The organism is Pseudoalteromonas sp. J2K-J031, from assembly GCF_058197095.2.
Window position 1 is genome coordinate 135172 of record NZ_CM200279.1, and the last position, 57671, is coordinate 192842.

The following is a 57671-nucleotide window of genomic DNA, read 5'->3' on the forward strand; positions in this document are numbered from 1 at the left end:
GACACTAACTCGGACAGTTTTATTCGCTATCATCACGACTTAACACGCAATGATAGCCTAATTTCAAATCGCATCTACGCGATAACCGCTGCAGATGAACAGCGCTTATGGTTGGGTAGTAATTCAGGTTTAAGCTTATTTGATCCACAAACAGATAGCAGCCGCCATTATCAACATGATGAAAATCAGGTTAATAGCTTGAGCGATAATGTTGTTTTTTCAATATTAAAAGATAGGAGTAATCAAATTTGGGTTGGCACTCGTGCTGGTTTAAATCTTATGAAGCAAGATGGCTCAGGGTTTAAGCATTATCAACAAGGTCGCGATCAGTTAACTGCAAACATGGTCACTGCTTTACATCAAGATAATGATGGGTTTATTTGGATTGGTACCATGCGCGGTTTGAATCGGTTAGATCCTACCAATGACGATATTATTCAATTGACTGAACAGCAAGGCTTAATAGATGAAAATATCTTTGCCATTGAAGAAGATAACTTAGGCTTTTTATGGATAAGTTCAAATAATGGCCTAATGCGTATCAATAAATCTGATTTATCGATTAGTCATATAAAAGCCGAAGCTGGGTTACAAGACCGCTCTTTTATTTTGGGGGCATCTTATCAAGATAGTAACGGTCGTTTGTATTTTGGAGGCGTAAACGGTTTTAATGAATTTGACCCCATAGCAGTTACTCCTGCGAAAGCGCCGCCTAGCGTACATCTAACTAAGTTTTTGTTAATAAACCAAGAAGTTAAAGTGCATCAAGCATCGAGTGAAGGCGATTTTTATCTTGAAAAGCATATAAATAGCATGAGGGATATTGAACTTACACACAGTGATACGCTCTTTAGTTTTGAATTTACTTCAGCACAATCTTTGGACCCTCAACCCCTTGAGTATGCATATCAACTACGCGGCTTTGACCAAAATTGGCTTTATACTTCAGATCAAAAACGTTTTGCAACTTATACAAACTTGCCCGCCGGTACCTATCAATTTGGTGTTAAAGCGCGTTTTCAAGATGGTCAGTGGGGGAGCGAAAAGCAACTCAACATCCTTATTAAGCCAGCGCCTTGGCTGACTTGGTGGGCGTATTGTGTTTATTTTACTGTAATTACGAGCGTATTATTTTTGCTGCTTTGGTTGATTTATCGCCGTAAGCTTGCTGAGCGTGAAAAACAGCATAGTTTGCAGTTAATTGCTGCTAAAGATACCTTTTTAGCAACTATTTCTCATGAATTCAAAACACCTTTAACGCTAATATTGGGCCCGTTAGCAGGTCTTATTGCACGCCATACACACTCAACCGATCAGGTTGCCCTAAAAGGCATTGCGCGAAATGCCGAGCGGCTTTTGCTACTGGTTAATAATGTGCTAACGCATCAATCATTACGAAATGAGCTGAGTACACCTCAACCCGTTGAGTTGTCTGCGCTTATCGTCAGCCACTTGCAAAGTTTTGCTGTGTTGGCTGAGCAGCATCAGGTTAAGCTGCTTTTTAATCTAGCTGAATCGCCAAAGTGCGTTGTGGATTTTATTCCAGACGCCGCTGATCAACTGTTGTCGAACTTGCTTCATAACGCGATTAAATTCACTGGGTCCGGTGGTGAGGTTGAAGTGCAACTAAGGTTAAACGATGGGTTTTGCGATTTAATTATTCGTGATACTGGGGTAGGTATTGCTGAGGATGAACTCGACGCTATTTTCGAGTCAGGCAAACGAGGACGTTTGAGTGAAGGTAAAGACGGTTTTGGCTTGGGTTTGGCAATTGTAAAAGATATCGTAACAGGGCATCAAGGCGCGATTACCCTCAAGAGTGAAAAGGGTCAAGGCAGCGTCTTTACTGTCTCATTACCAATCGCAAGTAAGGTAGTGGAGCAAGAGGAAAATTCTTATTTAATCAGCGCGCTAGATTCTAAAAAAGCGTTAGAGCCTGAATTTAAAATACTCATTGTCGAAGATAATACTGAACTAAGGCGTTATTTGGTGTCGATACTTGAACCGTATTTTAGCTGTTTTGTGGCAGCGAATGGTGAAGTGGGCTTGGCACAAGTTGCAGCGATAGCTCCTGACTTAGTGATAAGTGATGTGATGATGCCCATTATGTCGGGTTTTGAGTTTTTGGCACAATTACGCAGTGAACTTGAAACCTGTCATATTCCAGTTTTAATTTTATCGGCTTACGATAGCCCTGTAATGCGAAAAGAAGGTTTTGATTTATTAGCCGATGAGTTTTTAGCTAAACCTTTTAAAGAAGATGTCTTGTTAGGTCGAGTGAATAATTTGTTGAGTTTGCGCTCTCTGATTAAGCGCAGTAATTTAGCAATGAGCCTATCAGGAACTATGATTGTTCAGACCGATAATGAAGCCCGTTTTTCCACCCGAGATAGCCAGTTCATTTCACAATTAAACGACGTATTAGCCGTGCACTTTAGTGATGTTGCGTTATCACTGGAGCAATTGGCGGGTTACCTTCATCTTACCGAGCGGACACTGCAAAATAAAACCAAAGCATTATTTGAAATGAGTCCAATGGATTATGTACGTGAGTTTAGATTGGAGAAAGCCAAAGTTCTTCTTGCTGATACAGATATGGCCATTGGTGTTGTGGCTCAATCAAGTGGCTTTAATTCACAAAGTTATTTTGCACGGTGCTTTAAAGCAACAACGGGTATGTCGGCAAAGCAGTATCGAAATTTGCAGCAGCAAAGTGTGTTGAATTAGGTACTTTTCGTTGCAGTGCAAAATAATTTCGTTTCTGTACTACTTGCAAGGCACTGTTTCTTATAAATTATTCCTATTGTACCAGCTGGGGTGACTTGCTTCAGCTTTCTTGCGTTTGAATAAGAAAAAGGAATATTTGTGCAAATACGTCATTTTCGTCCGCTATTAATAGCCTCAGCCATCACGAGCTTGGTTGCTTGTCAAAGTACTTCAACTCAAGTTACTTCAAATACCAACACACCGAATGTGAACCAAGTTCAACAACAGCAATATAATGGTGCAAAAGCACGTATTGCAGTGTCGCGATTTACTGATCAATCAAATAATAGCCATTGGTGGTCAAAAGAAATTGGCAATGGTATGTCTGATCAATTAACCACCGCATTGGTCGGTACTAATCGTTTTATTGTATTAGAAAGGCAAGCATTAGATGCGGTGTTATCTGAGCAAGATTTAGTGACCGCTGGGCGCGTTAATGCTAATTCGGGTGCTGCATTTGGTGAAATTGAAGGTGCTGAAATTGTTATTGTTGCCTCTGTTACTGAATTTGATGATAAAGCATCAGGGGGCAGTTTAGGTGGAGGTGGTTTTTTAGGTGATATGGTGCAGTCTGTGTCAGCAGGGCTTTCAAATACACATATGGCAATTGACTTGCGCTTAATTGATACACGCACTTCACGCATTTTGGCTGCAACAACCGTTGAAGGTGGCAGTAAAGACTTTGACTTGACGGCTGCAGCGACCAATTTTGGTAGTTCAATTGTTGGAGGGAATCTAAGTGCGTGGTCCAATACGCCAAAAGAAAAAGCACTGCGAGAAATTATACAAAAAGCGGTTGAGTTCACTCTGACGCAAATTCCAGAGGTTTATTATCGTTATAATCAAGATAACAGCTTAGTTGCAGGAGCTGTAGCACCTCAGGTCGTGGAAAAAAAACAGTACGCTAACTCAGCTCCACCATCGGGTTCAACACGCGATGATGAGTTAGTGGGCCATAGTAAAAATCGTGTTGGTTCGTTTGATTCTGTTAAAGTTTCTATGGCGCAAGCTCAGCTAAATTGCCTTGGCTATATTGACGATCAAGAAGCTGCAGGAAAATATACACCTAATACCGTTGCTGCGATTAAGCGATTTCAGCAAGAATCAAGTTTGACAGTCAATGGTACCCTTGATGATCCAACTTACAAGGCCTTAGGCGATACCGGTTGTGTTAATAATTCAGTGCAAAATGGCATTAGTATGATAGCAAGTGCATTTGCTGGGGTGGCTGCAAATACGCCAGATGAAGATGATTTTTTGGATAGTGCGGTACGAAGTGATCAACAGCGCGGTCGCTTGAGTGTTGCACAGCAGCCAAGTAGTACGGGTATGACCGAAATTGAAGTGGTCGCACGTCATCAAGAATCGGGTACCTCATTAAATCAGGCCATAGGTGCTATTTTTAAAGTAGAAGCGAACGGTGAATTAGCAAATAAACCTGATTATCTAAAAGCTCAAGTAGCAGAACCCGTTAACAGTGGTCGTTATTATTTAAAATTTGCGGCTCTTGATAAATTTTACGCCAGTGGTGAAGTTGTACTGCAAAGAGGCGTAAAAAATATCGTAAGTGTTGAATTAGAATAGACCAATCGATAATTACCATGCTGCTCAAAAATAGCATGGTAATTATGGTTTAATTAATTTGTATTCTTGGCAAATATTACTGATACACAGAGTTTGTGGGGCAAGTATATTTTGGCACGTTGCAAGGGCCTGATTATTTTTGTTGTACATTTGCTCGAAGCTGGTGATCTCAGATGCGAGATGTTCAGCTTGTTCAATCGATGTGTTTTTACTTGAAAATATTAAATACCCACTTGCACCACCGCATGCTTTTTCACCTAATGGTAATACTCTGCATTGATAGCTTGCATCACAGCTCTTGTCTTTTGTTATTTCAGCCAGTTTTTGCTCAGCTTGAGTCATGGTCTGAATTTGGTTGTTGGTATGCTCGGGAGTGGTAACGCTACAGGCAGAAAGCGTCAGTAAATAACCAAAACACATTACAATTATTTTTTTCATTGGAAACCTTAACTGTCCGATGGGTATTAAATACTTTAAAAAACCAATGGCCGATTCTGCAACAGGTCAGTAACGAGCATAGTAACAATATCATATTATTTGTCAGACCGTTAGGGTAAAAAGAGAGGTTGAATAATCTCATCCAAAGTGCAAAAAACTGAAGTTAGCTCGTATAATTGGACTTGTTTTGCGAATGAGTATCAGGCTAGGGAAGTTATTAATGGGCGCTGACCTTATTATATCAATATTCCTACCATAGACTCTTTATAGCGACGTGATAAATTAAGTGACTTACCATTACGTAACGTGATCAAATAATCACCATTATCGGTCGGTTTTAGTTCGCGTATAGATTGTTTTTTTACAATTGCAGAGCGGTGAATGCGTATAAAGCCAAATGCACTTAGCTTTTTTTCCATTGTATTTAAGGTTTCACGATGAAGGAGTGGTCGCTCATCATCGACCAAGTGTAACTCGACATAATTTCCAGCTCCACCTACCCACATAATGTCATCTGCTTCAATAATTCTAATTCGGCCTGAGTCTTTGACAATGAGAGGATCTTTTTTAATGGTGGGTTGACTTTGCATCTGCTTAAGCATGTGCTCAATTTGCTGTAAGGGTGATAAATCAACGGCGCCTAATTGAATCGCGAGTTTAGCGATACACTTTTCGAACCGCTCTTCTGTTACAGGGCAAATCAGGAAGTCTACAGCGTTTAGCTCAAATGCGGTTGCGCCAAAATCACTGGTATTAGAAAAGCACACTACATGTGTATAGCTTGGTAAGTTGTGTAGGTGGTGACCTTGACTTTTAATTAATTCGCTACAGATAAAAAGGACATCAGCTTGCATCGATTGGCAGATCTCTTTTGCTTCTAAACTATCAAAAGCAAGTGCCAATGCTTCGAACTCTGGGTGTAGTTTCAAAAAATCAATAATATGACGACGAATTGGTTCAGCACCTGCTGCGATCACGACACTAAATTTACGCATGAAATTAGTTCCTTTAATAAGACCAAAAATAACCAGTCGAAATATACCGAATTAGGAAATAAGATAAACTAAAAATTATGTCATTTGAGTAAACGATTGTAACAAAATGAAAGTGAATACTCGCATTATACCGCTTTATTTTTAATGAGTTGTTAATCTGTTACAAAGTGATTTCTTATCCCTTAATGTCATCCGCTTGAGTTGAGTTTGCCGCCTCTTATGTAATTAAAGTAGATACAATTACAATACCTCATTAGTTTGGCAACCTAGCAATTGTAAGTTTATATAAGTAATCGCTAAACAATTGTAATAATAATGAAAACTCCAGGGAGAAAGTCTGTGTCTAAATTAAGTTATAGATTTAAGCTATCAGCGTTACATTTAGCTGTTGGTTCAACATTACTATCAGGTGTTGCAGTAAACGTGCACGCAGCTGAAGAAGGCGCTAAAGCAGTAGAGCGTATTGAAGTGACTGGTTCTCGTATTAAGCGTACAGACATGGAAACAGCGCAACCAGTACTTACAATCACGACTGAAGATATTGATCGTTCAGGTTTAAGTGGCCTGAATGACGTTTTAAAAGAAATTTCAACTAATGGTGCTTCATTAGGTTTACAAACAAACAACGGTAATACATCTGGTAGTTCAACAGTTAACTTACGTAACTGTGGTTCAGCTCGTACCTTAGTATTAGTAAATGGCCGCCGTTGGGTTGGTGGTTTAGGTGGTAATGTTGACGTATCAACTATTCCACTTGCTGCTGTTAAAACGATTGAAGTATTAAAAGATGGTGCATCATCAGTTTATGGTACAGATGCAATTTGTGGTGTTGTAAACGTTATTACACGTAACGATTTCGATGGCGCAGAAGTTAAAGCTTACGTGGGTGAAACATCAGAAGGTGATGGTCGCCGTGAAAGCTATTCAGCTACATTCGGTAGCACAAGCGATAAAGGTAGTGCGTTAGTTAACGTGAGTTACACGAAGCAAGAAGCTATCATGGGTGGCGATCGTGAGATTTCGTCAGTACCTATCTATGGTTTACCAGCAAACATTTCTGGTTCAGGTGGTCGCGCAAGCCCGACTACGCCATATGGCGGTTTCAATGTTAATTTAGATGGCCAAGGTAATAAGCGTTACACTCTTAAGCAAGATGCGCAAGGTTGTTTGCCTAATCAATCGTGTGCAGGCCAAATTGGTGATTTTAAAGTTTATGACTCAACAACTGATGGTTATAACTATGCACCAGTTAACTTTATTCAACAGCCGTCTGAAACATTAGCACTCTATGGTCAAGCATCTTATGAAGTTTATGATGATGTGCTTTGGACTGTTGAAGCAATGTACAATGAGCGTACTTCTAATGCACAGTTAGCTGCTCAGCCTTTAGGTGGTATGGTTGTATCAAAAGACAGCGTTTATAACCCATTCGGTCAAGATATTACCGGCGCTTCTTTTAGACCGATCGTTGCTCCACGTGCTTACTCTGCATCAGCAACAACATGGCGTTTTAGCACTGGTCTTCAAGGTGATTTTAATGCGCTAAGCCGTGATTTTACATGGGATGCTTCAGCTACTTATGCTGATAACAATGTAATTTTGCTTAAAAATGGTTTCTTCCACTCTGGACGTGTAGCGGAAGCTTTAGGTGCTTCATTCATTGATAGCGATGGTATTGCACGTTGTGGTACAGCGTCAAAAGTAATTTCTGGTTGTGTGCCATTTAATATTTTTGGTGGTCCAGATGGCGTTACACCAGGAATGATCGATTATTTAACAGTATCACCACGTGACATCACTTATACCAAAATGTGGGATTACACCGCCAATATTGGTACTGAGTTGTTTGAATTACCAGCAGGTCCAGTGGGCGTTGTTGTTGGTACTGAATTCCGTCGCGAATCAGGTTTTGACTCACCAGAGCCGTTAACTGTGTTAGGTCAAGTGCTAGGAGATAACGCTTCTACACCAACAAAAGGTGGCTTTAACTTAAGTGAATATTATGCAGAAGCGAATATTCCTTTACTAGCCGATATGCCATTTGTAGAGTCGTTAGAGCTTGGTTTAGCAACGCGTTATTCTGATTATTCAAACTTTGGTACAACAACAAACTCAAGTGCTAAATTATCATATCGCCCAAGTTCTGAATTACTTGTACGTTCAAGCGTGAGCCAAGGTTTCCGTGCGCCATCATTAAGTAATTTATATCAAGGTCAAAGTGATAGCCGTCCAAGTGCAACAGATCCATGTAGCATTACTTCTTCTTCATACAAGACGATTCCAGCTGTTCGTGAACGTTGTGCTGCTGCGGGTGTTTCAACATCATTTGTACAACAAGATCCACAATTTCGCGCTATCGTAGGTGGTAATCCAGATACACAACCTGAAACATCAAAATCATACACTTTAGGTTTTGTATATAGCCCAGAGTCGATTCAAGGTCTGGGTGTGAGTGTTGACTGGTACCGCATTGAAATCGAGAACTTTATCGGTTCACGTTCTGCGGCCTCTATTGCAAATCGCTGTTATCAACAAGGTTTAGATTGTAACTTGATTACACGTGACTTTACCGGTGCTTTAAATGGTAATGTTGGCGAAATAAGTCGAATTGTTAGTACTACAATGAACTTCTTAGGTGGTAACCACCGTGAAGGTTTAGATTTTAACATCGATTATCGTTTCACTAATGACATGGGTAACTGGCGTGTTAACTCAGATACGGCTTATGTTATTTTTGATGGTGATATTGGTAAGTTAAAAGAAGGCGAATTAAGTAAAGATTTAAGTATCTCTGGTGGTAATAGTGCGGGTAGCTTAAGTTCAGGCGCGTCAGGTGGTGGTTCAAACCACAGATTAAAATCTAACTTAACGTTATCTTGGAGTAATGATGATTTTGCTGCTTCAATAACTGCGCAATATTTATCAAAATTGGTTGAAAGCTGTGCGGGTATTGTTTCAGCAGCAAATGGTCTAAACCAACCTGAGCTTAAAAACTTATGTTCAGATCCAGATAACACTGGTAACACTTACCGTCTAATCCCAGGTACAACAGATGTGGAAGTGACGAAGGATGTGTTACAACCAGAAAATACACTTAGCCCAACAGTTTATTTTGATACTCAAGGTAGCTGGTATACACCATATAACAGCACCGTGACTGTGGGTATCCGTAACTTATTAGATAAAGAGCCACCAAAAGCGTACTCTGCTTTTGCTAATACATACGACCCAGCATACCGCACACCAGGTCGCTTCTTCTATGTAAGCTACACGCAAAAATTCTAATCAATTAGATTGTTAAATTTGAAACCCCCGATATCGGGGGTTTTTTTTGATTAAAATTTATCAAGATATTGAATTCAAGTTAGATTGATGAGTTATGATTCTCTAGCTAGAGATGTCGTGGTAATAAGACGAATTGACGCACCAATAGCTGACCGGTAATACGTCAATACAGCACAGTTAATATTTGAAATAGCTGCCTGAAAAAGATTTATTAGTCAGTGTTCTGGCTAAGCATCTAAGAGCTTTACTCCGCAGTTGCATAGGCTTTTAAAGGCTAGCTAGGTAAATTTACAAACACCTGCAGATATAACATGTTCACTCAAATCGGTTGGCGTTTATAAAAGCCATCCAATATTAAGATTTATTATCACCGATAACCCTCTAGAGCCTGCCGATTGTCACTTGTGCATTGCCCTACAAGGTAATCAAGATAATATGGATAACAAATCGCATTTCGATTTTTCTTTGGATCAAGTGAGGGGAATTATCCAACCCCTCACTTCTCTCTACTATAGTTTCAGGCTAAATGTTTTAAATCCTACTTCTTTATAAAGTAATTATTTTATAATATCTGTTGCATTTATCACCAGTATAACTATAATACGCAGGCTTTCATTAATATCAGTCTCTGAATTAAGTGAAAGGAACTATGTAGCTTGGATTTCAAGCTAATAAACAGGAGCTCCGATTTGGAGTTCAACGGTAAGAAATAATTAAATAACCGACTTCTAATTCTATTTAGTAAGTTTCGGGTGTTTTTTTATGCTCTTTTTAAAATGCTCTTTATTTTTTGAGGTTTAAATAGAATGTCAAATCAACGCATTCGTATTCGCCTAAAAGCTTTTGACCATCGTTTGATTGACCAATCAACGTTGGAAATAGTGGAAACTGCGAAACGCACTGGTGCTCAGGTACGTGGTCCAATCCCATTACCTACACGTTTCGAGCGTTTTACAATACTTACTTCACCGCACGTAAACAAAGATGCGCGTGATCAGTATGAGATCCGCACCCATAAACGTCTGATCGACATCGTCGAACCAACTGACAAGACTGTAGACGCTTTAATGCGCCTAGACCTTGCAGCTGGTGTTGATGTTCAGATCAGCCTGGGTTAATCGTAAGATTAGAGAGGTTTTAGGAAAATGGCATTAGGTCTAGTCGGTCGTAAAGTGGGCATGACTCGTATCTTCACTGAAGATGGCGTATCTATCCCAGTAACCGTAATCGAAGCAACTCCTAACCGCATTGCACAAATCAAAACTGATGCAACTGATGGTTATAATGCGCTTCAAGTTACCGCAGGCACTAAAAAAGCAAGCCGCGTAAACAAAGCAGATGCGGGTCACTTCGCAAAAGCTGGCGTTGAAGCGGGTCGCGGTCTGTGGGAATTCCGTCTATCTGGCGACGAAGGTAGCTTCGAAGTTGGTAGCGAAATCACAGTAGAATTATTCAATGACGTTACTAAAGTTGACGTTACTGGTACTTCTAAAGGTAAAGGCTTCCAAGGTGGTGTTAAGCGCTGGAATTTCAGAACGCAAGACGCTACTCACGGTAATTCACTTTCTCACCGTGCTCCAGGCTCAATTGGTCAAAACCAATCACCTGGTAAAGTATTTAAAGGTAAGAAAATGGCTGGTCACATGGGTGCTGAGCGTGTTACGACTCAAAACCTTGAAGTTGTTCGTGTTGACGTAGAACGTAACTTGTTACTTGTTAAAGGTGCAGTTCCTGGTTCTATCAACGGCGACGTGATCGTTAAACCTGCTGTTAAAGCTTAAGTCGGAGATTAGTGATGGAATTAACATTGAAAGACGCGTCAGGCGCTCTTGAAGTTTCCGAAGCTACTTTTGGACGTGAGTTTAACGAAGCTCTAGTACACCAAGTAGTAGTTGCTTTTGCAGCTGGTGCTCGTCAAGGTACTCGTGCTCAGAAGACACGTTCTGAAGTAAGCGGTGGCGGTAAAAAGCCGTGGAATCAAAAAGGTACTGGCCGCGCGCGTGCTGGTACAATCCGTAGCCCAATTTGGCGCTCGGGTGGTGTGACGTTTGCAGCTAAGCCGCAAGATCACAGCCAAAAAGTAAACCGTAAAATGTATCGCGGTGCGATTAAAAGCATTTTGTCTGAATTAGTTCGTCAAGAGCGTTTAATTGTAGTTGAAAGCTTTGGTATTGAAGCTCCAAAAACTAAGCATTTAGTTGCTAAGTTAAAAGAGTTAGAGCTTAAAGACGTACTAATCGTAACGGAAGAAGTTGATGAGAACTTATTCTTATCTTCTCGCAATCTTTATAAGGTTGACGTACGTGACGTAGCTGGCATTGATCCAGTAAGTCTAATCGCATTCGATAAGGTTCTTATTACTGCAGCTGCAGTTAAGCAACTTGAGGAGTCGTTAGCATGATCCGTGAAGAGCGTTTATTAAAGGTTATTCTAGCCCCACACATTTCTGAAAAAAGCACTAACAATGCTGAAGCGAACAATACGATCGTTTTCAAAGTTGTTAAAGATGCAACTAAAGCTGAAATTCAAGCTGCAGTAGCAAAGCTTTTTGAAGTTGAAGTAACAGGTGTGCGCACTTTGAACGTTAAGGGTAAAACCAAGCGTACTGGTGCTCGTTTCGGTCGTCGTTCAGACTGGAAAAAAGCCTATGTTACTCTTAAAGAAGGCAGCGAGCTAGACTTTGTCGGCGGCGCCGAGTAATTAAGGGGAGTTAGAATTATGGCACTTCAAAAGTGTAAACCTACTTCTGCGGGTCGTCGTCACGTAGTTAAAGTGGTTAACCAAGATTTACATAAAGGTAAGCCATTTGCACCACTATTAGAGAAAAACTCTAAATCAGGTGGTCGCAATAACAACGGTCGTATCACGGTTCGTCACATCGGTGGTGGTCATAAGCAACATTACCGTTTAGTAGACTTTAAACGTAACAAAGATGGTATTCCAGCTGTTGTTGAGCGTTTAGAATATGATCCAAACCGTACAGCGAACATCGCTCTTGTATTATATGCAGACGGTGAGCGTCGTTACATCATTGCACCAAAAGGCTTAAAAGCTGGTGATCAAATCCAGTCTGGTGTTGATTCACCAATCAAGCCTGGTAATACGATGCCAATGCGTAACATGCCTATCGGTGCTACGGTTCATAACGTAGAATTAAAGCCTGGTAAAGGTGCGCAAATCGCACGTTCAGCGGGTTCTTACGTACAAATCCTTGCTCGTGAAGGTCAATACGTAACATTACGTCTTCGTTCAGGCGAAGTTCGTAAAGTTGAGTCTGATTGCCGCGCGACACTTGGTGAAGTAGGTAATGCAGAACATATGCTTCGTTCACTAGGTAAAGCTGGTGCTAACCGCTGGCGTGGTATCCGTCCGACAGTTCGTGGTGTTGCCATGAACCCGGTAGATCACCCACACGGTGGTGGTGAAGGTCGTACATCTGGTGGTCGTCATCCTGTAACTCCATGGGGTGTACCGACTAAAGGTAAGAAGACACGTTCGAACAAGCGTACTGATAAATTTATAGTACGTCGTCGTACTAAGTAATATTGAGGAATAGCCATGCCACGCTCTCTCAAGAAGGGTCCTTTTATAGACCTACACTTGCTGAAGAAGGTAGAGAAAGCTTTGGAAAGCGGTGACAAGAAGCCAATTAAAACTTGGAGCCGTCGTTCAATGATCATCCCTACAATGATCGGATTGACCATTGCTGTCCATAATGGTCGTCAACACGTACCTGTGTTCGTAAGTGACGAAATGATCGGTCATAAACTAGGTGAATTTGCACCTACTCGCACTTATCGCGGCCATGCTGCAGATAAGAAAGCGAAGAAACGATAAGGAGTTGATAAATGCAAGCATTAGCTAAACATAAATTCGCCTCCGGTTCGGCGCAAAAAGCGCGTTTAGTTGCTGATCAAGTCCGTGGACTTCCAGTAGACAAAGCGTTACAAATCCTAGCTTACAGCCCTAAAAAAGCGGCTGTGTTAGTGAAGAAAGTGCTAGAGTCAGCTATCGCAAACGCGGAGCACAACGAAGGTGCCGACATTGATGAGCTACGTGTAGCTACGATTTTTGTGGATGAAGGTCCATCAATGAAACGTATTCTACCACGTGCTAAAGGACGCGCTGATCGCATCCTTAAGCGTACAAGTCACATCACTGTAGTGGTTTCTGATAACTAGGAGTTTAACATGGGACAAAAAGTTCATCCTACTGGTATTCGCCTAGGTATTTCTAAACCTTGGGTGTCTACTTGGTACGCGAATACTAAAGATTTTCCTGAAATGCTTTTTGGTGATCACAAAGTACGTACATTCCTTACTAAGGAATTGAAAGCGGCTTCTGTGTCTAAAATCGTCATCGAGCGTCCAGCTAAATCAATCCGAGTAACAATTCACACGGCTCGTCCTGGTATTGTTATCGGTAAAAAAGGCGAAGACGTAGAGAAATTACGTCTTGTAGTATCTAAAATTGCAGGTGTACCGGCTCAGATCAATATTTCTGAAATCCGTAAGCCAGAATTAGATGCAAAATTAGTTGCTGACAGCATCGCATCTCAGCTTGAGCGTCGCGTTATGTTCCGTCGCGCTATGAAGCGTGCGGTTCAGAATGCAATGCGCATTGGCGCTAAAGGTATCAAAGTTGAAGTTAGCGGTCGTTTAGGCGGCGCTGAAATCGCACGTTCTGAATGGTATCGTGAAGGTCGTGTACCTTTACATACTCTTCGTGCAGATATTGATTATTCAACTTCTGAAGCTTTAACCACTTATGGCATCATCGGTGTAAAAGTTTGGATCTTCAAAGGCGAAGTGATCGGTGGTTTACCACTGAAACAACAAGAGCAAGAGAAGCCGGCCAAACCACGTGCACCGAAGAAAGCCAAAAAAAGTGCTAAGTAGAGGTAGCGAGTAATGTTACAGCCAAAACGTACAAAATTCCGTAAAATGCACAAAGGCCGCAACCGTGGTTTAGCGCAAAACGGTAACAAAGTAAGCTTCGGTAGTTTCGGTTTGAAAGCTACTGGTCGTGGTCGTATGACTGCTCGTCAAATTGAAGCAGCTCGTCGTGCTATGACACGTCACGTAAAGCGCCAAGGTAAAATTTGGATTCGTGTTTTTCCTGATAAACCAATCACAGAAAAACCGCTTGAAGTTCGTATGGGTAAAGGTAAGGGTAGCGTTGAGTACTGGGTTGCTGAAATTCAGCCAGGCCGTGTACTTTATGAAATGGAAGGTGTTTCTGAGCAAATCGCTCGTGAAGCATTCGACCTTGCTTCTCGTAAATTACCATTCAAGACAACTTTCGTAACTCGGACGGTGATGTAATGAAAGCTAGTGAACTTAAAGACAAAAATGTTGAAGAGTTAAATACTGAACTTTTAGCTTTACTTCGTGAGCAATTCAATTTGCGCATGCAGTCAAGCACTGGTCAATTAGCTCAAACTCATTTGCTAAGAACAGTACGTCGCGATATCGCGCGTGTTAAAACAGTTATTAACCAGAAGGCAGGTCAATAATGAGCGATACAATTCGTACTCTTCAAGGCCGTGTAATCAGTGACAAGATGGAGAAATCTTTCGTTGTTGCTATTGAACGTCAAGTGAAGCACCCAATCTATGGTAAATTCATCAAGCGTACTACTAAGTTACACGTACATGACGAAGCAAACGTAGCTAAAACTGGTGACGTGGTTACAATCCGCGAATGTGCACCAATTTCTAAGACAAAATCTTGGACTTTAGTTAGCGTTATTGAAACAGCTAAAGGTTAATTTTTAAATTAACGTTTAACTGAAAAAGCCCTGCCATCTGGCGGGGCTTTTTAATGGCTGAAATATGGAACTAAACCAATGCTTTCATACTCATAAAGGACTTAATGAGTAGGAGTTAGTGTGGTTAAAGGAAATTATAGAGCATGGATTATATCAATAGGGCTCCATGTTATTCTCATTGTTGTGATTGCAATACAGCCAGTTGCTGTACTAGATTCAAACCCTGCGCCGGTTATGAAAGCGTATCTCAGTGTTAATCTTTCCTCATTACCCAAAGTCATACCGCCCTTAGAAAAAGCCACTATCGATGAAATTAGCCCTTCTACTGAGCTGACAGTTACTAAAGGTGAAAAAACTATCAAGCGCGTGGATACTCATCAAGAGCAACAATCAAGTGACAGCAAGCTGCGAGATGCCAAAGCAAAACACTTTGCGCCACAAACACAAACAGGCCCTGAAGAAAGTGATTTATCGGCATTTACTAAAGAATCTGCAGGACAAAACTTCCCCACATTTGCCACACAAGGCAATAAAACGGATTTTAAAAAGCTTAATCCTTTTGCCGCTTTACCTTTTTCGGCTACGGATAGTGTTTTAAAACAAGATAAGGAAAGGTTTGAGCACTTAAAACAAAAATCACAGGTTCAACAGACGATTAATGATCGTATTACCGTGCCAAAAGCGCATTGGAATGAACAAAAAAGCGAAATTATTGCGACAAGCGACGGTGGGACAAAGCGAATCGAAAGGTGGCAAGGAAAGTGCTATAACGTTGACTTGACAACGGTATTTGGCAAGTCAGGAATGCCCCAAGGTCGGCCGGGGCTCTGCCCTGGCGACAAGTCAGACAATCAAGTTCTTTTTGATAATAGCCTGAACAAATGGAGCCGGTTTAGCCAAAAGAAATAGGCTTGCGGCCAGTGCCATTGCTTGGGGCTTTTGGTTGGTTATTTTTTTGATTTTGCGCTGGTTTATTTTTGGTTTTGTTTGCTTGTTTGCTTGTTGCAGGTTTGTTCGCAGCTTTTTTTGGTTCGGTGATAGGGTTGTGCTCTTGGGTGCTTGCGCAAGAGCGTTCAGCTGGTGTAACACCGTCAGCTAAGGTTATTTCAAACAATTCACCATCAAATTGTAAAATATCACCACCATAAATTTTTTTACGTTTTTGCACACAGACTTCGTCATTAAGGCTAATAAAGCCGTTGGTAATAAGCATTTTTGCTTGGCCGCCACCTTCAACAAGATCCAATATTTTAAGAAGTTTACACAACTCAATAGGCTCTTCTTCTAGTTCAATGATGATATTTGCAGTGGACATGGGGAACTCGTATGTAGGATTAAGGTCAAAACAAAAACTGATTATACCTGAGTTAAAAATAACTTACGCACAAAAGCGAGTTTTCTTTTAATCAGGTAAGTGTGTCATCTACGTATCATCTTTGCAGAGTAAAGTGCACCGCGATAGCACGGCGTTGCACGGAGTTAGTTCAACGTGAAAAATTGTTACATTTGTGTACCTTTACATGTTTTTGCAAAAGGCGTAAAAAGTAGGCCGAGCATGTATAAAAATAAATGTTAATAGTTGGAATGAAGTTTGCTTTGTTGAATTTAGGCTTCAACTTGGCGTTACAGCTTAGCCAATCATTTTCAATAAATTGCCATTAGGAGTGGATTGTGGGAATCAGACTTTCACTTAAAAAAGAATTGATGGGTAATGCCCTTGGCCAAATTACCGCAGAGGATGTCAGGCAAGGTTTGTCGCTTGCGATGAAAATAGATCCGAGCCTTAGCCAAATTAACTTTGAATTGATGTCGCGATTTAATGATAATCACGCCAAATTACAATATCAACAAACGCCTTGTGAGCCGCAACTAATTGCACAAAAGCATCGTTTATTTAACGAGCTGATGTATTCAAAAGAGCAAATGCAATCTTGGGTGCAACACAATGGTGGTGCTATTTCGTTATAATAGACGTCCATATAGCAATTAATAAAAAGGAGCATGGCTCCTTTTTTCATGTTATTAAGTAGCAATTTAGGTATTTTTAACTTAGATTACACTTGTAATCAAAGTTTGGAGCCTTAAATGAAATTGCAATTATTGCTTGTAGCTACCTTATTATTAGTCGCCTGCCAGCAACGGCCTCATATTTATATCACCAATCAAGGTTATAGTGATGGGCTAATAAATCGATTGCTTGCCAACATCAATCAATTTGATGCCGATGTTACCGTGACAGACTTAAGTATGCCTGATGAGTTTTCAGATACTGCCATTTTGATGCATCCGGTTATGCACGACCCTGCGATGCTTGCAGGCATTGAAAGTGCTTTAATCGCTGCAGGCTTTTCTAAACCTCATTATTATCCGTTTGCTCAAGGCTTGCACTTTTATAATGAATCCAGCATTGGGGTGTATTTACGTAATCCTGCGGCAAAAAATTATTATAAAATGCCACGCTATCTGCGAACACAATATTGTAACTGGGCCGATGCAACGGCTGCTTTTTTAGCAAATGGTCAATTTATATTTGAGTACGAATTAACAAATCAAATCAAAAAAAGCGATCATAATAAAGAAGGTGACTTTGATTTGCAAAAGCTTGAAGGTGAGTGGTCGCTTGCAAATAATGGGCTATTGCAGCTTAAAAGTGGAACTCAGGTTTTGCAGCACTATACGCTTAGCCATGGTGAGCGCGATACTTTTTTTGGCATGCAACCCGCTGATATTTTTACCCCACAATTACAAAGTGATAAGTTATTTTTAAATTGTGAGCTAGTGATTATTTATGGTGAATAAACAGGAGTTACACGCTTGTCTAAGCTGGGTTTTATCGTTAAAAAGGCGTTTCTAAAATTCATATCTCACTTTATGCTATGCCTGAGTATTGGCTTGGTATCTCATGTGCAAGGAAAAGAAATGCCAACATTAACCGAAGAAGAAAATGTAACCATACAGATTGTTGATTTGCAACTACAGGCTTATAACAATCAGGATATTAACGCGTTTGTCGCGACCTATCACGATGATGTTGAAATCCATGCTTTTCCTGGCGGGTTGCAATATCAAGGTAAGGACGAGTTAATTAAACGTTACGGTAAAAAGTTTGCTCAATTGAAATGTCTTAAGGCTTCCTCAATATCGCGTATGGTGCAAGGTCGGTTTTTGGTTGACCACGAACTGGCGCAGTCATGCAGTGAGCGTGCTGATGAAGTTGACCGAAGTATCAAAGTGATTGCTGCGTATGAAATAGTGGATGGCTTGATTAAGCGGGTTACCTTTATGCGTTAGAGAATCAGACTGACGTTTGAGAGTCTCGTTACGCAATAAAAAGGCTTCACTAGGAAGCCTTTAAAATTTGTTTATTTCACTTAGTTTTTAGTTGCTCTGTAGCTTAACTTAACATCAGCATAAGGTAAGAAACCACGAGTACGGACAAACCATTTACCTTCAGCAGGATCATCAAATTGACAGCTTTCGTTGTTGCCCCAAACATACGGGCGGCAATCATATTTGAAAAAGTTGGGTTGCTTGCCTTGGCGTACATATAAATCCGCTTCACCGCGCCCGCCACTGATACTAATGGTTAAGTTGTCAAAACCAGCTGGTAAGTCAATTTGATAGTTATTCCACCAAAACCAGCCCGTTAAACCAGTGATTTCACCTTCGAATACTGTAGGTTCAGCGGCTGTTTTAACTTCAATTACAATAGGGTCGTGATCTGATGCACGGTAAGCGTTGTTGGCATACAGGCTTACTTTCTGCTGCTCTGTTTTATATTCCTCGTTGTAATCAAGAATAATGGGTTCATCAGCGTTAATGTGCCAATCTGCGATCCCTGTTACTTTCTGTGCCATCGTACTACTTGCCAGTGCATGATCTAAACTGCCCATTAACCCTTGATAGATATATGAGTAATCATAGGTGTTACCATGAATGGCTTTTTTTAGATTAACAAAACCATTATTTTCATACGTGGTGATTGGATCTTCCATGGCGTAGGCATTCATATCACCTAAAATAACCACATCAGTGTCATCAAGGGTGGTTGGATTTGTAGCAATCCATTGTGTTAACTGGTTTACCGCATTAACGCGGGTAGCATTCCAACAGCCTTGGCCATCACCTGAGTCCACATCGCCATCAGTTGCTTTGCTACAACTGCCTTTTGAACGTAAATGAGCAACAACAACTGAAAAAATTTCATCATGTGATAAATCTTTGAAGCTTTGCATCATAGGTGGGCGATTGCCATAATCAAACGGTTCAGCTGTAGTAAATGCCGCTTGGCCAACTTGTTCAATGCGCGCGGTACGATAAATCATTGCAGACATGATTTGGTCTGTGCCCACTTGTTCGGCATTAAAGTTAACAAATGCAAACTGATCTGCACCAGCAATGGCGTTGAGGCCATTTACTAAATCTTGTAATGCGCTTTGTGGGCCAAAGCCATCATTTTCCATTTCCATCAAGCCAATAACATCAGCATCAAGCGCTAAAATAGCGGTAATGATTTTATTGCGCTGGCGTTCGAACTCAGCAAGTGAATCCGCACCTCGGCTAGTTGGGAACCCACCACCTAGGCCATCACCGTTAAAGTAATTAAGTACGTTAAAGCTTGCGATGCGTAAATCGCCTATTTCGGGCAAATCAATCACTTCAGGTCGCGGGTTGCTTGCAACAAAAGTCGGTGTTGCTGTGGGTTGAATGCGATATTGGCTAAAGCTGTAAGATAAAATACCTTCAATTCCGGTTACTTGATCGCCCGCCCGTAACGTGTTGTAAGCATCAAGTGCAGGGCTTGGGTAAGCTATCGGGTCGCTATTTTGTACATTTGAAGCATCATCAAGCGTGATTACTTTTAATTGATTTGCCGATTCAACCGCTTTGGCAGCTTCTCCCGGAGTGGCAATTTGTGTTGATTGGTATAAACGCTCAGAGGCAAGTTTTAATTCACCAAAGCGACCTAAACCATAGTTATCAGTTACAAATAAAGGTTGATTTAAAGCAATGCTCATCCCCTCAAATGCTTCTAAATCAGTCACTGAATTAACCGGTAATGACAATTGAATCGCTGCCGGAACTGCAGCGGTACCACACACTTCAAGCGCTGAAATAGTCGCTAATTGGGTCTCATTGTAGGCTTCTTTTACAGTGGCACGAACGCGGATTAGGTCACCGACATTCACATCATCAGCGGTGTAAGACACAAAAATACCTTCAGAAGTCAGCGGATCTTGGTCTATATCGCTATCGAGCGTTTGAATAAAAAAGCCTTTTAATTGATCTGCAGATTGAAAATCTGCGGTTACAATCGCTTCAACTTCAACCACTTCACCGACTAATGGGCTGGCGTCCCCTGTACTTTGGATTGCATGGATCTTAGTCGCTGGATTACCACACACTAAAGGCTCTACTGGGTCAACAGGATCTGTACCACCATTGCCGCCATTATGAAGGCCTAAACCAGAAAAATCGTCTTTAGCAAAGTTTTCCCATTCGCTATCAATAACAAATTCAGCTTGAGCGTCTGTGCGACCGACAGCCACATTCCCTTTACGACGCAGAGTACGATCACTGCTTGCAACGCCGTTGTTGTTCCAACTCGAACCTGGATCAAATCCAACTTGGCCAAAGCTATCAATAATCGCACCCGCTTTTTCAAGTGTAATGGTGTCATCACCATTAAACCAGCTGCCTCCTTCGACTACAGTGGCAACAGCCAATAAGTCAACGACACCACTCGAATGTGCCACGACAAAAGTACCTTTAGCTGCAATATCGCCAGAAAGCGTCAAGGTACGGCCTGCGGTTGTGGCGCCATTAAAAAAATATTTGAGTTGGTAGTCTGCTAAGTTAACAGCAACATCGCCCGAGTTATATAATTCAATGGCTTTATTGTTGCTACTACCTTCGACGTATTCTGAGATAAATACTTCAGCGTGAAGTGGTGCGAGGGTAGCGGCAATAATTGCTGCTAAAGGTGCCAGTTTTAGTTTTGACATTATTTTATTCCTGTTGTTGAACAACATGTTGATTGCGTGAAAAAGCCCCATAAATGGAAAGCCAGTGTAAAAACTCTAAGTTACATTTTCATTACAATTTGCGCAATATTAGGAACTGTTAAATTAGTAAGATTACCAAAGTTTAAATTCAGGTTGTTTTATTCGTATTTTATCAATAAAAAGCAAAGATTATCTTTTCGTTATCTAAGATTATTTCATTTTTAGATGGAGTGTTATTAAATAAAAAAGCGAGAGTGCTTACTCTCTTCGCATTTAACCTGAAATATTTTTTGTGATCACAATCCCTAAGCGTTTGCATAGCCTTGCTAGATTGGCTCGGTCGAGCTGAAGCTCAAAAGCAGCCGCGCTTATTTTTCCTTGGTGCTTTTTCAAGGTGCTCAGAACAACCTGACGTTGGAATGTGTCTGTGGCACTTTTAAGTGAATCATTAGCGTTCAGATTCGAAACAGAAGAGATTGGGAGGATAGGAGGTTTAACTGGGTTGATGTTGAACGAATCAGTACAATCTTGATGTTCAAGTGCTACGAAAACAGATTGAGTGCGGGCTTTGGCTTTTAAGGTGGTGCGATTTATAACATGCTCGAGTTCGCGTACATTACCGGGCCAGCTGTAATGGGCTAATTGGTGCTGCAATCCTGTACTCATTTTTAATTGTGTTAAGCCAAATTTACGACGTGCTTGTTCTAAAAAAAAGCCAATCAGCAAGGTAATATCACCTTCGCGCTGACGTAGAGATGGTACTTTAATGGGGTAGGCGCTTAAACGATGGAATAAATCTGCGCGAAATCGTCCTTCAGCTACTTCGGTCTCAAGATCTCGGTTGGTGGCAGTAATAATGCGCACATCAATTAACTGAACGTGATCTTGCCCAACAGGCTGTATTTCATTATTTTGCAGTACTCTCAGTAATTTACTTTGCGCTATTAATGGTAGCTCGCCAATTTCATCTAAAAAAATAGTGCCGCCATGGGCTAAAGAAAATTTACCGGCTCGGTTGTTTATAGCACCGGTAAATGCTCCTTTAACATGGCCAAACAGTTCGCTTTCGATCAGTGTATCGGGTAGTGCGGCGCAGTTAACGTATACTAAAGGTTTGTTTTTACGCCCTGAGGATTGGTGTAATGTTCGTGCGACTAACTCTTTGCCTACTCCTGTTTCACCATAAATTAAAATGGTTAAATCGGATCCAGCAGCAATACGAATGTTATTTTTTAACTGTTGGATTGCAGAGCTTTGCCCGATTATTTCCCCTCCATCTTTTTGCCATGCTTCTTGAGTGAGTTCTGCGACCACTTCTTGATTGTGTTTTGCTAGTAACTCAAGTTGTTCAAGATTCATGGCTGTATTGAGCGTTGCCGCGGCCATTGCAGCAATAATATCGAGGGTGCGCTCATTGATATTGCTGAAAACATGAGGTGCCAAGCTATCGAGAGTGAGTACTCCAATCAGTTTATTTTGGGCGATTAAGGGAAATCCCATGCATGAGTGCATGGGTAAGTCGTCGTCGCGATCAAGTAATAACCCATCATAAGGATCAGGCAATGGGCTGTCGTGTTCAAAGCGCACAATCCGCTGGGCTTGTGTGATGATGGTAAATCGAGGGTGCTCGTTTATCACAAAGCGACGGCCTAACGTATCTCGACTAAGCCCTTGCATCGCAACCGGTTTTAAATGATCGCCTTGCAAAATTAAAAGGGCGATAGCATCGCAATGAATTGTTTTTCGAATGGTGTCGAGCAGTCGCTCAAAGCGGTCTTCGTTGTTTAGGCTTTTGGTTAAATCGAGCGCTAATTCAACCAGTGCGTTATTTGAAATTGTCATTGCCTGCTTCTTTAAGCTTTTTGATAGTGTAACTGAATTTTAAGTCAAAAAGACTCATTAAAATCTTAATGACTTCATTTTTTTTGAGTCATTAAGACTCTTTTTGTTATCGATTTATTTCAAGCTGTTGAATTTTAAACTTTTAATTTTTGGCATCACGTTTGCTATAGCAGAATATCGAGAAAAATATTTAAGGTTTCTACTATGGTGATTGTAAACAATTGCGCGGCTCCTAGTGAATCAACGTTAGGGTACTGGTTTGCTATTGCTAACTGGATTACGGGGTTCACGTTCTTGTTCTTTATTATTTGCATCTTTATAAGCTACGCGATTGTAGAGTATTTCAAATTATATCAAAAAATTGCAGTTCATCTGGCGACTATCGTTTTTGCTGCTGTATTTAAACTGGCGTATGTATTGCGCTGTTTTTCTTTGTATAACCTTGGTGGTAAGGCGTTTTAATATGAGCAAACTAATAATGCCAAACGGGCAGGTTGCAAGCAGCGCTGAGGCGAGTCATGTTGTGTCGAGCAAATCATTGTTATCTCATCCATTATTGAGTATGCCTTTTAGGGCTCTTTTTTTATTAGCTAGTCTGGTGAGTGTATTTGTTTTGCTCATGTGGCTTGGGATACTCAATGGCAGCTTAAGTCCTTTGAGCCTTAATATTACGGCCGTAGTTTGGCATGGCCATGAAATGGTTTACGGATTTGCCGCAACGGTCGCGGTCGGTTTTTTATTGACTGCGGTGCAAACCTGGACCAAGCGCTCAACCTTACCTCCCGCTGCGTTGCTGTGTTTGGTTGTGCTTTGGTTGTGTGTTCGCGCCTCATTTTGGTTACTCGATAAAGAGCTCAGTTGGCTGGTTTTGCTGTTGCAGGGTAGCTGGTGGTTGTTGGTGATTTATTATTTAGCTAAACCCCTTTGGCAAAGCCGTAATCGCCGAAATTACGTGTTTGTTGTACTGTTAAGTATGATGATGTTGCTTAATTTAGCTGTGTTGTATAGTGATTTAATTGCTCAAAATGCTCCGTTAGCACTTCATCTTGTTCGAACTAATATCTTACTGTTCACCATATTAATGGGGTTGATAGGTGGGCGAGTAATTCCATTTTTTACGCAATCTGGTTGCGCTCGGATCGGGGTTATTCTCCAGCCTCAACCGTTGCCTAAAATACTTGATGCTGCTTTTTTAGTCACATCTGTACTAAGTGTGATGGTTTTTTTTGTCAGTTATTTCACTGTGCTTGCATTTAGCCCTGGCTATTTAATGGTTTCCGCGGGCTGTTTGCATATGCTGCGAATGACTTATTGGCATGCATATCACAGTTTTAAAGTGGCACTACTGTGGTCGCTGCATCTATCGTATCTCGTTATGGCTTTGGGCCTTATTTTACTGGGTTTAAGCTACTTCTTACCTGCACTTGTTTTTAGTAATGCGTTACATGTCATCACTCTTGGCGGGCTTGGTTTGATGATTTTAGCCATGATGAGCCGTGTTTCATTAGGTCATACAGGTCGTGCTTTAGTGGTTTCTCGATTTATGGTTATCGCTTTTTCGTGCTTAATTTTGGCAGCTTTGGTCCGCTTCACTTTGGTTTTACTACAGCTGCATTGGTGGGCGTGGTGTATGAGTGCTGTGCTTTGGATTGTGGCGTTTCTACTATTTATAAAAGTGTATTTACCTATTTTATTCGCGCCTCGTCATAGTTGATTGGGCTTAGTTGTGTTTAATTTTTTGGGGAAACTATGTTAAACGACATGCAGTTACAATTGATTAAAAGCACTTTAGGTGTGCTTGAAAGTGCAGGGCCAAAATTAACTGCTCATTTTTATCAGCGATTATTTCATCATCACCCAGAGTTGCAGCATATTTTTAATATGAGTAACCAAAAGTCTGGCCGCCAGCAGGTTGCTCTATTTGAAGCTATTGCCGCTTATGCCAAAAATATTGAAAATGTCGCGGTATTAGTCAGTGCCGTTGAGCGAATAGCCCAAAAGCACACATCAATGAATATTCAAGCGGCGCATTACGCGGTAGTGGGAACGCATTTACTGGCGACGCTCGAAGAATTGGCACCCGAGGTGTTTAATCGTGAGGTGTTAGCTGCGTGGGCGACGGCTTACCAAATGTTGGCGGATATATTTATTACCCGTGAGACGCAATTATACCAAGAGCGCGCACAAGCAAGTGGTGGCTGGCAAGGTACGCGGCCATTTATTGTGACTGAAAAAATAGTTGAGTCTGAATTGGTAACAAGTTTTGTACTCTCAGCTAAAGATGAGCGAGCTGTATTGCCTTATTTAGCGGGTCAATACATTGGCCTACAAGTGCAGCCATCACGCAGTGAATTTAATGAAATTCGCCAATATTCCCTTTCCCAAGCGAGTAATGGCAAAAATTATCGCATTTCGGTTAAGCGTGAACAAAGCCCGTTTGTGGGGGTGGCTTCAAATTATTTGCATGATGAAGTCAACCTTGGTGACGAAGTGAGTTTATATCCGCCCGCGGGGGATTTTTATTGGCAAGACCGTGCATCTCCTGTGGTATTAATTTCAGCAGGGGTGGGAATTACCCCGATGTTTGCCATGCTCGAAACATTAACTAAACAAAACTATGATCATGGCGTGAGCTTTTTACATGCCTGTGAAAATCAAGCGCAGCATAGTTTTGCCAGCCAAAGCAATGCGTTGTGCCAGCAGCTCAACGCTCAGCAATTTACTTGGTATTGTAAAGGTGCCACTCAGGCGCCCATTTTTAGTGGGCAGATGGTATTGGCGCCATTAGCCAGTGCTTTACCCATACAGAATGGACATTTTTACCTGTGTGGTCCGATAGGATTTATGCAATTTATCTTAAAGCAATTGCTAGTTCTTGGCGTTGCTGCAGAGCGAGTGCATTACGAAGTTTTTGGTCCTCATCAAGCAATCTAAAAGCGCAAGATCCGCCGATTGGTTACTGAGCTTGCGAGTTTGGTAACCGAACGCCTTTTACTTTACTTTAAGTTTACTTTTCGTCTAATAATCACTTAACTTAAATGATTCGTTGCGCGCGGGTTTCTTGCTTTGTTGAAAATATCTCTTAGGTTAATTCTGTTTTTATTATGCGCCCCCGTTTATGCTCAGACTCAAGTAAACGTACTTTTTATTAATCCCTCGATAAAATACGAGCCTTTTTGGCATAAAGCGGAAGAGGTGACAAAAGCGGCTGCCGATGATTTAGAGCTTCATTTAGATATTATTTATGGCGGTGGTAACCGTTTACTTCAATTGGCTGAATTAAAAGCATATTTAAAGCGTAATCCGAAACCTGATTATGTTATTTTTATGAATTATCCCAGTGGCGCTAAAGCCATAATGGATTTACTTGAGCATGCACAGGTTCAGTTTATTACGATAGAAGACAACATCTTTGCCGCAGAGCGTGAAAGGGTTGGTAAACCGGGTGACAAATATCAGTTTTGGCTCGGTGAGATTTTCTATGATCACCAAAAAGCGGGGCAGTTATTGGCTCAGTATTTATTGAGCAAAAAACGAGAACGCCCAACCGTGATTGGTTTAAGCGGTCATCATGGTGAGGAGTCTTTGGCGCGTAACCAAGGTTTAATTGATGTTGCGGCCACACAAAATGCCTCTTTAGGTCAAATTGTTTATGCTAGTTGGTCTAAAGAATTGGCTTACCAACATACACTTAGCTTATTAAAGCGCTATCTGGATATCGGTGTAATTTGGACTGCATCAGATTTGATGGCACAAGGTGCGCTACAAGCTATCCAAGATCAAGGTTTAAAGCCCAATCAGGATGTATTTATTGGTGGATTTGATTGGCTTGATGAAAATTTAAATAAAATAAACAAAAATGAGTTAGCCGCATCTGTTGGTGGGCATTTTATGATGCCTGCGTGGGCACTGATTAGCATTTATGATCATGCAAAAGGAGTTAAGTTTTGGTCACAACAAAAAAACAAGCAGCTACTGTTTGATTTAGAGTTAATCACCGAAGCAAATTTAGCTTCTTATATTAATTTACTGCAACAAGTAAATTGGCAGCAATACGATTTTAAAGCGTTTAGTTTGTTGCATCATCCTCAGCTAACAAACTACCAATTTAACTTGGCTTATATGTTTTCGCATCTCAAAACACCAGCTAAACCAGAGCAAACTCATCCACATTAATATTTATTAAGTGCTGTTATGCAATGCATTAATCAGCTCTGTTTGGCTAATGGGTTTACTGAGTAAAAACCCTTGCACCATAGTGCAATCATTATGAGCGAGCCAATTGAGTTGCGCCTGAGTTTCAACCCCTTCAGCAACCACCACCACATTGAGCTCTTTGGCAAGTTGCAGCACAAAGCGCGCAATAGCATCTTGCTCTGGAATGGTGCTGATAAAAGCACGATCAATTTTTAAGACATTAAAGGGTAAGTCATTCACCTGCGCTAAGCTTGAAAAGCCAGTGCCAAAATCGTCAATGGCAATGGTCACACCCAGCGCTTGTAATTTAGTGAGCTGTTCAATGATAAATTGTGAGTTAGCTATTGCGGCTTCGGTTATCTCTATTTCTAAGCAGGTAAAAGGCAGCGTATAACGCTCGGCTAAATTCTTAATTATTTGATGTAAATCAATATCGTAACTGAAATTGACCGATGAAAAGTTAACGGCAACTCTAAAATCAACAAGCTTGAGGCTGGCTGCAAACTGCCATGCTTTTTTAAGGACGAGTAAATCAATTTGACTAATTAAATTATAGCGCTCAGCAAGTGGAATAAATACTACGGGTGACACCCATTCACCATCGAGTTGCCAGCGAACTAACGCTTCGCATCCGACTATTTTTGATGAGCTGAGCGTTAAATATTTTGGCTGATACACAACGGTTAGTGCCTCATTTTGTATTGCTTGTTTGAGGCTTTGTTCGAGATATTGCTCATTTTTAAGTTGCGCGAGTAAATTATCTTGTAGTGGTAAAAGAGTATTGTGGCAGTTTGTTTTATTTGCCATCGCTAAGTGAAGTTGAGCTAGCTGTACTTTATCTTTAAAGCAGGGCGCTAGATGATGTGGTGCAAAGCCAAAAGAGGATTTTAATCTAATATCGTGGCCTGAAACCGGAATGACGTCTTTTACTAAAGCTGCAATCTCATCAATTAAGGCGCTAATGTGTTGCTCATCTCCTTGATGGATCACCACCCACTGAGTCGTGCTTAGGTTATACCATTGTAAGGGTAATGCCTGGGCTTTTGCGCTTAAGGCTAAAATTGTTTTGTCGGTGATTGTATAGCCAAAGTCATGAGTGATTGCGTTTAAACCTTGCCATTGTATTAATAGTAAGTGGTAGCATTCATTAGAATTATCAAGTTGCTTGAGCTGACGAAATAGAGCGCGCCGGTTAGGGAGCTTAGATATTGTGTCGGTATTAATTAATTTTTTTAGAGCGTGCCTGTAATCTAATAATACGCTGCCTAACAAGGCAAAACAGCTAACTACATTAGTAACGGCAACCATAGATGCGGTGATCATGGGAGAGATAGTTTCAAGCTGGTTTTTAAATAAAACTAAGCAAGCAACCACTAAAAAAAGACTGGTAAGTACTATGTCGGCAAAGTTGCGGCTTGGTCTGCGTAAAAAGAATCCAATAGCAATAATTAAGTGGCAAATGGCCAAGTAAAAAAGTATGGGGAATGCATACAGAGGGGCTAAATATTGCATGAAATGCCAAAGTGCAACGACCACCGTCATACCATATAACCACCATGGTGCATAATTGCGAACTAGCACCGCTGCTAAAAAACTGAGTAAACCGATGTGGTAAATGGTTAGGCGAAGTGCTGTTGTTTGCCCTTCATAATTATTCATTAAACTCGTAATGGTACTCACAAGCCAATATAGTGCGAGCAATGAAAATGCGACTACAAAGATACCGTTGCGGTCTTTGTAGCTTCTCAGTTGCATAAAAATAAGAGTAGCTGTTAGGGTGTAAACACAAAAATACACCAATTTAATTGCAATACTATCCAATGACGACTCTGCTTATTTGGTCTTGTTTTGTGTTAACTCTAGTGCAAAAAATGGCGGAGTGACAAATATATACCGAACCACCGTAATAAGGTGATTGTAATAAAAGCTGATATAGGTCAAGTGCTTTCTTTTTATATCAACTAGGCTTAAAGATGTAGCCAGTTGTTGGACGAAAAAATGAAAACAAAATCATTAATACGTAATTTAAAAATTATTATGTTTTTTGGCATTGGTTTGATTTTATTGGGACATTATTTGCTATCAGTGTTAGCTATTAATGAAACTATGGGGGTAAATGGGATTATCATTATTGCGGTATGTATCGCATTAGGGTTGATTATGTCGTTACCGACCAAAATTTACCTCACAATTTTGCTGATGAAAAATGAGCAAACGCAGCATAAATAAATGCTGCGTTTTTATTGTTACTTTTTAAAACTTGCTTGCCCTAATTCCACCGATTCATAACGTGTGCCAGAGAGCTTGATCAGCCAAACGCTGTTATCAACATTGCGGCTAAAAAAAACTGTTTGGCCATTGGGGATGTTAGGCATAAACGACGTAATAGACTCCCACTTACCATCAACTTTATCTTTTAGCTTCATCGCCGCATTAAAATGAGTACCATCAGGTGTGGTGAGTACTTCAAGTGCCGTGAGCCTTTCGGTGCTGCCGATTTCTATTAAGGCTGTTTTTCCAAGTACTGCGAGTAGCCTTGGTTGGTGAATGGGCGCTTTCGATTTCAGGGTTTCTTCTATTTTACTGTCGATGGTGATTTGCTGTTCTAGTTGATAAATATCGGCTTTAACCGCAAAAACAGGTTCAGCCTGCGCGATACTGCAAGAGAAAGTAAGCGTTGCCATCAAGGTTAGTCGTAACAGGGTTGTGGTTTTCATCTTGTTTTTTCCATTTGATTTTGAAGTGTTCAGCATAACCGTTCGTGTTTTGTAATAAATCATAACCTATTAATATTCATGATATTCCTTTGATTCATATTGATGAATCACCCGCTTAAGGCTAGGCCCTGTTGCATTTTTTAGTGATAATACACCCAAGAATAATACGTAGAGCAAGTGTGATATGTCACCGCTAGGAATCGAACTAAAGCGACTTCGCGTTGAAAAAAAATGGACCCAAGCATTTGCAGCCAGAGAAATTGGCATTCAACAGTCGTATTTATCTAAACTTGAAAATGGCCAGTTTTTACCTTCTGATGAAGTGATTGATAAACTATCGCTTTGTTATGGTGTCGCGTTAACTGAGTTTATTCCGCAGACAGTTCAAGCTGTAAATCCGCTAGACCGTTTCACTAAAACGGCCGTTTTTATGCTGTTACTGGCTTTGCTTTTATGGTTATGTGCACAGTTTGAGCTTTTTTATCCTGAAACTTATTTTACCTACCAAGCTAAGCAAGCAGAGTTTTGGGCTGTGAATGTGACGCAATTTTATCGTGGTGAAAAGTTTATTGAAGGTGATGTTATTTACGAAATTATTGGTGAGCGAAGAGTGAGTCGGTTTGAGAATCGGGTTATTTTAGTGCTTTCTTATTTGCAGGCTTTAGCTGGAGGGGTGTTGTTGGTGAGTAAGCGTTTTTTATACCGTTAAGATTTCAAAGTAGGGCATGCTTAAAATAAAAAAGGGCCTTTAAGGCCCTTGGAAAGAGACGGATGGATTAGGTTAATTCCATCTCTTGAATAATTTCGTGCGCAATTTCTGGCGTTGTGCTAACAGGCTTCTCATGGAGGTTAGCTTTTAATTGACCTTTGCGATGTTTAAGAGCTGCATCTAATTTTTTAGCTGCAGAGGCAATCGCTGGGTACATAACGTCATTTTCACCGGTTGCTGAGATGCGAGCGCCTTCATAAATGGTACTAATTTCGACTTGGTACTGATTGTGCTCTTTCGAAATAATAATGTCTAATGCAATCAAAGATGGAAAGTGTGTAGCGATTTTCGAAAACTTTTCTCCGACATGTTCTCTAACTGAAGCAGTAACGTCGACATGATGACCAGAAACATTTATTTTCATAGCTTTTCCTTTTTATTGTTACTTCACTATCTAAGTTTGGGGTAAGTTGAATAAAACACAAGGTAAGAACAGATAATATTTGATGTGAATCATCAAAAATGAGAGTTTTGGCGTAGTTTTGTGTTTTTTATATGCAATGGTTCAAGAGTGAAATGATTGTTTTGAATAGAAAATATACAGGTGTGTTCTTATAAAATTTAGGCTCAAAATTAATTGAGCCTAATGAATTTGATTAGTAAAGTAATATTGGGCGTTAATCTAATAATGCAGACACAATAAAATAAGGATTGAGGTACTGCGCTTTTTGGTTATAAGTCAGCGCGCTGCCATCAACTTGGGTTACGCTTGCACCTGCAATTTGTGCAACTGCATGGCCTGCGCCAGTATCCCACTCGGATGTTAAACCCAGTCGAGGATAAATATCCGCTTTGCCTTCAGCAACTAAACACAGCTTTAATGAGCTACCTTTAGGAACCATGTCTACCGCTTCAAATTGTTCTAAATAAGCAGCGAGATCAGGCGATGGATGCGAGCGGCTACCAACGACTCGAATTAAGCCTTGATTGGCTTTTTTCGTCACTTTGAGCGAATGAACGCCTTGGCTATCTTGTTTAAACGCGCCAAGGCTTTGTTCGGCAAAGTAGGTTTCGTTTAATGCCGGCGCATCAACCACCCCTAAAACGGGTTTGCCTTGTTTAATCAGGGCGATATTAACTGTAAATTCACCATTTTTTTTGATGAATTCTTTAGTACCATCAATAGGATCAACTAACCAGTATTCCTGCCACGTTTGGCGTTCTTCCCAGCTAATGTCAGCACTTTCTTCACTGAGTATCGGCAATTGTGGTGTGAGAGCATTTAGCCCTTTAACAATCACTGCGTGAGCGGCTAAATCAGCATCGGTGACTGGGCTGTCATCACCTTTATATTCGATATTAAAATCTTTTTGATAAATCACCATCGCTGCTTCGCCAGCTGCTTTGGCTATGGCGACAACTTGGTCTAACAAGTGCTGTTGGCTCATTGCTTTACCCAATAATCTGTTGTTGTTTTAAGTAAGTGACTAATTGCGCAACCGAGTCACTTAATTGATTTTTACTGGTATCTAAGACAATTTCAGGATTAGTCGGCACTTGATATTCAGAATCTATGCCGGTGAAGTGCTTAATTTCACCCGCACGGGCTTTGACATATAAGCCTTTAGGGTCGCGCTCTTCACACACAGCTAAAGGTGTATCTAAAAATACTTCAATAAATTCACCATCCGCGACTAAATCACGCACCATTTTGCGCTCTGCTGCAAAGGGTGAGATAAACGCAGTGAGTACCACTAACCCTGCATCGAGCATCAGTTTTGCAACTTCACCGACGCGGCGAATATTTTCTTGGCGATCGCTATCACTAAAGGCTAAGTCTTTGCATAAACCGTGGCGAACATTGTCACCATCGAGTAAGTAAGTGTGAACGCCGGCTTGATGCAGCACATGCTCAAGCGCGCCTGCCACGGTGCTTTTGCCCGAGCCGGAAAAGCCTGTAAACCAAATGATGCAAGGGCGATGTTGCTTGCGCTCGCTGCGGTCTTGTTTCGAAACAGCATAATGCTGCCATACAATATTGTTATCCATCATAAAACCTTATTTAAATGGAAAGACTATTGGAATTAATGTCAGCACGGTAATCGAGTAAATCAGCGACATGGGCACTCCAACAGTAAAATAATCTTTAAGGCGATAATTACCTGCGCTATACACCATTAAGTTGGTTTGATAACCAAAAGGTGAAATAAAGCTTGCCGATGCGCCAAACGCGACTGCCATTACGTACGGTAATGGGTCAACCCCAAAGCCAATGGCTAGAGCATACGCCACTGGAAATGAAAGGGCTGCGGCGGCATTGTTGGTAATGAGCTCGGTAAAAATAACCGTCATTAAGAAAATGGCGATAAAGGCACCGTAAGGGCCAAAATCACCTAAAACGTAGAGCATAGCGTTGGATATCTCAGCGGCGACACCGGTACCTATCATTAATTTAGCAAGGCCAATGGCGCTGCCAACGACAACTAATAGCTCTAAGGGGAAACGACGTTTCACTTCGGTAACCCGTACCATTCCGGTGATTAAGTACGCGATTAGTAATACTAATAAGCCTTTGACTAACGGCACAACGCCTGCAATACCTAACCCTAAAGTGACCACAAAACTGGCAAGCACTGCAAACGATTTTTTATCGTTGAGGTGTGACTGTAAATCAAGGCCTGAAATATAAACAAACTCACGCTTTAAGTCTGGTACATCATAAAAGCTTGGGCTTGGCGCTAAAATAAGGGAGTCGCCAGCTTGCAAACGGATTTTACCCAAGCCACCTTGAAGGCGATCATGACCACGGCGAATGGCTATAACAGCAGCATTAAATTGTTCACGAAAGCGCGCTTCTTTGAGGGTTTTTCCAATATTCTTAGATGAATGACTGACAACAACCTCAACAAGGTGCTCAATTTTCATGTCATGTTTATCATTGATGACTTTTAAGCCATCAAATTGCGTTAACAATGGCACCGACTTAATGTCGCCAACAAATAATAAAATATCGCCTTGTTGTAAAATCTCTTTGGGTGAAACCGCCACAATGCGCTTATCGGCACGAAGGATTTCAGCTAAAAACAAGTCTTTTAAGTCGCGTAAGCCATTTTGCTCAACGCTTTTGTCTATGAGTTTTGAGCCCGCCTGAATTTTACCTTCAACATAAAATGGCACAACTTCTTGATCGTTACGGCCGTTATCCGGTAAAAAACGAACTAAAAACAATAAACTGATTAAACCTACGGTAAATACAGCTAATCCAACCAGTGTAAAATCAAAAAAACCCAGTGGCGCCATGCCTGCTTCAATCGCAAAGCCATTCACAATTAAGTTAGTTGAAGTGCCAATTAGGGTGAGTGTACCTCCTAAAATGGCGGTATAGCTAAGCGGTAGCAACAATTTTGATGGTGAATGCACGGGGTTGTCTTTAACTGCTGAAATTAAAGTGGCGACCACCGCGGTATTGTTGGTAAAGGAGGATAAAAAACCAGTCGAAATACCTAGTTTTGCAACGGTACTTAACAGGCTGCCTTTTGCCAATACATGTGATAGTTTTTGTACTAAGGTCGTTTTTTCGATACCAATAGAAACAATTACCAATAAAATCAGAGTAATTAAAGATGGGTTGGCAAAATTAATCAGCATTTGTTCCAGCTCAATCAAGCCTGTTAAAAAACAGGCTCCAATGGCCGCTGCAAATAACCAAGCTGGTTTGACTTTCGTGCCAAACAAACAGCCCACAAGCGTGAGCATAATTGTGGTTAATACAAGTTGCTGATACATTATGGCGTTTTCCAGACTGGGCCGAAGCCCAGTTGACTATTAAAGCTTAGCAATGTCAATGGCTTGCCAGTGCGGGTAGTGTTTACGAATAAACGCATTGAGCTCAATTTCTTGCTCGTTAAAGCGGCTATTGCGACCTTCAGGTGCAAGTACATGTTCAATCATACCGGCAGCAACCGTTAAGTTACTTAAACGATCGATAAGGATAAATGAACCTGTTTCTTGGTTTACTTTATATTCATCGGCTAACACATTTCCTGTTAATTCCAGCGTGACAATGGCAATCTCATTCAATTGCAATGTATCCGCGTGGCCTTGCTGCAAGGTATTAACATCAATCGTGTGCTCAATCTGAGTTACAACGGCTGTTGTTTTTTTGCTGCTGAGTTTAATGTTGTAGCTTTTACCTAGCACTAACGGCGCTTCATGCATCCATACTAATTTTGCTTGGATGCGGTTACTAACCGTTGCTGCCGAATTTGCAGGTACAATCACATCCCCGCGGCTGATATCTATTTCAGAGCTCAGTGTTAACGTGACGGCTTGGCCTACTTGTGCACGCGCTAAGTTGCCATCAAACGTCACAATTTCTTTAATCGTTGATTGTTTGCCAGATGGTAAAACTTTAATTGCATCACCTACGTTAAATTCACCAGAGGTGATCGTACCTTGGAAGCCACGAAAATCTAGATTAGGACGAATCACATATTGCACTGGTAAACGTGGCTCAGAATCCATATTTGCAAGCGTTGCTGGTGACTCTTCTAACAATGCCAAGAGCGGTAAATCTGTGTAATACGGTGTGTGCTCAGAGCGTGTTACCACGTTGTCACCTTTTAGGGCTGACATTGGTACAAACTTAATGCTTTTCACGTTAAGTTGCTCGGCAAATTTTAAGTATTGTGCTTTGATGCGCTCAAAAACAGCTTCGTCAAAGTTAACGATGTCCATTTTATTAATCGCAACAACAAATTGTTTAATGCCTAACGAGTCACAAATAAAGCTGTGACGTTTAGTTTGAACTTGCACGCCATAACGGGCATCAACCAAAATAATCGCTAAATCACTGTTTGATGCGCCAGTTACCATGTTACGCGTGTATTGCTCATGGCCTGGTGTATCAGCGATTATGAATTTACGCTTGGCAGTTGAGAAATAACGGTACGCCACATCAATAGTGATACCTTGCTCACGCTCTGCCTGTAGACCGTCAACTAGTAAGGCTAAGTCAAGCTCTGTGCCTGCATTACCCACTTTTTCATTGTCTTTGTGCAATGCCGCAAGTTGGTCTTCATAAATTTGGTGGCTGTCGTGTAATAAACGCCCAATTAAGGTTGATTTACCGTCATCTACGCTGCCACAGGTTAATAAACGAAGTAAGCTTTTGTCTTGTTGGCGCGCTAAATATGCTTCAACGCCTAATTCTTTAACTTCGTTAATAGTGTCGTTGGTTTTAGACATTAGAAATAACCCTCACGCTTTTTCTTTTCCATTGAACCCGCAGAATCGTGGTCAATCACTCGGCCTTCACGCTCAGATGAGGTTGAAAGCAACATTTCTTCAATAATACCTGCCAATGTGTCGGCTTTAGATTCAACCGCACCGGTCAGTGGGTAACAACCCAACGTTCTAAAGCGTACCGACTTCATTTGCGGTACTTCGCCTTCTTCAAGCGGCATACGGTCATCATCAACCATAATTAATGTGCCGTTGCGCTTTACTACAGGGCGCTCTTTTGCAAGATATAACGGCACCATGTCGATATTTTCTTGGTAGATATATTGCCAAATATCGAGCTCAGTCCAGTTTGATAATGGGAAAACACGAATGCTTTCGCCCTGATTAACTTGGCTGTTGTAGGTGCTCCATAATTCTGGGCGTTGGTTTTTTGGATCCCAGCTATGGTTTTTATCACGGAATGAATAAATGCGTTCTTTAGCGCGCGATTTCTCTTCATCACGACGAGCGCCACCAAAGGCAGCATCAAACCCGTATTTATTCAGCGCTTGTTTTAAGCCCTGAGTTTTCATTATGTCGGTATGCTTAGCTGAGCCGTGAGTGAACGGACCAACACCCATGGCTAACCCTTCTGGGTTTTTGTGCACAATGAGGTCAAAGTCATATTCTTTTGCTAAACGGTCGCGAAACTCAATCATTTCGCGAAATTTCCAATCGGTATCAACGTGTAATAGTGGAAAAGGGATTTTAGCTGGGTAAAACGCTTTACGTGCTAAATGTAATAACACTGAAGAATCTTTACCAATTGAGTAAAGCATTACTGGGTTTTCAAACTCAGCAGCGACTTCACGCATAATCTTAATGCTTTCAGCCTCTAACAGCTGAAGGTGTGTTAAAGCCATGGTTGATTTTCCTACCAATAGTTAAAGTTAATCTGTTACACCACATCTGTCAGTGGTTGAGCAAAACTGCTCGTTTGCGCTTGTTGACCAAACCAAGCGAGCTGTGAATGTAGCTGCGCTACTTCACCAATAATCAATAATGCCGGAGATACAATGGCATGTTGTTCAATCAGTTGCGACAGTTGACCTAAGTGGCCCGTCACAACACGCTGATTTTTACGAGTGCCATTTTCGATAATCGCAATCGGAGTGCTGTCGGCTCGGCCATGTTCAATTAATTTTGCTTGTATATACGGCGATTTTACCACGCCCATATATACAGCTAAGGTCTGATGTGGCTGCGCTAATGAGCGCCAATCAAGGTCTTGGCCATCTTTTTTACAATGACCGGTAACAAACTGAATGGCTTGGGCATGATCGCGATGAGTCAGCGGAATGCCTGCATACGCGGCACAACCTGCGGCTGCAGTGATCCCTGGAACTATCTGATAAGCCACTTGGTGTTCTGCTAATACTTGTACTTCTTCACCACCACGGCCGTAAATAAATGGATCACCACCTTTAATACGACAGACTTTTTTACCTTCTTTGGCTAAACGCACCAGCATTTGGTTGGTATCGTGTTGCTCAACACTATGATCGCCCATGCGTTTACCAACACAAATTAAATCCGCATCACGGCGCACAAGGGTCATTATTTCATCAGAAACTAAATAGTCGTATACCACTACATCGGCTTGTTGCATCAGTTGTAGGGCTTTAAGGGTGAGTAATTCTGGGTCACCCGGGCCTGCGCCAATCACATACACCTCACCTTGTGGTGGCGCGGTGTCGTCTAGCATGGCATGAAGCTGTTGCTCTGCGGCTGCAATATCACCTGTTTGTACTTTACTGACCACGTTTGAGTCGAATACTTTTTCCCAAAATTGGCGGCGGTCAGAAAATTGTTTAAAACGTTGCTTTACTTGAGTGCGAAAGCTGCCCACTAACTCAGCTAATGGCCCGATATGCTGTGGAATGAGCGTTTCGAGTTTTTCGCGTAATCGACGAGCGAGGACCGGTGCAGTGCCAGCGCTTGAAATCGCAATAGTAATGGGGTGGCGATCAACAATAGATGGAAAAATAAACGTACATTTAGGTTGGTCGTCAACCACGTTAACAAAAATATTGCGCTCGTTTGCGGCATCAAATACCGCTTCATTTACTGCGTTGATATCTGTTGCGGCAATCACCAACATTTGCCCATCAAGTTGGGCTGGGGCAAAATAATCGTGTACTAATGTAACAATATTTTGTTCGGCTAACTCGAGGAGTTCGTGGCAAAATTCAGGTGCTACTAAGGTTACTTTGCCACGGGCTTCTAAAAGTGCGCGACATTTACGCAATGCAACTTCACCACCCCCGATGACCAGCACCGGTTTATTATCTAATTTGGTAAAAATGGGTAAATACTGCACAGTAACCTTCCTCAATCAACACGAATATAGCCATTTGTTAGGCTATTACCACGGCAGAATATGCTGGCTATTCACAAGAAAAAAATAACTTAAAATGCAGCTATATTCCTAAAAGTTATATGCTAACTTTACTTTTGGTTTAAGAACCTAATTATAAGGCCTTGCGCCGATATTGTTATTAAAAATTGCTGAATATTAGCGCCTAGAGTGTTTGGTTATGAGATATGCTTTTTGGCATTGAATATCGGTATTGGCGATGTCCAATTAAAGCCATTATTGCAGGTGCATTATTGAACTTATTTACGCTCAATTAAATCCCATTTATTGCCATATAAATCAGCAAAAACAGCTACTGTGGCATAACTTTCTTCACGGGGTTGCTCTAAAAAGTTAACTCCAGCCAATGTCATTGCCTGATAATCGCGCCAAAAATCATCGGTCTGCAAAAATAAAAATACACGTCCGCCTGCTTGCTGGCCAATGGCAGCCATTTGCTCTTCAGTAGACGCTTTGGCTAATAATAGCGCGCAGCCTTGTTGATTAGTTGGTGGGGCTACTTGTACCCAGCGTTTTCCATTTCCTAAATCGGTATCTTCGCGCAGCGTAAAACCCATTTTTTTTGTATAAAACGCAATTGCGTCATCATAATCTGCAACTAATAAACTGATATTGGCAATCTGTTGATTCATAAGGTACTTAATTGAATGTGTCGATAAAGAGCGATTGTAAGCAATTTTATGTAGCATGGTAGTCTTTAGGGGATTAAATTGTTGCATGGGTTATTAAGCAGGGGGTAAATGTTGATATTAATTGAAACAAAGAGATTGTTACTTAGGCCTTTAGAGGCAGTTGATTGGGCTTTCTTTTATTATTTACATACACTACCTCAAGTGATGTGTTTTGTGGCTGATTTAGAAGACGAAGACAAAATAAGGTCTCGCTTTAATTGCCGGATCCAGCCTTGGCTTAATGGCAGTGATGGCTGGTTAACATTTAGTGTTGTTGAAAAGGAAAGCGGCCAACTCATCGGTTTTACTGGTTTTTTATCGCGCTGGAGTGAACATAAAAAGGCAGAGGTTGGTTTTTTATTTGCGCCGCAGTTTCAAGGATTAGGTTTTGGTACCGAGTCATTACAGGCGGTTTTAGACTATGCATTTATGCATTGTGGTTTTCATAAAGTAACCGCGACAGTTACACAAGGGAATGACGCATCGGTTGCTTTGCTACAAAAGGTTGGCTTTAAACAAGAAGGGTGTTTAATCGATCATTATCAAATAGCTGGGCAATGGTGCAATGATTTGTTGTTTGCACGCTTTATAACTTAGCAATTGTAAAGGTTGGTGCAATTTCTGCGTTCAATAAGAGTGTTGATTTGCTCAATAATTAACTCTTGATAAGGCGAGCGATTAGAAACATGGATATAGGTTGGCAGTTTTTCTAATGTTCTAAATGTAATTTCACTCGGTTTTAGGTGTTTTTCATCGTGAAAGTTAAGTATTTCAGGGTCTTGTATATACCCGATGTGGTGCGCAACTCGACCTAACGCAAAGATCTCTAATGCATCGGGGCCATTTTTTAAATCAACAAATTTAAATCCTTGTGCACTTAATGAAACCCTATGCCCTTCATAATCGTAACTTCGAATGGCTGAAATGGTTTGAGAGTCAGGTTGGTTTTTGTTTGACGCAATGGCTAAGTGTAGCGTGTGAAACTGAGGCTTAATGATGCTCGATTGACCAATTAATGCTTTGGTAGAGGCGATATTAAGCAGCATATCAACTTCGCCTTTGGCAAATAGCCTATAAAGACGCGCAGGGTCGACACAGCGAATTTCGAGTGAGAGTGTTGTGTGCATGAACAATTTTTTTAACTGTGTGACGGCAGGTCCATCACATTGGCCTTTCGCGTTAATAATGATCTCTGGTGGAAACTCATACAATCCAAAAGTCACAGGCTGATGCTTAGCGCCCATCGCTGAAATGCTTGTGATAAGAAAAAGTAAGAGAAAGAGGTAGGTGGTTAGTCGATTCACTGTCAGCCTGAAATAATGATCCGTTAAACACGAAAAGTTTTTTGATGTGATGCAATGCAATTATAACTTAATTCAACAATTAGACACAGCTTAATAATTGTGCAATGTGTTCAGTGGTGGGTATATGGTGTTGTGTTTTGGTTAGGTGTTTTAATTTTAAATTGGATGATATGGCAAAAAAGCACTTGATTAGAGATCAAGTGCCTTTTTAGAGTAAGGTATTTAGTTAAACTAAGCGGCAATCTTTAGATCGACAGCAACAATAGGCTTTGCTTTTTCACCAATAGGTAGCACTGTGCGGCCAAATTGTTCATTAATAACGGTTGCCATTGCCAAGTAAATCGCAAGGCTACCAACTACAATACCTTCATAGGCGGCAATGACACCTATTAACTCGCTACCGGTAAAATCACGGGCTGCAAGTAAGAAAAATAATAAGGTAAGGCCTGCAAAAATAGCTTGTTTTACTTTATTAAAATGTACCGTTGCACAGGTCATAAAGAGTGTAAACACACCCCACATAAATAAATAACAACCCATGTAAGCTGCGGGTGTTGCATCAGCAACGCCTAACTTAGGTAAAATTAAAAGCACAACTAAGCTCCACCAAAATAATCCATAGGATAAAAAGGCTGTCATACCAAATGTATTGTTGCGACGATATTCCATAATTCCAGCAATAATTTGTGCTAGACCGCCATAACACAAGCCCATAGCAAGGATCATCGCACTGATTGGGAAAAAGCCAGCATTATGAATGTTAAGTAACACAGTGGTCATGCCAAAACCCATTAAACCAAGCGGGGCGGGGTTTGCCAATTGTGATTGCAAGATAATTACTCCAAAAGATAAAAGTGACCCAGATATAGGGCGCGGCATTATAAAGTTGTCAGTTCATTGCATCAATCGAATTACCGCAGTTTGATGATGCTATTTTTTCACTTTCATCGCTGTGGGTTCTTTGTTAAGCGTATTGCAGTTTCTTTATCAACTTTGCTGGCAGTTCAGGAAGTTTATCGCCAGTTTTGACCTTTAATCACCTTACTTTACCACTCATCACATAGTCACAAACAGGGCAAAGAATCTTGCCTACTATTACCTCAACGAAACGGCAAACAGCCACTTAATTAAAAACTTACAAGGTAATTATCATGACTTCATCAAACATCATCGAATTTGCAACAACATCAGTTTTCGCTTTAGCAGGTATCGCGTTTTTAGCCACAGCAGGCATGGCTTCTGCAGTTATCATCGGTTCAGTGTTGGCAGGCGGTTATATCTTAGCAACTCGTTAATTCAGTTAAATTTAAACGTTAAAAAGGAGCAGAAAAATGAATACATCATCAATGGTTGAATCAATCGCAACATCAGTTTTAGCAGTAGCAGGCATCGTATTTTTAACCACAATTGGTATGGCGTCAGCAGTGGTCGCGGGAACTGTTTTAGCGGGTGGGTATATTTTAGCAACGCGATAAACAGCAATGAAATAAACAAGGAGGCTGCCTATGCAGTTAAGCCCCAAGCGTGAATAAAAAAGCACTGAACCCTAAAGGTCAGTGCTTTTTTGTTGAGTAACGTTGTGTGTTAAGAATCAGTTTGCTTAGATTTAATGGCTTGTAGCTCACTTTCTAGCGCCACAATTCTTTGATGGTGATACAGCAAAATATTGATTAAAGCAGCAAAGTACAAAATAAAAGGAGAGATAAAGTCTCGGTCACTCAAAGCCGTACTGGTTTTAACTGACTTAAACAAGTTCAGTAATTCAGGAAAAAATAACAAAAAGGTTCCAGTAATAAGTAAAAACCTCATCTGCCAGTTGAATCGATTTTTGTGATTATGTTGCATGTTCATATTTCATCCGATGCTTAACGATAAAAAGATTGAATCAGCCGCTTTATTAAACATGAGAGTTAATTAGCGTACTTGATTGAGTCCAATTATCCACAATTTGAATAGTTTATCGTGAGTGATTAACTACAAAACCATACATTATTAATTGAGTTAAATAAGATTGCAAATAGCCTATTTTGGGCGCTTCACTTTTATTTTAAATCACACAGAGTTAACTCTAGATCTATAACGGATCCGTAATATTTACCCTTTATCACCTCACTTTACCACTCATCACATAGTCACAAACAGGGCAAAGAATCTTGCCTACTATTACCTCAACGAAACGGCAAACAGCCACTTAATTAAAAACTTAAAAGGTAATTATCATGACTTCATCAAACATCATCGAATTTGCAACAACATCAGTCTTCGCTTTAGCAGGTATCGCGTTTTTAGCGACAGCAGGTATGGCATCAGCGGTTGTAACTGGTTCTGTTATTGCAGGCGGTTATATCTTAGCAACACGTTAATTCAGTTAAATTTAAAAGTTAAAAAGGAGCAGAAAAATGAATACATCATCAATGGTTGAATCAATCGCAACATCAGTTTTAGCAGTAGCAGGCATCGTATTTTTAACCACAATTGGCATGGCGTCAGCAGTGGTCGCGGGAACTGTTTTAGCGGGTGGGTATATTTTAGCAACGCGATAAACAGCAATGAAATAAACAAGGAGGCTGCCTATGCAGTTAAGCCCCAAGCGCGAATAAAAAAGCACTGAACCCCAACGGTCAGTGCTTTTTTGTATGTGCAGATTGTTATTGAGTGCTGTCTAATTTCAACAATCCCTTAATCTGTTCAATTGGCCAGACTTTTTCGACTTCATCGGCTAAGTAGTCGAGTTGCTGATCGCGAAAAGCGGGATAGTCAAACGGAGTGATGTGTTTAAGGCCTGCCCATGAGAGCCAGCTTTCGAGTAAAGCCTGATTGTCTAAAATACCATGTAAATAGGTGCCTTTTATTTGACCGTCATCACTTTGTGCACCTTCGGCAATATCGCCATTAAGTGTAAAAAGTGGGCGCGATAAAGCCTCGCCTTGTGAAACGCCTAAATGAATTTCGTAGCCTTTAATAGGTGCTTGAGTACTTTGGCAAATACCGCTGACATTCGTGAGGGTTTTCTCGCTCTGAAGCTCCGTGGTCATGGCCAGCAAACCTAATCCTTGAGATTGGGTGGCTTGTGCCGATTCGAGTGCATGAGGGTCGCTAATACTTTGACCCAGCATTTGATAGCCGCCACAAATTCCTAGCATTTTACCGCCATAGCGTAAATGTTGATTAATGACACTTTGCCAGCCTTGTTGTTTTAGCCACGCTAAATCGGCTTGTACATTTTTACTGCCCGGTAAAATAATTAAGTCGCTGTATGGTGCTTCGTTTGGTGTACGGGCAAACGTGAGTTCTACATTGGGATGTAAGCGTAGCACGTCAAAATCGGTGTGGTTTGAAATCCGAGGATAAACGATCACCGTTACTTTAATGTGATTTTTTTGGTCGAGTGTTTGGCTAAAATCAATCGCATCTTCTGCTTCAATGTGTAAATTTTGAATATAAGGAATGGTTGCCAGTACCGGAATACCCAAGCGTGCTTCAAGCCAATCAATACCAGGCTGTAATAAGCTGATGTCACCACGAAACTTATTGATAATAAAACCTTTGACTCTTTGTTGCTCGCTGGGGCTGAGTAAATCATAAGTACCTACCAAATGAGCAAACACACCGCCTTTGTCGATGTCGGCTACAATAATTACCGAGCAATCGGCTTCTTCGGCAAAACCCATATTGGCAATATCGCGATCGCGCAGGTTGATTTCGGCAGGGCTGCCTGCGCCTTCAACAATCACCGCTTGATATTGCTCTGTTAAGCGCTGGTGGGCAGCCAAAACATGGCCCAGCATTTTAGGTTTGTATTGGTGGTAATCAAAGGCATCGATATTTCCGATTGATTTACCAAGTAAAATAACTTGAGCGCCAATGTCAGAGTTGGGTTTAAGTAATACCGGATTCATATCAACATGAGGTGGAATTTTTGCAGCTTCAGCCTGTACTGCCTGCGCACGGCCAATTTCACCTCCTTGTGTGGTCACCGCGCTATTAAGCGCCATATTTTGTGGCTTAAAAGGGGCAACGTGAACGCCGTGGCGTACTAAAATACGGCACAGGGCAGCAACAAGTACGCTTTTACCTGCATCTGACGTGGTGCCTTGCACCATCAGGGTATTGGGGCTTTTCATTTTATTCGCTTAATGAATCAATAATATACCGATTGTACCGTTAAATTTGGGAATTGACCGAGTGTTAATGGCTGCGATTACGGTATTTTTGTTTGTTTTTCTTGCCTATTTTATAAAGCAGGCCTCGTGTGGCACGGCGAAAGCTTGGCAGTAAATATCCTAGTGTGGTGAGTTTACCGCTAAACCAAGGCATGGCGATTTCGGTACGAGTGCTTTGGCTAAGTGTTAATACATTCTTTGCCACTTGCTCAGGTGTCGACATCGGCTGTGAATATACAATGTCTTCAACCACATCGATTTCTTCCATGATAAAAGCGGTATCGATGGGCCCTGGTGAAACGACAGCGACATTAATATTTTTTTGAATTAACTCATCATGCAACGCGTACGTAAAAGCGCGTAAACCCGCTTTGGTGGCACTGTAAGTAGCTGCGCCTTGCAGTGGTGCGCGCCCAGCAAGCGAGCCAACCATCACAATGGCGTTGTGATGGTTGGCTGTAGCGGGCTTTGGCATGTGAGGCAATGCTAAAGCACACAAATAAATAGGGGCGCGTAAGTTCACATCGACCATCGCAGCCATTTGTTCAGCTGATTGTGCACTAAATTCACCGCGATGATGAAGACCTGCGTTGTTAATCAGAATATTTACTTGGCCAAAGTGCAATACAGTGTGCTGAATAATGTTTTTACAATCATCGAGCTGTGCAATGTCAGCACTTAAGGTTTGAATTTGGCATTGTGGGTATTGATGCTTAAGATCACATGCAAGCGCATCAAGTGCCGTTAAACCCCGAGCGACGAGCATTAAATTGGCGCCTTGTGCTGCAAATTGGTGAGCGCAGGCTGCGCCCACCCCTTTGGACGCCCCAGTGATCACAACAGTTAAACTCATAATGTGGCCTTGTATTTTTATTATTGAAACCTGAGCTTACTGCTACGCCTTGCAATGTCAAAACAATCGTGAGGCTTTACTTTGTAATTAGCCAATGATTAAATGTGGATATTGTATGCAATTTAAGTTATTTAAAATGAGATTAAAAAAGATTGGGTTATGCCTTTCGCTTGCAGGGCTTGTAGCGTGTAGCCAAACTAAAGTTGCGCCACAAGTAGTCGCTCCTCAGGAGGGCAGTTTAGCTGCAGTATTAAGCCAAGTGCACGATTGTAGCCCAAGTATTACCTTGCGATCACAAGCACTTGAACCGTTTCAAATAGAGCAAGCTTGCGTCATGCTTGCAGCACAAGAAGCGTTATTTCATCAAACGTTTAATACGTTAAATAAGCCGGTAGCGAACGATAACAATACTAATATGCGCGCCAATATTTATGCCGACCGTGATGCGTACGTAAAATATGTTACCGAGCATTTTGATGTACCAAGTGACAATGGTGGTATGTATTTAGAGGGCTTGCCGCATTTAGCTGACAACCATGCTGAATTTGTTGCCTATGAGCGTAACGGTGGCATTTGGAATTTACGCCATGAATACATTCATTATTTGGATGGCCGTTTTAATATGTATGGTGATTTTTGCGCCTCGTTACATGATTCCCACTCAGCGCCCGAATATTGCCCGCAGCCTGCACCGTTATTACCGCATTTAGTGTGGTGGAATGAAGGGGTTGCTGAGTACATATCCCATCAGCAAAATAATCCACGCGCCATTAAAAATGGTACAAAACAAACCTATAAACTGAGCGAACTTTTTAATACCAGTTATGAGCAAAATGGTGGCGCAGACCGTGTATATGATTGGGGATATTTAGCGGTACGATTTATGATGGAGCAACATCGAGATCAAATAGACATCATGCTCAGCCTGACGCGCAAAGGCTTTTACAGCCGCTATCAAGCCTTAGTAAAACAATGGGGCCCGCAATACGATAGTGAATTTAGTCAGTGGCTAAACGCGCAAGCCGCGCAGTTACCAATACAAAAGACCTAAAAACAAAAAAAGCCAACTTATTGAAAAATAAGTTGGCTTTGCTTGAGGTTGTTGGAATTATGCAACTTGTGGTTGAGTGTTGCTAATTGGGTGGTGTATTGCAATGTTGCGCACTAACTGTTGCCAATCTTGGTTCACGCTGTTTCCTTCATCTCGTCGGCCAAACAAGGTTAAAATGGTATCGCCTTGCGCATCAAAAAATTCAACAGAGCTAATAATATTTTGCCCTTTATCCGTTGGTTTATGCACTAACCATGCTTGTGCCAATTGGGCAGTATCCACATGTAAGTTGAAATCACTATCGAGCACGTTAAACCAGCCTTTAAACCATTTTAATTGTTCTACATAACCTGAAAAAATTTGCACCGCGCCGCGGTTACCTACAAAAACCATGATTTCAATTTGGTCATCACGCACTTGATTCATGATTGCTTCGAGCGCTGTGGTTGATAGGGGTTGTGCCCACTGCGAACCTGCTAAATTAAGCGCCTGTAAACGTGATACTTGGTGTTTTTCAAGCATTTTTGGAAAGTCATGTACATCTTGTAATTGCTGCCAATCGGATTTAAATGCAGCAATATCGACTGCTTCATCAGCTACTGTAGTTGCAACGACTTTGGCGTGAGTATCAAGTTGTAATGGCGCTAGTGTCGGGGTTTTAAAGTCACAAATTAGCTGGTGGAACGCACTTAAATCAGTGTCTTTTGTGCTAAAAATCTTTTGTACTGCGTTACCAAAGCAGTCAAAAAATTGAAAGCTCATGTGTTTATCGGTAATTTGTGCATAACCACTATGCCATTGGTATAAAAATAAGCGCAGATCAATGCCACCTGGGTTAATCGCAATCGCAATTTCTTTATCGCCATGGGTATTCACATACAGCTTTTCATACTGACCTGTAAGCTCATGCACAACAGCGTTATTGCGAGTGAGCGCCATCACTGGGCCAATGTTTTTTAATTTTTTCAACAAGTCGGCAAAGCGATGTTGCAAACGAAATACCGTGTCGCCAGTTTGAATATCGAGTAATTGCGCTTCTGAAATCCCAAGTTTAATGGCTGCATCGCGGGCTCGAAGTTGAGGGGTTTCAGCTAGTAGGGCATGGTATTGGGTTAAAAGTGAAGTCATAATTTTACCTTAAAATTGATAGCTAATTTGTATTTTTGCATTACGGCCAACGCCATAATTACCAATAGCACCACCTGTACCTGCAACCACTTGATATTCAGTATTAAAAAGGTTATCGAGCGCTAACTTTAGTTCAACGTTTTGATTAAAATGCCAATTTGCATAAGCGTTGACCAAGGTATAACCATCATGTTGAGAAATTTCACTTTGGCGAGTGTGCATGTTGAATGACCTTACCTTGCGACTTTGTACATGTTTAAAGGTCATGCCTACTGAGGCATCATTAAAGAGTAAACCGGTATCAAATACCAAGTTATCAGCGGGTAATTGCCATAATGGGTCGTTGTTATGGTCGTTGCCAGAAACCTCACCATATACAAGGTTGCTATACATGAATTTGTTGGCGTAGCTCAGTTCAAACTCGTAACCGTGGCGATCGTTATTACCTATGTTGTTGTAGCGTGGAGCAGGAGCCGGATTTGAAATAGGGCTTGTTTGACTGAGGATTTCATCATCCACAGCGGTATCAAAATACACGATACGAGTCAGTAAGCTATCGTGTTCAACTAATACATGATCTAAGCTGGCAGTTGCACCCAGTTCGTGACTTTTACTGGTTTCGATATCAAGTTTAAAATTCGGTAAACGCCCACCATAACGGTCATACAACTCATCAATGAGGGGGGCTCGAAAGCCTTCTTGGTAGCTGTAAAACAGGTTGAAATTATCGCTGACTTGATAATTAATTGATGCGGCCGGCACGATGTGGTCGTGATTAACGTCAGCATTATGGTTGTTTGGTAGCTTGGCTAAAAATTCAGAAGTGGGTGTTGATTGATATTTTTCATAGCGTAACCCCGCTGTTAACGTGAAGGCCTGCCATTGATATTCATCTTGTATATACAATGCAAAGCGGTCTTGCTCACCGGCTGGTTGCGAGCTCATTTGTGAGGTCGCTGCAGATTCACCGTATTGTTCACATTGATAAGTGGCACGGTTGAGTTTTAAGCAAGGTAGAGCCGTTTTATTACCAATGCGTTCTTGGCTGGTGTATTGCAAACCATAGGTTAGCGCATGCTGGTTTAAGTGAGAGGTATTGCTGATGTCGATGGTATTAAGGTTGTATTGGTAATCTGATTCAATACCAATAAAATCAGCAAGCGATGGGCTTGCATCGCTTTCTGTAACATGACTTTGGCTTTGGCCTAGCTTTACCTTTAAATCAACCCATGCATTGTTTGGGCTGTGGTGTGAGTATTCTAAATTATAGGTTGTTTGTGTCACATCACGATAAACTGTGCCCCACGCGCCTTTATCTGTAGTATTAAATTCAGTGCGTTGTGCATCTTGGCTTTGGCTGGCATTAAACGAAATCGCCTGAGTATCGTTAAAATCATAACTGGCTTTAGCGAGCCAAGAGTTACTTTTAATGGCTGAATTATTTAATGTTGTATCGTTTGAAAGCTCAAAATCATCTGATTTTCGGTCGATGTAAGCGAAGAGTAAGTCGAGCTCCTCAATGGGTTTGGCGTACGCAAAAACAGAGGCATTTTTTTGATCGTTGTTACTGTGGTGACCTACTTTTACTTTTGCGCCTAAGGTTTGGTTATCGCGTAAAAAGTCATTGGCCTCTTTGAGTTCAAATTGCACTAAGCCACCAAGCGCCCCACCGCCATGCAATACCGTGCTTGGGCCACGCTTGATGCTGACATTGCGATAGAGTTCGGCATCGATAAACAAGCTGCCCATGCGATATTTTTCGAAGGTTTGCACTGCACCGTCGAGTGTTACCATCACATCTTCAGCATCACTAAAACCACGAATATTAAACTTATAACCATTGCTAAATGGCCCACCATCACCAGAGGTATTGGGGATTAAATCGAGTGACTCAAAAATAGAGCCGCTGAGTTTACGTTCAATATCGGTTGTATCAATAACATTAACAGCCTGAGAGGTTGCAAGTGTTGCTTTTTCTGTGCGCGTTGCGGTGACTGTGGTTTTGTCTAAAGTTGTGATAGCACTGCTAGCATGGGCATTTTGCAGTGCAGGAAGTAGCGATAGGGAAATACAAATTGCGAGTTTTGAACGCAACATAACACTCTCCGAAAGATTAAATAAAGCAAGTTGTTTGCTATAAGTCCTTTTATAAGCTACCAAATAATAATAGAAATGAGAAGTGTTATCATTTACATTATTTTGATTCTTGGTACAATCCACACATCAAAGCCAATATGTTTCTGGCTTTATCTGTTGGATTGAGTGAAAACCTAAAGGTGAAATGATGATCAAAAAACTAGTATTACTCGGTATCGCAAGTTTATTTAGTTATGCGGCTTATGCTGATGTTGAGCGTGTGGTTATATCAGGGGGATCAATCACTGAGATTGTGTATGCACTAGGTCAGCAAGATAAAATTGTAGGGCTAGATAGCACCAGCACTTTCCCTAGCATCGCAACGTCTAAACCACAAATTGGTTATGTGAGGCGTATCGGAGTTGAGGGGGTTTTGGCTTTGCAGCCTGATTTATTATTAGGCGAAGCTGACACTGGCCCTGAAAAGTCACTTAAACAACTGCAAGAGATGGGATTAAAAACGGTGATTTTTTCTAAAGAAGATGACTTTAATCACATTGAAGCGAAAGTAAAAAGAGTTGCTCAATTGTTAGGTGTAGAGCCTCAATCAGAGGCAATTTTGGCCGACATAGCCCATCAACGTGCTGTACTAAGGGCTATTTTGGCCAAGCCGAATAAACAATCTCCTAAGGTTTTATTTGTATTGTCTGCTCGCAGTGGTCAGCCGCTAGCCGCGGGTGCTGGAACCAGTGCGGACCAAGTCATTACAGCTGCAGGCGGCATTAATCTAACTGCTACATTTGATGGCTGGAAACCGTTATCAGTCGAATCGGCTGCAAATCTGAACCCAGATGTCATTATCATGATGGGTACGCATGGGAGTAACAACACAGATAAACTGGCAAAGCTGCCACACTTTCAATTTTCAAATGCAATAAAAAATCAGCGCGTACATACTTTTGATGGTGGTTACTTACTGGGTATGGGCCCGCGTACGCCACAAGCTGTAGTGGAGTTAGCCAGTTTATTTCACCTAAATGGCCAATTACCACCAGGTTATCAATTTAATCATGCCAAAACGGCACAATCTGCGAGTTTATAACGATGTGGATTGAGCAATCTTTATTGGCAAGCCAGAGTAAACCGCGGCAGTTATTTATCCCATTTTTATGCTGCTTAGTTGTTATAGTCAGTTTGATTGGGCTGCAGATTGGTGCAATTCCAATGTCTTGGTCGCAACTGATTAAAGTGTTCAGTTATAACCAAGAAAATAATTTAGCTGATACGGTGATTTGGCAAATTCGTTTACCGCGACTTGTATTGTGCGTAATTGTTGGGGCTGGGCTTGGTGCGTGTGGTGCGGCTATGCAAGCTATTTTTAGAAACCCATTAGCTGATCCTGGTTTAATTGGTGTTGCAGGCGGGGCTGCGCTGGGCGCTGTGAGTATTATTGTATTAGGTTCGAGTCTTTTAGTCGATTTTAGTGACATATTTGCTATTTATGCTGTTCCAGTAGGAGCTTTTTTAGGTGCTTTATTGGTTTGTGGTTTTATTTATCGACTCAGCAGTCATGGTGGTGAGTTTACTATTGTGAGCCTGTTGTTAGCAGGTATTGCTGTTAACGCTATAGTGGGTTCTTTAATTGGTTTACTGACGCTTATTAGTAATGATCAACAGCTGCGCGATTTGACTTTTTGGAGTATGGGGTCGCTTGCGGGTAATAGCTGGAAAATGATCACACCTGTTGCGATTGTGATTATATTAACGTGTCTTGCGTTGTTGAAATTTTCGTTGCCACTTAATTTGTATTTGCTTGGTGAGCAACAAGCGAAACATTTAGGTCTTGATGTTGTAAAGCTAAAAAAACAGGTCTTTTTATGTACCGCGCTGTGTTTAGGTGCGGCTGTTTCAATTACAGGGGTGATTGGTTTTGTTGGTTTTATTGTACCCCATGTCGTGCGTTTACTGATTGGCCCTGATCATCGTTATTTAATGCCAGCGAGTATGTTATTAGGGGGAATTTTACTCAGCGTGGCTGATTTGTTTGCTCGTACCTTAATTTTACCTGCTGAGTTACCAATAGGGTTATTAACCAGCGCAATTGGTGGGCCATTTTTTTTATTAATGTTGTTTAAAACATTTTCACCCCAGCGAGGCTAGCATGCTTAAACTTGATAATATAAGTGTCACCATTGGCGGTAAAACAATTCTAGATCATGTATCTATGTCTGTTACTGCGGGCCAATTAGTAGCGATCATTGGCCCAAATGGAGCGGGCAAGTCGAGTGCACTCAAAGCGATGACGGGCGATTATGTGCCTAAGTTTGGTCGAGTAAGTTTAAATCATCAGCCCTTAAAACAGTTTAGTTTTGCACAGTTGGCGCAATTGCGTGCCGTGATGAGCCAATGTTATGAAATGCACTTTCCATTTTCAGTTCGTGAGGTCATTGAGATGGGAGGGTTTGCTTTTGCTGAACAGCTGACTGCACCAGAGCACGAAGTGATGTTTAAAAAAGTAGTAGGTATGGTTGATGTTGCGCCACTTCTTGATTGTAGTTTTACGCAATTGTCAGGAGGTGAGCAGCAACGGGTGCAACTTGCTCGAGTGTTATTACAGCTATTACCAGCGTTAGAGTCTACGAGGTTGCAACTGACTGGCACACCGTATTTATTGATTGATGAACCCACAGCCAGTTTAGATTTATTTCATCAGTATCAAGTGATGAATATAGCTAAAACAATAGCTCAACAGGGGGCGGGAGTTGTGGCTGTATTGCACGACTTATCGTTAGCCGCCAGTTTTGCTGATTATATTTATATCATGCAACAGGGCAAGATTGTGGCCGAAGGCTCGCCAGAGCAGGTGTTGCATACACAAAATTTAGAACGTGTTTATCAAGTGAAGGCGAATTTGGTTAGTTGTCATAATTACTTTCCTCATTTACAAATCGCAACAGTTGCATAAAGGGCTGTCATTACTTTGTCTCCCATTCTTAAAATAAGGAGCTAATCAGCTCCTTTAGCTATTAGCTTCGTAGTTAATCAATCTCAATACCTCCCGTATATGATCGGGTGTTGGCCGTACGCCTTCAGCTCAATCACAGAGTGCATCTATGCTTATGAGGGTTTATACCAATCGTAATAAATAACTGATCACCCTAGCTTGTTAAAACACTCGATAACTTCGTTAGATTTTTTGATTGTAGAATAACTACTTATCGAAAAAATCTACCTTGTTCTCAAACGTTTTTCCTACGCTATTTTTGATCACTTACTTATCGTGATTGGTATTAGACGCTTGTCGTCCACGTATACCTTGAAATTCATGCGGTATAAATCTATTTTGGGCAGCGATTTTTTACGCGAACAGCGGATCATCTATTGAGGCGTCAATTCACCTATTATCTTTTGTAACTGACTTTAGCGCACAAACGAAAGTGGATATCCACTATATTTTCAGTGACTGTGGCATAAGCGATAATAAAGCGGTGGGTGTGAGTTTTGACTGTTTTAAGTTGGTCATTTTCAATTAGTGCAAGAATGGTTACTTCAAGCCAGTGATGATGCCAGCTTTAAACAGGCTTACCATTAATGCCTCATAGCTTGACCCAACTACGGTGTTACAAAGTGATTAATCGGTTCATCAAGTTCAATGCGCCATTTTGCTTTTAATTGGGTAATTTTGCCCGAGGTTTGCAGCATGGCGTATGCGGCTTGATAGCGCGCTACTAGTTTTGTGTCGCTTTGTAAATTAAACGCAATGCTTAGGTTTTCGGTGAAAGAATCGGCTTTAAGTACTTTTTTTATATCGGAAAAGTTAAGGTTAAGGGCGCTTAATTGTAAACGAAGGGCGGTTTCAGTACTAAGGATAAATTTAGCCCTTTTCTTAAAAAGCATCCCCACATACTGTTCTGGGCTTGCTACGCGTTCTAACTGTGTAAAATGCTGGTGGGTTAATAACTGTTCAATATAAGACTCTTGTGCAACAGCGATAGGCTCATTTTTAAGCTGAGTAAGCGAAAGAATGTGCTGTATTTGGGTTTCTTGTAGTGCCCAAACAAAAACAGGCTCGTTACTTAAAGTGCCAACCCAGTGAAACAGCTTTTCTCGCGCACCTGTGCGCGACATTGATAAAATCAACGTGTTTTCTTCAATCGTGACTATGTGATAAGCCCGCGCCCAAGGCACTACGTCTAAATCAACTTTCGTATTTGTGATTGCTGCCAATTCATTCAGTACATCAATAGCAAAGCCTTCGACATGATCGCCATAGGTTATTTGGTATGGAGGTAAGTGCTCCGCAACGACTTTAATTGAAGTTGCAAAACTCGTATGGCAATACAAGAAAAGCAAACCATATATGATTTTTGTATACATCACGATGACTAAAATTGTCTTTGTTTCTAAAATTATGAAAATTTTCAATATTTTCAATATTTACAATAAAAGAATAAAAATTACCATGTAATTAAAATGTAAATTAAATATATGTTAAATATAAATTAAATATAAGGTGTTAATTTTATCGATTTAGCTATTGTCAAAGTGGTAATTTTGCCTTATTTATAAGGTAAGGCGCTCAGTAAAAGGTTGTTATGATGCCAAACCGTATTACACAGATTAAATACTTAACTTCACTTGTTTTTGCGATGAGTTTTGTGTGTTTATCTGCTTGGTTTGGTCAAACTCACATTGTCTTTGGCCAAGCCTCGGTTGAGTTAAATGCACCTCTTGATGATAAACCTATCGCGCTTGATTCAAATGATAAGCTGATAGACTTAATTGCCAATAAGCCACTTAACTTGCCATGTTGTTGCGGTTGTTGTCAGCATCACGAACCCTATCAATGTCATACCCAAAATAATCCTTACCTCATTGCGCTGCAGCGCGCACCGCCGTCGCAGTTGATTTAATTTATCGTGCAAAAAAAACAATAAATCGATTTGAGGTAGTAAATTATGAATACGTTTAAAGAATTAAATACAAAATTATTAAATAACTGTGATGTACGTCAACCACCGGTTCAAGCAATGCTAACGCTTGCAGATCCAGTCAAAAATATTGTAACGGATTTTAGTCTGTATAATCCCCTTCGCTTAAAAGCAATGGTGGGCATTGATGATGCATTAACTGCACTTAAAAATGCCGCGACGTCGTTTAGTTTAGTGATGAATGATAAAGGCCAGTTGGCTGGTGTGATGACAGCTGCTGATTTACAGTCAGCTAAGGTATTAAGCTTGGCGCATCAACAAGGTCTTAATCGCAAAGATTTAACCGTTGAAGATATGATGACACCCATTAGCAAAGCACATGGGGTGAGCCAGCATTACATGGACCGTGCCAGCATAGGCGATACGTTACATACGATGGAAAAACGAGGAGTGATGTTTTTATTGGTATTATCAACCACTGATAACCAAATTTGCGGTTTAATATCTGCTCGTGAGATATCAAGACGTTTGAACATCCCTTTACATATTAGCCCGATTGCATCTGGTTTTCATGAAGTGATGCTGTCAGTTGATCATCCGCATTAATCACAATGATTTGATAATTTAGTGCAACCAAAAAAGCCCATTTTATGGGCTTTTTTAATCTTCTTCAGCTGCTTGAATTCGCGCTTGGTTTTCTTGCATTTGTTCAAACGCCGCTTTGATTTCATCAAGTACTGCATCAACATCTGCATTTTGTTCAACCGCCTCAACAACCCCAAACAGTTCTGTTTCAGGTGTGAGCTCACCAGCTTCGTATAGCCCCCACATTTCTTCGCCAAATTGAGTATCAATGAGCTCTGGTGCGTATTGACCATAATAAAGGTTCATATTACGAACATCGCGAAGAAACATGCGTTCAGCATTGTTATTGGCTGAGGCATTAACGGCTTGTGGTAAATCTATGATAACAGGGCCATATTCATCAACTAGCACGTTAAATTCAGATAAGTCACCGTGAACAATGCCTGCACAAAGCATTAAACGAATGTAGTGGATCATCACTGCATGATCTTCAATGGCTTGCTCTGCTGACATGGCCACATCATTTAAGCGTGGTGCAACATCGCCATTTTCGTCAGTAACAAGTTCCATCAGCAAGACGCCGTCGTAGCAACCAAAAGGTTCGGGTACGCGCACCCCAGCTTTTGCTAGGGTAAAAAGCGCATCGACCTCGTGGTGTTGCCATGCATTTTCTTGTTCTTTACGGCCAAATTTAGAGCCTTTTTCCATCGCTCTTGCTCGGCGACTATTACGTACTTTGCGGCCTTCTTGGTATTGTACCGCTTGTTTGAAACTGCGTTGTGCGGCTTCTTTATAAACCTTTGCGCAGCGAATAGCCTCACCGCAGCGTACTACGTACACTGTTGCTTCTTTGCCACTCATTAATTGGCTGATGACTTCATCAACCAAACCGTCTTCAACTAACGGTAAAATTCGTTTTGGTGTTTTCATAGCGCACTTATACCGCACTTAGCTGCTTGATGTAATAGCTTGTTGATAAAAAAACTCGGTCAAGAAGGTGTTTGTCATAAAAACATACTTTTAGAGTAACCGCTCAGTCATCGAAATTTTATAAAACAGCAACATAGAAGGTCTACATTAATCCCGCTTTTGCACATTCTATATATAAAAACACGGGAAATTAATCATGAAAGTTAAAAAGCTTGCGCTTGCGATAGCGGCTGCTTCGGTTGTATCGGGTAGCGCTTTAGCTGGGGTACTTCCAGATGTTCAAAAAAATTCAGCGTGGTACAGCACCGCTCAAAATAAAATAGACCAAAAACAAAGCCTCACAAAATTAAACAAAGCAAAAAATGTGATTTTATTTGTCGGTGATGGCATGGGTATTTCAACCTTGACGGCCGCGCGCATTTTAGAGGGGCAAAATAAAGGTCAAACAGGCGAGGAAGGGTATTTAAGTTTTGAGCAATTTCCTTATTCGGCGCAAGTTAAAACCTACAATGTAGATGCCCAAACACCCGATTCTGCAGGGACGATGACAGCGATTATTTCAGGCGTTAAAACCGATGCAGGCGTGATAGGTGTTGATGCCGATATTAAGCGTGGTGATTGTGCAACGGTTGCGGGTAATGAGTTAGTAACGGCACTGGAACTTGCTGAAATAAAAGGATTGGCTACTGGAGTTATTTCAACTGCGCGTATTACTCATGCAACACCAGCAGCGACGTATGCCAAATCAGCTGATCGTAACTGGGAAGATGTCTCTGATATGCCCGCAGCTGCGGTCAGTGCAGGTTGTGAAGATATCGCCTCGCAACTGGTTAATTTTGAAAAAAACCTAGAAGCACGTTACTTAGGTGTTGATGTTGATGGTATTGATGTGGTGATGGGGGGCGGTCGTCGTCATTTTTTACCTAAAGATGTGGCGTTTAATAGTGCTGATGCAGTCAGTGCTGTGGAAGGTGATCGGACTGATGGCCGTGATTTAACTGCAGAGTGGCAAACGCGTTATCCAACAGGTAAATATGTGATCGATCAGGCAGGGTTTGATGCCATTGATTCTTCAACTACGTCACAGGTGCTTGGGTTATTTAATGAATCACATATGCAATACGAAGCCGACCGTGCTAACGACATCGCAGGCGAGCCTTCGCTCACCGAGATGACAACTAAAGCGATTGAGATTTTAGACAACAACGATAAAGGCTATTTTTTAACAGTTGAGTCCGGCCGTATCGATCATGGTCATCATGCTGGTAATGCTTATAACGCACTTACCGATGCGGTTGAATTGAGTAAAGCAGTACAAGCTGCAATCGATGCAACCAATCCAGAAGAAACCTTAATTTTAGTTACGGCTGATCACAGCCATGTATTTACCATTGCGGGCTACCCAAAACGTGGTAACCCCATTTTTGGTAAAGTTGTGGCGGTTGGCAAAACAGCCCCATCGTTAGCGGCCGATGGGATGCCTTATACCACGCTTGGTTATGCCAATGGGTTAGGTTTTCGTGATTTAGGTGCGCAAACCGATGCCGACGCTTCTTATAGCGAACCAGCTTTGGCTGGTCGTCAAGATTTAACCACTGTTGATACGTTAACACCTGGCTTTCATCAAGAAGCAACAATCCCTCTTGGTTCTGAAACGCACGCAGGTGAGGACATTTCACTCCATGCAACGGGTCCTGGTGCACATTTAGTGCAAGGTGTGATTGAACAAAGTGTGGTCTTTCACTTAATCAATCAGTCACTTGGTTTAATTAAAGAATAATGGATAACACAATGAAAAAATTAACGCTTCTTTCAGTGGCAATTGCCGTCGCTTTGGCTGGTTGTTCAGGTGATGATGGTAAAGATGGAATGAATGGCTCAGTGGGCGCCAATGGTAGTAATGGCTTAACTAGCTTAATTATGCAAACTCAGTTACCAGTGGGCGATGACGTGTGCCGTAACGGTGGTGTTAAAATTGATTCGGGATTAGATACTGATGCAAACGGTGTATT

The 57671-nt window shown here is 41.2% G+C and carries 60 protein-coding genes (2 of these 60 only partly in view); 36 read left to right on the forward strand and 24 right to left on the reverse strand.

Features of this window, described 5'->3' with window-relative positions; genetic code table 11:
• Both AC3KZC_RS00620 and AC3KZC_RS00625 read left to right on the forward strand, forming a co-directional pair.
• Positions 1-2727, forward strand: the 3' portion of a protein-coding gene (locus AC3KZC_RS00620; RefSeq protein WP_490578362.1) for a hybrid sensor histidine kinase/response regulator transcription factor. 1290 nt of this gene lie to the left of the window's left edge; 2727 of the gene's 4017 nt are visible here — the last part of the coding sequence; the start codon falls outside the window, past its left edge; the stop codon is at positions 2725-2727.
• A 138-nt stretch (positions 2728-2865) separates the two neighbouring features.
• The gene (locus AC3KZC_RS00625) at positions 2866-4350 is read left to right on the forward strand and encodes a CsgG/HfaB family protein (protein WP_490578361.1); all 1485 of its coding nucleotides are present in this window, start codon (positions 2866-2868) and stop codon (positions 4348-4350) included.
• 42 nt (positions 4351-4392) lie between these two features.
• Here AC3KZC_RS00625 and AC3KZC_RS00630 read toward each other — a convergent pair whose 3' ends face one another.
• Both AC3KZC_RS00630 and AC3KZC_RS00635 read right to left on the reverse strand, forming a co-directional pair.
• Positions 4393-4788: a hypothetical protein gene (locus AC3KZC_RS00630; protein WP_490578360.1), complete on the reverse strand. Its 396-nt coding sequence runs from the start codon at positions 4786-4788 to the stop codon at positions 4393-4395.
• Between the two features lie 236 nt (positions 4789-5024).
• Positions 5025-5783, reverse strand: coding sequence for a LytR/AlgR family response regulator transcription factor (locus AC3KZC_RS00635; RefSeq protein ID WP_490578359.1), 759 nt, complete (start codon positions 5781-5783; stop codon positions 5025-5027).
• A 339-nt stretch (positions 5784-6122) separates the two neighbouring features.
• On the opposite strand from AC3KZC_RS00635, the gene AC3KZC_RS00640 reads away from it, so the two are divergent.
• From AC3KZC_RS00640 to AC3KZC_RS00700, 13 genes are all read left to right on the forward strand, one after another.
• Complete coding sequence (locus AC3KZC_RS00640; protein ID WP_490578358.1) at positions 6123-9068, forward strand: TonB-dependent receptor domain-containing protein; 2946 nt, start codon at positions 6123-6125, stop codon at positions 9066-9068.
• Between the two features lie 806 nt (positions 9069-9874).
• Positions 9875-10186, forward strand: coding sequence for a 30S ribosomal protein S10 (gene rpsJ / locus AC3KZC_RS00645; protein ID WP_086745858.1), 312 nt, complete (start codon positions 9875-9877; stop codon positions 10184-10186).
• Between the two features lie 27 nt (positions 10187-10213).
• Positions 10214-10849 (forward strand): 50S ribosomal protein L3, encoded by a 636-nt coding sequence (rplC, locus tag AC3KZC_RS00650; protein ID WP_490578357.1) that lies wholly within the window; start codon positions 10214-10216, stop codon positions 10847-10849.
• Between the two features lie 14 nt (positions 10850-10863).
• Positions 10864-11469 (forward strand): 50S ribosomal protein L4, encoded by a 606-nt coding sequence (rplD, locus tag AC3KZC_RS00655; RefSeq protein ID WP_086745860.1) that lies wholly within the window; start codon positions 10864-10866, stop codon positions 11467-11469.
• Entirely contained in the window at positions 11466-11768 is a 303-nt protein-coding gene (gene rplW / locus AC3KZC_RS00660; RefSeq protein WP_490578356.1) for a 50S ribosomal protein L23, read from the forward strand. The genes rplD and rplW overlap by 4 nt, the downstream gene beginning before the upstream one ends.
• 18 nt (positions 11769-11786) lie before the next feature.
• A complete protein-coding gene (gene rplB, locus AC3KZC_RS00665) occupies positions 11787-12611 on the forward strand; it encodes a 50S ribosomal protein L2 (RefSeq protein WP_490578355.1) in 825 nt (274 codons plus the stop codon).
• Positions 12612-12626: 15 nt separating this feature from the next.
• A complete protein-coding gene (gene rpsS, locus AC3KZC_RS00670) occupies positions 12627-12905 on the forward strand; it encodes a 30S ribosomal protein S19 (protein ID WP_009839230.1) in 279 nt (92 codons plus the stop codon).
• An 11-nt stretch (positions 12906-12916) separates the two neighbouring features.
• A complete protein-coding gene (rplV, locus tag AC3KZC_RS00675) occupies positions 12917-13249 on the forward strand; it encodes a 50S ribosomal protein L22 (protein ID WP_490578354.1) in 333 nt (110 codons plus the stop codon).
• A 9-nt stretch (positions 13250-13258) separates the two neighbouring features.
• Positions 13259-13966, forward strand: coding sequence for a 30S ribosomal protein S3 (gene rpsC, locus AC3KZC_RS00680; protein WP_490578353.1), 708 nt, complete (start codon positions 13259-13261; stop codon positions 13964-13966).
• 12 nt (positions 13967-13978) lie between these two features.
• Entirely contained in the window at positions 13979-14392 is a 414-nt protein-coding gene (gene rplP, locus AC3KZC_RS00685; protein WP_009839227.1) for a 50S ribosomal protein L16, read from the forward strand.
• Positions 14392-14583, forward strand: coding sequence for a 50S ribosomal protein L29 (gene rpmC, locus AC3KZC_RS00690; RefSeq protein ID WP_009839226.1), 192 nt, complete (start codon positions 14392-14394; stop codon positions 14581-14583). Before rplP ends, rpmC begins: the two co-directional genes overlap by 1 nt.
• Positions 14583-14837 carry a 30S ribosomal protein S17 gene (gene rpsQ / locus AC3KZC_RS00695; RefSeq protein WP_490578352.1) on the forward strand — a complete coding sequence of 85 codons (255 nt, stop codon included), beginning with the start codon at positions 14583-14585 and terminating at the stop codon, positions 14835-14837. The genes rpmC and rpsQ overlap by 1 nt, the downstream gene beginning before the upstream one ends.
• Positions 14838-14957: 120 nt before the next feature.
• Entirely contained in the window at positions 14958-15746 is a 789-nt protein-coding gene (locus AC3KZC_RS00700) for a hypothetical protein (protein WP_490578351.1), read from the forward strand.
• Here AC3KZC_RS00700 and AC3KZC_RS00705 read toward each other — a convergent pair.
• Positions 15730-16152, reverse strand: coding sequence for an RNA-binding S4 domain-containing protein (locus AC3KZC_RS00705; RefSeq protein ID WP_490578350.1), 423 nt, complete (start codon positions 16150-16152; stop codon positions 15730-15732). The two genes, AC3KZC_RS00700 and AC3KZC_RS00705, sit on opposite strands and share 17 nt — an antisense overlap.
• A gap of 356 nt (positions 16153-16508) precedes the next feature.
• Between AC3KZC_RS00705 and AC3KZC_RS00710 the strand changes: the two genes are divergently transcribed.
• The 3 genes from AC3KZC_RS00710 (at position 16509) to AC3KZC_RS00720 (ending at position 18128) form a co-directional block, all read left to right on the forward strand.
• The gene (locus tag AC3KZC_RS00710; protein ID WP_490578349.1) at positions 16509-16805 is read left to right on the forward strand and encodes a hypothetical protein; all 297 of its coding nucleotides are present in this window, start codon (positions 16509-16511) and stop codon (positions 16803-16805) included.
• 117 nt (positions 16806-16922) lie between these two features.
• Positions 16923-17636, forward strand: coding sequence for a hypothetical protein (locus tag AC3KZC_RS00715; protein WP_490578348.1), 714 nt, complete (start codon positions 16923-16925; stop codon positions 17634-17636).
• A gap of 120 nt (positions 17637-17756) precedes the next feature.
• A complete protein-coding gene (locus AC3KZC_RS00720) occupies positions 17757-18128 on the forward strand; it encodes a nuclear transport factor 2 family protein (RefSeq protein WP_490578347.1) in 372 nt (123 codons plus the stop codon).
• An 80-nt stretch (positions 18129-18208) separates the two neighbouring features.
• Here AC3KZC_RS00720 and AC3KZC_RS00725 read toward each other — a convergent pair whose 3' ends face one another.
• Together AC3KZC_RS00725 and norR are read right to left on the reverse strand one after the other, a co-directional pair.
• A complete protein-coding gene (locus AC3KZC_RS00725) occupies positions 18209-20842 on the reverse strand; it encodes an ExeM/NucH family extracellular endonuclease (RefSeq protein WP_490578346.1) in 2634 nt (877 codons plus the stop codon).
• 273 nt (positions 20843-21115) lie between these two features.
• A complete protein-coding gene (gene norR, locus AC3KZC_RS00730; RefSeq protein WP_490578345.1) occupies positions 21116-22684 on the reverse strand; it encodes a nitric oxide reductase transcriptional regulator NorR in 1569 nt (522 codons plus the stop codon).
• Positions 22685-23147: 463 nt separating this feature from the next.
• On the opposite strand from norR, the gene AC3KZC_RS00735 reads away from it, so the two are divergent.
• From AC3KZC_RS00735 to AC3KZC_RS00745, 3 genes are all read left to right on the forward strand, one after another.
• A complete protein-coding gene (locus tag AC3KZC_RS00735; RefSeq protein WP_490578344.1) occupies positions 23148-24398 on the forward strand; it encodes an NnrS family protein in 1251 nt (416 codons plus the stop codon).
• 35 nt (positions 24399-24433) lie between these two features.
• The gene (gene hmpA, locus AC3KZC_RS00740; RefSeq protein WP_490578343.1) at positions 24434-25618 is read left to right on the forward strand and encodes an NO-inducible flavohemoprotein; all 1185 of its coding nucleotides are present in this window, start codon (positions 24434-24436) and stop codon (positions 25616-25618) included.
• A 135-nt stretch (positions 25619-25753) separates the two neighbouring features.
• The gene (locus AC3KZC_RS00745) at positions 25754-26860 is read left to right on the forward strand and encodes a substrate-binding domain-containing protein (protein ID WP_518525920.1); all 1107 of its coding nucleotides are present in this window, start codon (positions 25754-25756) and stop codon (positions 26858-26860) included.
• A 6-nt stretch (positions 26861-26866) separates the two neighbouring features.
• On the opposite strand, the gene AC3KZC_RS00750 is transcribed toward AC3KZC_RS00745, so the two are convergent.
• Positions 26867-28540 (reverse strand): EAL domain-containing protein, encoded by a 1674-nt coding sequence (locus tag AC3KZC_RS00750; RefSeq protein ID WP_490578341.1) that lies wholly within the window; start codon positions 28538-28540, stop codon positions 26867-26869.
• Positions 28541-28879: 339 nt separating this feature from the next.
• Between AC3KZC_RS00750 and AC3KZC_RS00755 the strand changes: the two genes are divergently transcribed.
• Positions 28880-29110 carry a hypothetical protein gene (locus AC3KZC_RS00755; protein WP_490578340.1) on the forward strand — a complete coding sequence of 77 codons (231 nt, stop codon included), beginning with the start codon at positions 28880-28882 and terminating at the stop codon, positions 29108-29110.
• Positions 29111-29127: 17 nt separating this feature from the next.
• On the opposite strand, the gene AC3KZC_RS00760 is transcribed toward AC3KZC_RS00755, so the two are convergent.
• Positions 29128-29598, reverse strand: coding sequence for a hypothetical protein (locus tag AC3KZC_RS00760; protein WP_490578339.1), 471 nt, complete (start codon positions 29596-29598; stop codon positions 29128-29130).
• 184 nt (positions 29599-29782) lie between these two features.
• On the opposite strand from AC3KZC_RS00760, the gene AC3KZC_RS00765 reads away from it, so the two are divergent.
• On the forward strand, positions 29783-30307 hold the full coding sequence (locus AC3KZC_RS00765; protein WP_490578338.1) for a helix-turn-helix domain-containing protein: 525 nt from the start codon (positions 29783-29785) through the stop codon (positions 30305-30307).
• Positions 30308-30374: 67 nt separating this feature from the next.
• Here AC3KZC_RS00765 and hpf read toward each other — a convergent pair whose 3' ends face one another.
• The 8 genes from hpf to AC3KZC_RS00805 all read right to left on the reverse strand — a co-directional run bounded on the left by hpf (position 30375) and on the right by AC3KZC_RS00805 (position 38599).
• Positions 30375-30731, reverse strand: coding sequence for a ribosome hibernation-promoting factor, HPF/YfiA family (gene hpf, locus AC3KZC_RS00770; RefSeq protein WP_490578337.1), 357 nt, complete (start codon positions 30729-30731; stop codon positions 30375-30377).
• A 253-nt stretch (positions 30732-30984) separates the two neighbouring features.
• Positions 30985-31755 (reverse strand): 3'(2'),5'-bisphosphate nucleotidase CysQ, encoded by a 771-nt coding sequence (gene cysQ, locus AC3KZC_RS00775; RefSeq protein WP_490578336.1) that lies wholly within the window; start codon positions 31753-31755, stop codon positions 30985-30987.
• A gap of 4 nt (positions 31756-31759) precedes the next feature.
• Positions 31760-32356, reverse strand: coding sequence for an adenylyl-sulfate kinase (gene cysC / locus AC3KZC_RS00780; protein WP_490578335.1), 597 nt, complete (start codon positions 32354-32356; stop codon positions 31760-31762).
• Between the two features lie 9 nt (positions 32357-32365).
• Complete coding sequence (locus tag AC3KZC_RS00785; RefSeq protein ID WP_490578334.1) at positions 32366-34093, reverse strand: SLC13 family permease; 1728 nt, start codon at positions 34091-34093, stop codon at positions 32366-32368.
• Between the two features lie 39 nt (positions 34094-34132).
• The gene (cysN, locus tag AC3KZC_RS00790; protein WP_490578333.1) at positions 34133-35554 is read right to left on the reverse strand and encodes a sulfate adenylyltransferase subunit CysN; all 1422 of its coding nucleotides are present in this window, start codon (positions 35552-35554) and stop codon (positions 34133-34135) included.
• A complete protein-coding gene (cysD, locus tag AC3KZC_RS00795; protein ID WP_490578332.1) occupies positions 35554-36453 on the reverse strand; it encodes a sulfate adenylyltransferase subunit CysD in 900 nt (299 codons plus the stop codon). Before cysD ends, cysN begins: the two co-directional genes overlap by 1 nt.
• A 35-nt stretch (positions 36454-36488) precedes the next feature.
• The gene (gene cysG / locus AC3KZC_RS00800) at positions 36489-37910 is read right to left on the reverse strand and encodes a siroheme synthase CysG (protein ID WP_490578331.1); all 1422 of its coding nucleotides are present in this window, start codon (positions 37908-37910) and stop codon (positions 36489-36491) included.
• A gap of 296 nt (positions 37911-38206) precedes the next feature.
• Positions 38207-38599 carry a VOC family protein gene (locus AC3KZC_RS00805; protein ID WP_490578364.1) on the reverse strand — a complete coding sequence of 131 codons (393 nt, stop codon included), beginning with the start codon at positions 38597-38599 and terminating at the stop codon, positions 38207-38209.
• 108 nt (positions 38600-38707) lie between these two features.
• On the opposite strand from AC3KZC_RS00805, the gene AC3KZC_RS00810 reads away from it, so the two are divergent.
• Positions 38708-39235 (forward strand): GNAT family N-acetyltransferase, encoded by a 528-nt coding sequence (locus AC3KZC_RS00810; RefSeq protein WP_490578330.1) that lies wholly within the window; start codon positions 38708-38710, stop codon positions 39233-39235.
• On the opposite strand, the gene AC3KZC_RS00815 is transcribed toward AC3KZC_RS00810, so the two are convergent.
• Positions 39232-39942 carry a hypothetical protein gene (locus AC3KZC_RS00815; RefSeq protein WP_490578329.1) on the reverse strand — a complete coding sequence of 237 codons (711 nt, stop codon included), beginning with the start codon at positions 39940-39942 and terminating at the stop codon, positions 39232-39234. The genes AC3KZC_RS00810 and AC3KZC_RS00815 overlap by 4 nt on opposite strands.
• Positions 39943-40173: 231 nt before the next feature.
• Positions 40174-40773 (reverse strand): acetate uptake transporter, encoded by a 600-nt coding sequence (locus tag AC3KZC_RS00820; RefSeq protein ID WP_490578328.1) that lies wholly within the window; start codon positions 40771-40773, stop codon positions 40174-40176.
• 320 nt (positions 40774-41093) lie between these two features.
• On the opposite strand from AC3KZC_RS00820, the gene AC3KZC_RS00825 reads away from it, so the two are divergent.
• Together AC3KZC_RS00825 and AC3KZC_RS00830 are read left to right on the forward strand one after the other, a co-directional pair.
• A complete protein-coding gene (locus AC3KZC_RS00825) occupies positions 41094-41237 on the forward strand; it encodes a hypothetical protein (protein WP_490578327.1) in 144 nt (47 codons plus the stop codon).
• A gap of 36 nt (positions 41238-41273) precedes the next feature.
• A complete protein-coding gene (locus tag AC3KZC_RS00830; protein ID WP_009839197.1) occupies positions 41274-41417 on the forward strand; it encodes a hypothetical protein in 144 nt (47 codons plus the stop codon).
• Positions 41418-41526: 109 nt separating this feature from the next.
• Here AC3KZC_RS00830 and AC3KZC_RS00835 read toward each other — a convergent pair whose 3' ends face one another.
• The gene (locus AC3KZC_RS00835; protein WP_490578326.1) at positions 41527-41793 is read right to left on the reverse strand and encodes a hypothetical protein; all 267 of its coding nucleotides are present in this window, start codon (positions 41791-41793) and stop codon (positions 41527-41529) included.
• Positions 41794-42161: 368 nt separating this feature from the next.
• Between AC3KZC_RS00835 and AC3KZC_RS00840 the strand changes: the two genes are divergently transcribed.
• Positions 42162-42305 (forward strand): hypothetical protein, encoded by a 144-nt coding sequence (locus AC3KZC_RS00840; RefSeq protein ID WP_009839195.1) that lies wholly within the window; start codon positions 42162-42164, stop codon positions 42303-42305.
• Positions 42306-42341: 36 nt separating this feature from the next.
• The gene (locus tag AC3KZC_RS00845) at positions 42342-42485 is read left to right on the forward strand and encodes a hypothetical protein (RefSeq protein ID WP_009839197.1); all 144 of its coding nucleotides are present in this window, start codon (positions 42342-42344) and stop codon (positions 42483-42485) included.
• 105 nt (positions 42486-42590) lie between these two features.
• On the opposite strand, the gene AC3KZC_RS00850 is transcribed toward AC3KZC_RS00845, so the two are convergent.
• The gene (locus AC3KZC_RS00850; protein ID WP_490578325.1) at positions 42591-44066 is read right to left on the reverse strand and encodes a cobyric acid synthase; all 1476 of its coding nucleotides are present in this window, start codon (positions 44064-44066) and stop codon (positions 42591-42593) included.
• Positions 44067-44130: 64 nt separating this feature from the next.
• Entirely contained in the window at positions 44131-44958 is an 828-nt protein-coding gene (locus AC3KZC_RS00855) for an SDR family NAD(P)-dependent oxidoreductase (protein WP_490578324.1), read from the reverse strand.
• 136 nt (positions 44959-45094) lie between these two features.
• Between AC3KZC_RS00855 and AC3KZC_RS00860 the strand changes: the two genes are divergently transcribed.
• Positions 45095-46009, forward strand: coding sequence for a collagenase (locus AC3KZC_RS00860; protein WP_490578323.1), 915 nt, complete (start codon positions 45095-45097; stop codon positions 46007-46009).
• A gap of 57 nt (positions 46010-46066) precedes the next feature.
• Here AC3KZC_RS00860 and AC3KZC_RS00865 read toward each other — a convergent pair whose 3' ends face one another.
• Both AC3KZC_RS00865 and AC3KZC_RS00870 read right to left on the reverse strand, forming a co-directional pair.
• The gene (locus tag AC3KZC_RS00865) at positions 46067-47137 is read right to left on the reverse strand and encodes a hemin-degrading factor (RefSeq protein WP_490578322.1); all 1071 of its coding nucleotides are present in this window, start codon (positions 47135-47137) and stop codon (positions 46067-46069) included.
• Between the two features lie 9 nt (positions 47138-47146).
• Complete coding sequence (locus AC3KZC_RS00870; RefSeq protein ID WP_490578321.1) at positions 47147-49234, reverse strand: TonB-dependent receptor, heme/hemoglobin family; 2088 nt, start codon at positions 49232-49234, stop codon at positions 47147-47149.
• A 187-nt stretch (positions 49235-49421) separates the two neighbouring features.
• Here AC3KZC_RS00870 and AC3KZC_RS00875 point away from each other — a divergent pair, with 187 nt between their 5' ends.
• The 3 genes from AC3KZC_RS00875 to AC3KZC_RS00885 are packed head-to-tail and all read left to right on the forward strand — an operon-like array spanning position 49422 to position 52178.
• Positions 49422-50315 (forward strand): heme/hemin ABC transporter substrate-binding protein, encoded by an 894-nt coding sequence (locus AC3KZC_RS00875; RefSeq protein WP_490578320.1) that lies wholly within the window; start codon positions 49422-49424, stop codon positions 50313-50315.
• A gap of 2 nt (positions 50316-50317) precedes the next feature.
• A complete protein-coding gene (locus tag AC3KZC_RS00880; protein ID WP_490578319.1) occupies positions 50318-51373 on the forward strand; it encodes a FecCD family ABC transporter permease in 1056 nt (351 codons plus the stop codon).
• A 1-nt stretch (position 51374) separates the two neighbouring features.
• Positions 51375-52178, forward strand: a complete 804-nt coding sequence (locus tag AC3KZC_RS00885; protein ID WP_490578318.1) for a heme ABC transporter ATP-binding protein — start codon at positions 51375-51377, stop codon at positions 52176-52178.
• Positions 52179-52825: 647 nt separating this feature from the next.
• On the opposite strand, the gene AC3KZC_RS00890 is transcribed toward AC3KZC_RS00885, so the two are convergent.
• Complete coding sequence (locus AC3KZC_RS00890; protein ID WP_490578317.1) at positions 52826-53590, reverse strand: substrate-binding periplasmic protein; 765 nt, start codon at positions 53588-53590, stop codon at positions 52826-52828.
• 221 nt (positions 53591-53811) lie between these two features.
• Here AC3KZC_RS00890 and AC3KZC_RS00895 point away from each other — a divergent pair, with 221 nt between their 5' ends.
• Positions 53812-54126, forward strand: coding sequence for a hypothetical protein (locus tag AC3KZC_RS00895; RefSeq protein WP_490578316.1), 315 nt, complete (start codon positions 53812-53814; stop codon positions 54124-54126).
• Between the two features lie 45 nt (positions 54127-54171).
• Positions 54172-54750, forward strand: a complete 579-nt coding sequence (locus tag AC3KZC_RS00900) for a CBS domain-containing protein (protein WP_490578315.1) — start codon at positions 54172-54174, stop codon at positions 54748-54750.
• Between the two features lie 54 nt (positions 54751-54804).
• Here AC3KZC_RS00900 and AC3KZC_RS00905 read toward each other — a convergent pair whose 3' ends face one another.
• Entirely contained in the window at positions 54805-55659 is an 855-nt protein-coding gene (locus tag AC3KZC_RS00905) for a PA4780 family RIO1-like protein kinase (protein ID WP_490578314.1), read from the reverse strand.
• 196 nt (positions 55660-55855) lie between these two features.
• On the opposite strand from AC3KZC_RS00905, the gene AC3KZC_RS00910 reads away from it, so the two are divergent.
• Positions 55856-57439, forward strand: coding sequence for an alkaline phosphatase family protein (locus AC3KZC_RS00910; RefSeq protein WP_490578313.1), 1584 nt, complete (start codon positions 55856-55858; stop codon positions 57437-57439).
• 11 nt (positions 57440-57450) lie between these two features.
• Positions 57451-57671: the beginning of an alkaline phosphatase gene (locus AC3KZC_RS00915; protein ID WP_490578312.1), read on the forward strand. It continues 1609 nt past the right edge of the window; the window shows 221 of its 1830 coding nt (coding positions 1-221); its start codon is at positions 57451-57453; the stop codon falls past the right edge of the window.

Excerpts from the sequence above, each read along its gene's own strand:
- AC3KZC_RS00630 (WP_490578360.1), bottom strand. The coding sequence starts at position 4,788 with ATGAAAAAAATAATTGTAATGTGTTTTGGTTATTTACTGACGCTTTCT.
- AC3KZC_RS00635 (WP_490578359.1), bottom strand. The coding sequence starts at position 5,783 with ATGCGTAAATTTAGTGTCGTGATCGCAGCAGGTGCTGAACCAATTCGT.
- rpsJ (WP_086745858.1), top strand. The coding sequence starts at position 9,875 with ATGTCAAATCAACGCATTCGTATTCGCCTAAAAGCTTTTGACCATCGT.
- rplC (WP_490578357.1), top strand. The coding sequence starts at position 10,214 with ATGGCATTAGGTCTAGTCGGTCGTAAAGTGGGCATGACTCGTATCTTC.
- rplD (WP_086745860.1), top strand. The coding sequence starts at position 10,864 with ATGGAATTAACATTGAAAGACGCGTCAGGCGCTCTTGAAGTTTCCGAA.
- rplW (WP_490578356.1), top strand. The coding sequence starts at position 11,466 with ATGATCCGTGAAGAGCGTTTATTAAAGGTTATTCTAGCCCCACACATT.
- rplB (WP_490578355.1), top strand. The coding sequence starts at position 11,787 with ATGGCACTTCAAAAGTGTAAACCTACTTCTGCGGGTCGTCGTCACGTA.
- rpsS (WP_009839230.1), top strand. The coding sequence starts at position 12,627 with ATGCCACGCTCTCTCAAGAAGGGTCCTTTTATAGACCTACACTTGCTG.
- rplV (WP_490578354.1), top strand. The coding sequence starts at position 12,917 with ATGCAAGCATTAGCTAAACATAAATTCGCCTCCGGTTCGGCGCAAAAA.
- rpsC (WP_490578353.1), top strand. The coding sequence starts at position 13,259 with ATGGGACAAAAAGTTCATCCTACTGGTATTCGCCTAGGTATTTCTAAA.
- rplP (WP_009839227.1), top strand. The coding sequence starts at position 13,979 with ATGTTACAGCCAAAACGTACAAAATTCCGTAAAATGCACAAAGGCCGC.
- rpmC (WP_009839226.1), top strand. The coding sequence starts at position 14,392 with ATGAAAGCTAGTGAACTTAAAGACAAAAATGTTGAAGAGTTAAATACT.
- rpsQ (WP_490578352.1), top strand. The coding sequence starts at position 14,583 with ATGAGCGATACAATTCGTACTCTTCAAGGCCGTGTAATCAGTGACAAG.
- AC3KZC_RS00705 (WP_490578350.1), bottom strand. The coding sequence starts at position 16,152 with ATGTCCACTGCAAATATCATCATTGAACTAGAAGAAGAGCCTATTGAG.
- AC3KZC_RS00715 (WP_490578348.1), top strand. The coding sequence starts at position 16,923 with ATGAAATTGCAATTATTGCTTGTAGCTACCTTATTATTAGTCGCCTGC.
- AC3KZC_RS00720 (WP_490578347.1), top strand. The coding sequence starts at position 17,757 with ATGCCAACATTAACCGAAGAAGAAAATGTAACCATACAGATTGTTGAT.
- AC3KZC_RS00725 (WP_490578346.1), bottom strand. The coding sequence starts at position 20,842 with ATGTCAAAACTAAAACTGGCACCTTTAGCAGCAATTATTGCCGCTACC.
- norR (WP_490578345.1), bottom strand. The coding sequence starts at position 22,684 with ATGACAATTTCAAATAACGCACTGGTTGAATTAGCGCTCGATTTAACC.
- AC3KZC_RS00735 (WP_490578344.1), top strand. The coding sequence starts at position 23,148 with ATGAGCAAACTAATAATGCCAAACGGGCAGGTTGCAAGCAGCGCTGAG.
- hmpA (WP_490578343.1), top strand. The coding sequence starts at position 24,434 with ATGTTAAACGACATGCAGTTACAATTGATTAAAAGCACTTTAGGTGTG.
- AC3KZC_RS00750 (WP_490578341.1), bottom strand. The coding sequence starts at position 28,540 with ATGAATAATTATGAAGGGCAAACAACAGCACTTCGCCTAACCATTTAC.
- AC3KZC_RS00755 (WP_490578340.1), top strand. The coding sequence starts at position 28,880 with ATGAAAACAAAATCATTAATACGTAATTTAAAAATTATTATGTTTTTT.
- AC3KZC_RS00760 (WP_490578339.1), bottom strand. The coding sequence starts at position 29,598 with ATGAAAACCACAACCCTGTTACGACTAACCTTGATGGCAACGCTTACT.
- AC3KZC_RS00765 (WP_490578338.1), top strand. The coding sequence starts at position 29,783 with ATGTCACCGCTAGGAATCGAACTAAAGCGACTTCGCGTTGAAAAAAAA.
- hpf (WP_490578337.1), bottom strand. The coding sequence starts at position 30,731 with ATGAAAATAAATGTTTCTGGTCATCATGTCGACGTTACTGCTTCAGTT.
- cysQ (WP_490578336.1), bottom strand. The coding sequence starts at position 31,755 with ATGAGCCAACAGCACTTGTTAGACCAAGTTGTCGCCATAGCCAAAGCA.
- cysC (WP_490578335.1), bottom strand. The coding sequence starts at position 32,356 with ATGGATAACAATATTGTATGGCAGCATTATGCTGTTTCGAAACAAGAC.
- AC3KZC_RS00785 (WP_490578334.1), bottom strand. The coding sequence starts at position 34,093 with ATGTATCAGCAACTTGTATTAACCACAATTATGCTCACGCTTGTGGGC.
- cysN (WP_490578333.1), bottom strand. The coding sequence starts at position 35,554 with ATGTCTAAAACCAACGACACTATTAACGAAGTTAAAGAATTAGGCGTT.
- cysD (WP_490578332.1), bottom strand. The coding sequence starts at position 36,453 with ATGGCTTTAACACACCTTCAGCTGTTAGAGGCTGAAAGCATTAAGATT.
- AC3KZC_RS00805 (WP_490578364.1), bottom strand. The coding sequence starts at position 38,599 with ATGAATCAACAGATTGCCAATATCAGTTTATTAGTTGCAGATTATGAT.
- AC3KZC_RS00810 (WP_490578330.1), top strand. The coding sequence starts at position 38,708 with ATGTTGATATTAATTGAAACAAAGAGATTGTTACTTAGGCCTTTAGAG.
- AC3KZC_RS00825 (WP_490578327.1), top strand. The coding sequence starts at position 41,094 with ATGACTTCATCAAACATCATCGAATTTGCAACAACATCAGTTTTCGCT.
- AC3KZC_RS00830 (WP_009839197.1), top strand. The coding sequence starts at position 41,274 with ATGAATACATCATCAATGGTTGAATCAATCGCAACATCAGTTTTAGCA.
- AC3KZC_RS00835 (WP_490578326.1), bottom strand. The coding sequence starts at position 41,793 with ATGAACATGCAACATAATCACAAAAATCGATTCAACTGGCAGATGAGG.
- AC3KZC_RS00840 (WP_009839195.1), top strand. The coding sequence starts at position 42,162 with ATGACTTCATCAAACATCATCGAATTTGCAACAACATCAGTCTTCGCT.
- AC3KZC_RS00845 (WP_009839197.1), top strand. The coding sequence starts at position 42,342 with ATGAATACATCATCAATGGTTGAATCAATCGCAACATCAGTTTTAGCA.
- AC3KZC_RS00850 (WP_490578325.1), bottom strand. The coding sequence starts at position 44,066 with ATGAAAAGCCCCAATACCCTGATGGTGCAAGGCACCACGTCAGATGCA.
- AC3KZC_RS00855 (WP_490578324.1), bottom strand. The coding sequence starts at position 44,958 with ATGAGTTTAACTGTTGTGATCACTGGGGCGTCCAAAGGGGTGGGCGCA.
- AC3KZC_RS00860 (WP_490578323.1), top strand. The coding sequence starts at position 45,095 with ATGAGATTAAAAAAGATTGGGTTATGCCTTTCGCTTGCAGGGCTTGTA.
- AC3KZC_RS00865 (WP_490578322.1), bottom strand. The coding sequence starts at position 47,137 with ATGACTTCACTTTTAACCCAATACCATGCCCTACTAGCTGAAACCCCT.
- AC3KZC_RS00870 (WP_490578321.1), bottom strand. The coding sequence starts at position 49,234 with ATGTTGCGTTCAAAACTCGCAATTTGTATTTCCCTATCGCTACTTCCT.
- AC3KZC_RS00875 (WP_490578320.1), top strand. The coding sequence starts at position 49,422 with ATGATCAAAAAACTAGTATTACTCGGTATCGCAAGTTTATTTAGTTAT.
- AC3KZC_RS00880 (WP_490578319.1), top strand. The coding sequence starts at position 50,318 with ATGTGGATTGAGCAATCTTTATTGGCAAGCCAGAGTAAACCGCGGCAG.
- AC3KZC_RS00885 (WP_490578318.1), top strand. The coding sequence starts at position 51,375 with ATGCTTAAACTTGATAATATAAGTGTCACCATTGGCGGTAAAACAATT.
- AC3KZC_RS00890 (WP_490578317.1), bottom strand. The coding sequence starts at position 53,590 with ATGTATACAAAAATCATATATGGTTTGCTTTTCTTGTATTGCCATACG.
- AC3KZC_RS00895 (WP_490578316.1), top strand. The coding sequence starts at position 53,812 with ATGCCAAACCGTATTACACAGATTAAATACTTAACTTCACTTGTTTTT.
- AC3KZC_RS00900 (WP_490578315.1), top strand. The coding sequence starts at position 54,172 with ATGAATACGTTTAAAGAATTAAATACAAAATTATTAAATAACTGTGAT.
- AC3KZC_RS00905 (WP_490578314.1), bottom strand. The coding sequence starts at position 55,659 with ATGAAAACACCAAAACGAATTTTACCGTTAGTTGAAGACGGTTTGGTT.
- AC3KZC_RS00910 (WP_490578313.1), top strand. The coding sequence starts at position 55,856 with ATGAAAGTTAAAAAGCTTGCGCTTGCGATAGCGGCTGCTTCGGTTGTA.